General features: G+C 72.4%; 52 protein-coding genes and 1 riboswitch (1 of these 53 cut by a window edge). Of the genes, 45 read left to right on the forward strand and 7 right to left on the reverse strand.

Annotated features, from left to right (window positions below; translation table 11 throughout):
- The 8 genes from Psi01_RS36520 to Psi01_RS36555 form a co-directional block, all read left to right on the forward strand.
- Window positions 1-2,371 (forward strand): ATP-binding protein (locus tag Psi01_RS36520; RefSeq protein ID WP_204068739.1); only part of this gene is annotated, 2,371 nt, incomplete at its 5' end.
- A complete protein-coding gene (locus tag Psi01_RS36525; protein ID WP_204068793.1) occupies window positions 2,371-3,003 on the forward strand; it encodes a response regulator in 633 nt (210 codons plus the stop codon). The genes Psi01_RS36520 and Psi01_RS36525, both read left to right, overlap by 1 nt.
- A gap of 333 nt (window positions 3,004-3,336) precedes the next feature.
- Window positions 3,337-3,467: riboswitch (FMN riboswitch) on the forward strand.
- Between the two features lie 102 nt (window positions 3,468-3,569).
- Complete coding sequence (ribD, locus tag Psi01_RS36530; protein WP_239128294.1) at window positions 3,570-4,754, forward strand: bifunctional diaminohydroxyphosphoribosylaminopyrimidine deaminase/5-amino-6-(5-phosphoribosylamino)uracil reductase RibD; 1,185 nt, start codon at window positions 3,570-3,572, stop codon at window positions 4,752-4,754.
- Window positions 4,755-4,756: 2 nt separating this feature from the next.
- The gene (locus Psi01_RS36535) at window positions 4,757-5,365 is read left to right on the forward strand and encodes a riboflavin synthase (RefSeq protein WP_204068740.1); all 609 of its coding nucleotides are present in this window, start codon (window positions 4,757-4,759) and stop codon (window positions 5,363-5,365) included.
- Complete coding sequence (locus Psi01_RS36540) at window positions 5,362-6,024, forward strand: nicotinamide mononucleotide transporter family protein (protein ID WP_204068741.1); 663 nt, start codon at window positions 5,362-5,364, stop codon at window positions 6,022-6,024. The genes Psi01_RS36535 and Psi01_RS36540 overlap by 4 nt, the downstream gene beginning before the upstream one ends.
- 5 nt (window positions 6,025-6,029) lie before the next feature.
- Window positions 6,030-7,241 carry a bifunctional 3,4-dihydroxy-2-butanone-4-phosphate synthase/GTP cyclohydrolase II gene (locus Psi01_RS36545; protein ID WP_204068795.1) on the forward strand — a complete coding sequence of 404 codons (1,212 nt, stop codon included), beginning with the start codon at window positions 6,030-6,032 and terminating at the stop codon, window positions 7,239-7,241.
- Window positions 7,238-7,723 (forward strand): 6,7-dimethyl-8-ribityllumazine synthase, encoded by a 486-nt coding sequence (ribH, locus tag Psi01_RS36550; protein ID WP_204068742.1) that lies wholly within the window; start codon window positions 7,238-7,240, stop codon window positions 7,721-7,723. The genes Psi01_RS36545 and ribH overlap by 4 nt, the downstream gene beginning before the upstream one ends.
- Window positions 7,724-7,868: 145 nt before the next feature.
- A complete protein-coding gene (locus Psi01_RS36555; protein ID WP_204068743.1) occupies window positions 7,869-8,327 on the forward strand; it encodes a PH domain-containing protein in 459 nt (152 codons plus the stop codon).
- Window positions 8,328-8,459: 132 nt separating this feature from the next.
- On the opposite strand, the gene Psi01_RS36560 is transcribed toward Psi01_RS36555, so the two are convergent.
- Together Psi01_RS36560 and Psi01_RS36565 are read right to left on the reverse strand one after the other, a co-directional pair.
- Entirely contained in the window at window positions 8,460-9,128 is a 669-nt protein-coding gene (locus Psi01_RS36560) for a potassium channel family protein (protein WP_204068744.1), read from the reverse strand.
- Entirely contained in the window at window positions 9,121-10,461 is a 1,341-nt protein-coding gene (locus Psi01_RS36565; RefSeq protein WP_204068745.1) for a TrkH family potassium uptake protein, read from the reverse strand. The genes Psi01_RS36560 and Psi01_RS36565 overlap by 8 nt, the downstream gene beginning before the upstream one ends.
- 124 nt (window positions 10,462-10,585) lie before the next feature.
- Here Psi01_RS36565 and Psi01_RS36570 point away from each other — a divergent pair, with 124 nt between their 5' ends.
- The 3 genes from Psi01_RS36570 to Psi01_RS36580 all read left to right on the forward strand — a co-directional run bounded on the left by Psi01_RS36570 (window position 10,586) and on the right by Psi01_RS36580 (window position 13,240).
- Window positions 10,586-11,482: an AAA family ATPase gene (locus Psi01_RS36570; protein WP_239128295.1), complete on the forward strand. Its 897-nt coding sequence runs from the start codon at window positions 10,586-10,588 to the stop codon at window positions 11,480-11,482.
- A gap of 79 nt (window positions 11,483-11,561) precedes the next feature.
- Window positions 11,562-12,680 carry a vWA domain-containing protein gene (locus tag Psi01_RS36575; RefSeq protein WP_204068746.1) on the forward strand — a complete coding sequence of 373 codons (1,119 nt, stop codon included), beginning with the start codon at window positions 11,562-11,564 and terminating at the stop codon, window positions 12,678-12,680.
- A complete protein-coding gene (locus tag Psi01_RS36580; protein WP_204068747.1) occupies window positions 12,677-13,240 on the forward strand; it encodes a nucleotidyltransferase family protein in 564 nt (187 codons plus the stop codon). Before Psi01_RS36575 ends, Psi01_RS36580 begins: the two co-directional genes overlap by 4 nt.
- Window positions 13,241-13,288: 48 nt before the next feature.
- Here the strand turns inward: Psi01_RS36580 and Psi01_RS36585 are convergent, their stop codons facing one another.
- Window positions 13,289-14,158, reverse strand: coding sequence for an endonuclease/exonuclease/phosphatase family protein (locus Psi01_RS36585; protein WP_204068797.1), 870 nt, complete (start codon window positions 14,156-14,158; stop codon window positions 13,289-13,291).
- Window positions 14,159-14,416: 258 nt separating this feature from the next.
- Between Psi01_RS36585 and Psi01_RS36590 the strand changes: the two genes are divergently transcribed.
- The 4 genes from Psi01_RS36590 (at window position 14,417) to Psi01_RS36605 (ending at window position 18,436) form a co-directional block, all read left to right on the forward strand.
- Window positions 14,417-15,457 carry an LLM class F420-dependent oxidoreductase gene (locus Psi01_RS36590; RefSeq protein WP_204068748.1) on the forward strand — a complete coding sequence of 347 codons (1,041 nt, stop codon included), beginning with the start codon at window positions 14,417-14,419 and terminating at the stop codon, window positions 15,455-15,457.
- Window positions 15,458-15,642: 185 nt separating this feature from the next.
- A complete protein-coding gene (locus tag Psi01_RS36595) occupies window positions 15,643-15,783 on the forward strand; it encodes a hypothetical protein (RefSeq protein WP_204068749.1) in 141 nt (46 codons plus the stop codon).
- Window positions 15,784-16,348: 565 nt separating this feature from the next.
- Window positions 16,349-17,674: a dicarboxylate/amino acid:cation symporter gene (locus Psi01_RS36600; RefSeq protein ID WP_239128296.1), complete on the forward strand. Its 1,326-nt coding sequence runs from the start codon at window positions 16,349-16,351 to the stop codon at window positions 17,672-17,674.
- A 318-nt stretch (window positions 17,675-17,992) separates the two neighbouring features.
- Window positions 17,993-18,436: a hypothetical protein gene (locus Psi01_RS36605; RefSeq protein ID WP_204068751.1), complete on the forward strand. Its 444-nt coding sequence runs from the start codon at window positions 17,993-17,995 to the stop codon at window positions 18,434-18,436.
- 99 nt (window positions 18,437-18,535) lie between these two features.
- Here the strand turns inward: Psi01_RS36605 and Psi01_RS36610 are convergent, their stop codons facing one another.
- Window positions 18,536-19,114 (reverse strand): dihydrofolate reductase family protein, encoded by a 579-nt coding sequence (locus Psi01_RS36610; RefSeq protein WP_204068752.1) that lies wholly within the window; start codon window positions 19,112-19,114, stop codon window positions 18,536-18,538.
- A 55-nt stretch (window positions 19,115-19,169) separates the two neighbouring features.
- Between Psi01_RS36610 and Psi01_RS36615 the strand changes: the two genes are divergently transcribed.
- The 12 genes from Psi01_RS36615 to Psi01_RS36670 all read left to right on the forward strand — a co-directional run bounded on the left by Psi01_RS36615 (window position 19,170) and on the right by Psi01_RS36670 (window position 29,995).
- Window positions 19,170-19,781 (forward strand): winged helix-turn-helix transcriptional regulator, encoded by a 612-nt coding sequence (locus tag Psi01_RS36615; RefSeq protein WP_204068753.1) that lies wholly within the window; start codon window positions 19,170-19,172, stop codon window positions 19,779-19,781.
- Window positions 19,782-19,989: 208 nt separating this feature from the next.
- On the forward strand, window positions 19,990-20,409 hold the full coding sequence (locus tag Psi01_RS36620; RefSeq protein WP_204068754.1) for a phosphatase domain-containing protein: 420 nt from the start codon (window positions 19,990-19,992) through the stop codon (window positions 20,407-20,409).
- Between the two features lie 227 nt (window positions 20,410-20,636).
- Window positions 20,637-22,073 (forward strand): FG-GAP repeat domain-containing protein, encoded by a 1,437-nt coding sequence (locus Psi01_RS36625; protein ID WP_204068755.1) that lies wholly within the window; start codon window positions 20,637-20,639, stop codon window positions 22,071-22,073.
- A gap of 244 nt (window positions 22,074-22,317) precedes the next feature.
- Complete coding sequence (locus Psi01_RS36630; RefSeq protein WP_204068756.1) at window positions 22,318-22,677, forward strand: STAS domain-containing protein; 360 nt, start codon at window positions 22,318-22,320, stop codon at window positions 22,675-22,677.
- Window positions 22,678-22,859: 182 nt separating this feature from the next.
- On the forward strand, window positions 22,860-23,009 hold the full coding sequence (locus tag Psi01_RS36635) for a hypothetical protein (protein WP_204068757.1): 150 nt from the start codon (window positions 22,860-22,862) through the stop codon (window positions 23,007-23,009).
- A 101-nt stretch (window positions 23,010-23,110) separates the two neighbouring features.
- Window positions 23,111-25,138, forward strand: a complete 2,028-nt coding sequence (locus Psi01_RS36640) for a PP2C family protein-serine/threonine phosphatase (RefSeq protein ID WP_239128297.1) — start codon at window positions 23,111-23,113, stop codon at window positions 25,136-25,138.
- Window positions 25,135-26,202: a M24 family metallopeptidase gene (locus Psi01_RS36645; protein WP_204068758.1), complete on the forward strand. Its 1,068-nt coding sequence runs from the start codon at window positions 25,135-25,137 to the stop codon at window positions 26,200-26,202. The genes Psi01_RS36640 and Psi01_RS36645 overlap by 4 nt, the downstream gene beginning before the upstream one ends.
- Window positions 26,203-26,228: 26 nt before the next feature.
- Window positions 26,229-26,789, forward strand: coding sequence for an elongation factor P (gene efp / locus Psi01_RS36650; RefSeq protein WP_204068759.1), 561 nt, complete (start codon window positions 26,229-26,231; stop codon window positions 26,787-26,789).
- Window positions 26,789-27,199: a transcription antitermination factor NusB gene (gene nusB / locus Psi01_RS36655; protein ID WP_203876752.1), complete on the forward strand. Its 411-nt coding sequence runs from the start codon at window positions 26,789-26,791 to the stop codon at window positions 27,197-27,199. The genes efp and nusB overlap by 1 nt, the downstream gene beginning before the upstream one ends.
- Window positions 27,200-27,411: 212 nt before the next feature.
- Window positions 27,412-28,170 carry a class I SAM-dependent methyltransferase gene (locus Psi01_RS36660; protein ID WP_204068760.1) on the forward strand — a complete coding sequence of 253 codons (759 nt, stop codon included), beginning with the start codon at window positions 27,412-27,414 and terminating at the stop codon, window positions 28,168-28,170.
- A 37-nt stretch (window positions 28,171-28,207) separates the two neighbouring features.
- A complete protein-coding gene (dinB, locus tag Psi01_RS36665; RefSeq protein WP_204068761.1) occupies window positions 28,208-29,446 on the forward strand; it encodes a DNA polymerase IV in 1,239 nt (412 codons plus the stop codon).
- A 147-nt stretch (window positions 29,447-29,593) separates the two neighbouring features.
- Window positions 29,594-29,995, forward strand: a complete 402-nt coding sequence (locus Psi01_RS36670) for an SCO2097 family morphological protein (protein WP_203876755.1) — start codon at window positions 29,594-29,596, stop codon at window positions 29,993-29,995.
- Window positions 29,996-30,232: 237 nt separating this feature from the next.
- Here Psi01_RS36670 and Psi01_RS36675 read toward each other — a convergent pair whose 3' ends face one another.
- The 3 genes from Psi01_RS36675 to Psi01_RS36685 all read right to left on the reverse strand — a co-directional run bounded on the left by Psi01_RS36675 (window position 30,233) and on the right by Psi01_RS36685 (window position 34,960).
- Entirely contained in the window at window positions 30,233-32,671 is a 2,439-nt protein-coding gene (locus tag Psi01_RS36675) for a transglutaminase TgpA family protein (protein WP_204068762.1), read from the reverse strand.
- Window positions 32,668-33,921, reverse strand: coding sequence for a DUF58 domain-containing protein (locus Psi01_RS36680; protein ID WP_204068763.1), 1,254 nt, complete (start codon window positions 33,919-33,921; stop codon window positions 32,668-32,670). Before Psi01_RS36680 ends, Psi01_RS36675 begins: the two co-directional genes overlap by 4 nt.
- 61 nt (window positions 33,922-33,982) lie before the next feature.
- Complete coding sequence (locus Psi01_RS36685; protein ID WP_204068764.1) at window positions 33,983-34,960, reverse strand: AAA family ATPase; 978 nt, start codon at window positions 34,958-34,960, stop codon at window positions 33,983-33,985.
- Window positions 34,961-35,490: 530 nt separating this feature from the next.
- On the opposite strand from Psi01_RS36685, the gene mraZ reads away from it, so the two are divergent.
- The 18 genes from mraZ to Psi01_RS36775 all read left to right on the forward strand — a co-directional run.
- Window positions 35,491-35,922 carry a division/cell wall cluster transcriptional repressor MraZ gene (mraZ, locus tag Psi01_RS36690; RefSeq protein WP_203876759.1) on the forward strand — a complete coding sequence of 144 codons (432 nt, stop codon included), beginning with the start codon at window positions 35,491-35,493 and terminating at the stop codon, window positions 35,920-35,922.
- Between the two features lie 344 nt (window positions 35,923-36,266).
- Complete coding sequence (gene rsmH, locus Psi01_RS36695; protein ID WP_275424642.1) at window positions 36,267-37,325, forward strand: 16S rRNA (cytosine(1402)-N(4))-methyltransferase RsmH; 1,059 nt, start codon at window positions 36,267-36,269, stop codon at window positions 37,323-37,325.
- On the forward strand, window positions 37,303-37,842 hold the full coding sequence (locus Psi01_RS36700) for a hypothetical protein (protein ID WP_204068765.1): 540 nt from the start codon (window positions 37,303-37,305) through the stop codon (window positions 37,840-37,842). The genes rsmH and Psi01_RS36700 overlap by 23 nt, the downstream gene beginning before the upstream one ends.
- Window positions 37,843-38,948: 1,106 nt before the next feature.
- On the forward strand, window positions 38,949-40,625 hold the full coding sequence (locus Psi01_RS36705) for a peptidoglycan D,D-transpeptidase FtsI family protein (protein WP_239128298.1): 1,677 nt from the start codon (window positions 38,949-38,951) through the stop codon (window positions 40,623-40,625).
- 40 nt (window positions 40,626-40,665) lie between these two features.
- A complete protein-coding gene (locus Psi01_RS36710) occupies window positions 40,666-42,210 on the forward strand; it encodes a UDP-N-acetylmuramoyl-L-alanyl-D-glutamate--2,6-diaminopimelate ligase (protein ID WP_204068766.1) in 1,545 nt (514 codons plus the stop codon).
- A 12-nt stretch (window positions 42,211-42,222) separates the two neighbouring features.
- Window positions 42,223-43,626, forward strand: a complete 1,404-nt coding sequence (locus Psi01_RS36715; protein ID WP_204068767.1) for a UDP-N-acetylmuramoyl-tripeptide--D-alanyl-D-alanine ligase — start codon at window positions 42,223-42,225, stop codon at window positions 43,624-43,626.
- A complete protein-coding gene (gene mraY / locus Psi01_RS36720) occupies window positions 43,623-44,678 on the forward strand; it encodes a phospho-N-acetylmuramoyl-pentapeptide-transferase (RefSeq protein ID WP_204068768.1) in 1,056 nt (351 codons plus the stop codon). The genes Psi01_RS36715 and mraY overlap by 4 nt, the downstream gene beginning before the upstream one ends.
- Window positions 44,679-44,764: 86 nt before the next feature.
- Window positions 44,765-46,150 carry a UDP-N-acetylmuramoyl-L-alanine--D-glutamate ligase gene (gene murD, locus Psi01_RS36725; RefSeq protein ID WP_204068769.1) on the forward strand — a complete coding sequence of 462 codons (1,386 nt, stop codon included), beginning with the start codon at window positions 44,765-44,767 and terminating at the stop codon, window positions 46,148-46,150.
- Window positions 46,147-47,427 (forward strand): putative lipid II flippase FtsW, encoded by a 1,281-nt coding sequence (gene ftsW, locus Psi01_RS36730; RefSeq protein ID WP_204068770.1) that lies wholly within the window; start codon window positions 46,147-46,149, stop codon window positions 47,425-47,427. The genes murD and ftsW overlap by 4 nt, the downstream gene beginning before the upstream one ends.
- Window positions 47,428-47,458: 31 nt before the next feature.
- The gene (gene murG / locus Psi01_RS36735) at window positions 47,459-48,547 is read left to right on the forward strand and encodes an undecaprenyldiphospho-muramoylpentapeptide beta-N-acetylglucosaminyltransferase (protein WP_204068771.1); all 1,089 of its coding nucleotides are present in this window, start codon (window positions 47,459-47,461) and stop codon (window positions 48,545-48,547) included.
- A gap of 34 nt (window positions 48,548-48,581) precedes the next feature.
- On the forward strand, window positions 48,582-49,988 hold the full coding sequence (gene murC, locus Psi01_RS36740; protein WP_204068772.1) for a UDP-N-acetylmuramate--L-alanine ligase: 1,407 nt from the start codon (window positions 48,582-48,584) through the stop codon (window positions 49,986-49,988).
- A 31-nt stretch (window positions 49,989-50,019) separates the two neighbouring features.
- Window positions 50,020-51,009 (forward strand): cell division protein FtsQ/DivIB, encoded by a 990-nt coding sequence (locus Psi01_RS36745; protein ID WP_204068773.1) that lies wholly within the window; start codon window positions 50,020-50,022, stop codon window positions 51,007-51,009.
- Window positions 51,010-51,255: 246 nt separating this feature from the next.
- A complete protein-coding gene (gene ftsZ / locus Psi01_RS36750; RefSeq protein ID WP_204068774.1) occupies window positions 51,256-52,668 on the forward strand; it encodes a cell division protein FtsZ in 1,413 nt (470 codons plus the stop codon).
- A 90-nt stretch (window positions 52,669-52,758) separates the two neighbouring features.
- Window positions 52,759-53,463: a YggS family pyridoxal phosphate-dependent enzyme gene (locus tag Psi01_RS36755; RefSeq protein ID WP_204068775.1), complete on the forward strand. Its 705-nt coding sequence runs from the start codon at window positions 52,759-52,761 to the stop codon at window positions 53,461-53,463.
- A 121-nt stretch (window positions 53,464-53,584) separates the two neighbouring features.
- Complete coding sequence (locus Psi01_RS36760; RefSeq protein WP_204068776.1) at window positions 53,585-54,088, forward strand: cell division protein SepF; 504 nt, start codon at window positions 53,585-53,587, stop codon at window positions 54,086-54,088.
- Between the two features lie 79 nt (window positions 54,089-54,167).
- A complete protein-coding gene (locus Psi01_RS36765) occupies window positions 54,168-54,461 on the forward strand; it encodes a YggT family protein (protein ID WP_203876773.1) in 294 nt (97 codons plus the stop codon).
- A gap of 49 nt (window positions 54,462-54,510) precedes the next feature.
- A complete protein-coding gene (locus tag Psi01_RS36770; RefSeq protein ID WP_203876774.1) occupies window positions 54,511-55,380 on the forward strand; it encodes a DivIVA domain-containing protein in 870 nt (289 codons plus the stop codon).
- A gap of 43 nt (window positions 55,381-55,423) precedes the next feature.
- Window positions 55,424-57,220: the 5' portion of a hypothetical protein gene (locus tag Psi01_RS36775; RefSeq protein ID WP_204068777.1), read on the forward strand. Its footprint extends 192 nt past the window's final position; 1,797 of the gene's 1,989 nt are visible here — the first part of the coding sequence; it begins with the start codon at window positions 55,424-55,426; its stop codon lies off the right edge, out of view.

The raw sequence follows: 57,220 nt of genomic DNA on the forward strand, positions 1-57,220 counted from the left end.
CGCCACCGCGGTGGCCAACGGCGACCTGAGCAAGAAGATCGACGTCGACGCCCGCGGCGAGATCCTGGAGCTGAAGACCACGATCAACACCATGGTCGACACGCTCTCGTCCTTCTCCTCGGAGGTGACCCGCGTGGCCCGCGAGGTCGGCAGCGAGGGCAGGCTGGGCGGTCAGGCCGAGGTCGAGGGCGTGTACGGCACGTGGGAGCGCCTGACCAAGAACGTCAACGAGCTGGCGGGCAACCTGACCACCCAGGTCCGCGCGATCGCCGAGGTGGCCAGCGCGGTGGCCCAGGGCGACATGAGCCGGTCGATCTCGCTGGAGGCGAAGGGGGAGGTCGCCGAGCTCAAGAACAACGTCAACCTGATGGTGGCCAACCTGCGCGAGACCACCCGGGCCAAGGACTGGCTGGAGAGCAACCTCGCCCGCATCGCGGGCCTCATGCAGGGGCACCGCGACCTGATGGAGGTCGCCGACCTGCTGCTCAACGAGATCACCCCGCTGGTGTCGGCGCAGTACGGCACCTTCTTCCTGGCCGAGCAGGGGGGCCGGGGCGAGGCGGTGCTCCGTATGATCGCCGGGTACGGCTCCGCCCAGGCGGCGATGGTGACCGAGCCGATGGTCTTCGGCGACGGGCTCGTCGGCCAGGCCGCGGTGGAGAAGAAGCGCATCCTGATCAACGAGGTCCCGCCCGACTACATCAAGATCGCCTCCGGGCTCGGCGAGGCCAGCCCGGCCAGCGTGGTGATCCTGCCGATCCTGTTCGAGGACCAGGTCCTCGGGGTCATCGAGCTGGCCTCCTTCAACCGGTTCAGCGACGTCCACCTGGCCTTCTTCGACCAGTTCGTGGTCACCATCGGGGTGGCGATCAACACGATCATCGCCAACTCCCGCACCGAGGCCCTGCTGTCGGAGTCGCAGCGGCTGACCCAGCAGCTCCAGGAACGCTCCAACGAGCTGCAGCGCCAGCAGGCGGAGCTGCGGCGCTCCAACGCCTCCCTGGAGGAGAAGGCGCACCTGCTGGCCACCTCCTCGCGCTACAAGTCCGAGTTCCTGGCCAACATGTCCCACGAGCTGCGGACCCCCCTCAACAGCCTGCTCATCCTGGCGCGGCTGCTGGCCGACAACCCCGAGGGCAGGCTCGGGTCGCAGGAGGTCGAGTTCGCCACGACCATCTACCAGTCCGGCAGCGACCTGCTCCAGCTGATCAACGACATCCTCGACCTGTCCAAGATCGAGGCGGGCCGGATGGACGTGCGCCCGCAGACGCTGCCGCTGACCAAGCTGCTGGAGTACGTCGAGGCGACGTTCCGGCCGCTGACGGTCGACCGGGGACTGGTCTTCCAGGTCCACGTGGGCCCGGGCGTCCCCAGGACCCTGTACGCCGACGAGCGCAGGATCCAGCAGATCCTGCGCAACCTGCTGTCCAACGCGGTCAAGTTCACCTCGGCCGGCGAGGTACGGCTCTGCGTCGAGCGCGCCGAGGGCGTGGAGTTCGAGGAGGAGTCGCTGCGGGGGTCCGACGACGTGATCGCCTTCTCGGTGAGCGACACCGGCATCGGGATCGCGGCGGACAAGCTCCCACTGATCTTCGGCGCCTTCCAGCAGGCCGACGGGACCACCAGCCGCAAGTACGGCGGGACCGGCCTGGGCCTGTCGATCAGCAGGGAGATCGCCCGGATCCTCGGCGGGGAGATCCGCGCGCAGAGCAGGCTCGGCGTCGGCAGCACGTTCACGTTCTACGTGGCCCCCCGATACGCCGGTCCGCTCTCCGGCGGCGACGAGCAGGAGCAGGCAGCCGGCGGGCCGGAGGGTCTCCCGGCCAAGAACGGCGAGCAGCCCCAGGGGTCGGCGGCGCGTCTCGGCCCGGCCGAGACCGAGGCCGCCTGGACGACGGGGCACGTCGAGAACGGCGACGATCCGTGGCGCTCGCTGACCCGGCTGAGCGACCTGCAGCGGGGGAGCGCGGGCACGGTCCTCAAGGGCAGGCGGGTGCTCATCGTCGACGACGACGTGCGCAACGTCTACGCCCTCGCCCACATGCTCGGGCGGCTCGGCATGGATGTGATCTACGCCGAGAACGGCCGGGAGGGCATCGACAGGCTGGAGAGTGAGGGGGAGGTCGATCTGGTGCTCATGGACGTGATGATGCCGGAGATGGACGGTTACGAGACGATCGAGGCGATCCGTGCGATGCCCCGCTTCGACCGGTTGCCCATCGTCGCCCTGACCGCCAAGGCGATGCCCGGCGACCGGGAGAAGACCATCGCCTGCGGGGCCTCGGCCTACGTGCCCAAACCCGTCGACGTGGACCACCTTCTCGACGTGATGTGCGAGTGCCTGGACGGGGCGTCCGAGGGGGTCCGGTGATGATGGGCAGGGAGCGGATCCTCCTGGTCGACGACCACGAGGCCAACCTGGTCGCCCTGGAGGCGATCCTGAACCCGCTGCGCAAGACGCTCGTGCGCGCCCGGTCCGGCGCGGAGGCGATGAAGGCCCTGCTGCGCGACGACTTCGCGCTGGTGCTGCTCGACGTGGTGATGCCGGGCATGGACGGCTTCGAGACGGCCTCCCACATCAAGCGCCTCGACCAGACCAAGGATGTGGCCATCATCTTCCTGACGGGGGCCGACGGCGACCCCAGCCACACCTTCCGCGGATACGTCGCCGGGGCGGTCGACTTCCTCACCAAACCGTTCGACCCGTGGGTGCTGCGCGCCAAGGTCCAGGTGTTCCTCGACCTCCACCGCAAGAACCGGCAGCTGAGGGAGCAGGCGAACCTGCTGCAGCGCATGGCGGGGCGGAGTGAGGACGACGTCAGGGGGGCGGAGCTGGCCGCCGATCTGGCGCAGCGGCTCGTGGTGATGGAGGAGCACCTGTGCGCGCCGGAGCCGGGGGAGGGCGGCCTGGGCGTCGAGGCGGTCAAGGAACTGTCGGGCCAGGTGGCGACGGCACGCCAGACCTGCGACAGGCTCGTCGAGCACTTCAGGATCGCGGAGTGAGGCGCGCCCGCCTCCGCTTCCCGCACGGCGATGACGACGGGGCGGGAATGAGACGCGGTCGTCCGGTGCTGGAATGAGGCGCGACCGTCCGGCGCGGGGGCAGGGTGCCTGCGTCCGGTGCGGGAGCGAGGTCCGTCCGGCATGTTCGCATTCTGGAAGTAACGGCCGCCCACCCGGTGTGTTCGCATTCTGGGAGTGGCGGTTACCCGCCCGAAGCGTTGACCAAGCGCTCGCTTGGTCCATATGCTAAGACCTGTTCCGTCCGGTTTGCCGGGCGTGGCACACTGATAAACGGGAGCGAGCCCTGTGCGGCGCGCGACCAACGAAACAGAGCTGCGTGCTCCGGGGTCGGTGAAATTCCGAACCGGCGGTTAAAGTCCGCGACCCGGTCGAAGCCATCGACCGGTTGACCCGGTGAAATTCCGGGACCGACGGTTAAAGTCCGGATGGGAGGAAGCGCGCGAGCGGAGAGTGCCGTCCAGGCACCCTCCGCTGACGGGATCTGTGCACCCGTCGTCCCCGGGGCCCGCCGTGGCAGAAAGCTACTGGCGAGTAGGAGACCCGGGTTGAGTCAGCCGATCCCCCGCGACGAGCCGCCGCCCGCCGGGCGCGCGGCCGACCTGGCCCACATGCGCAGGGCCGTCGAGCTGGCCGCGCGCGGACACGGCACCACCAGCCCGAACCCCGTCGTCGGCTGCGTCGTCCTGGACGCCTCCGGACGCGTCGCCGGAGAGGGGTTCCACGCCTACGCCGGAGGGCCGCACGCCGAGGTGGTCGCGCTGCGCGCCGCCGGAGAGCGGGCCCGCGGCGGCACCGCCTACGTCACCCTCGAACCGTGCGACCACACCGGCCGGACCGGGCCCTGCTCGGCCGCCCTGCTGGAGGCGGGCGTCGCCCGCGTCGTCGTGGCGGTCGGCGACCCCAACCCGGTGGCCGCCGGCGGGGCCGGCCGGCTGCGCGCGCACGGCGTCGTCGTCGAGTCCGGCGTGCTCGCCGAGGAGGCCGAACGGGGCAACGCCGAGTGGCTGACCTCGGTGCGGCTGGGCCGCCCCCACCTCACCTGGAAGTACGCCGCCACGCTGGACGGCCGCTCCGCCGCCGCCGACGGCACCAGCCAGTGGATCACCTCGCCCGAGTCCCGCGCCGACGTGCACCGTCTCCGGGCCGGAGCGGACGCGATCATCGCGGGCGTGGGCACCGTCCTGGCCGACGACCCCCGGCTCACCGCCCGCCCGTCCGGCGACGCCCCCGATCCCGGCGCGGGGCGGCGCCTGCTGCGCGTGATCGTCGACAGCGACGGCCGGACCCCGGTCTCGGCCCGGGTCTTGGACGGCGGCGCCCCCACGCTGGTGGCGGTCGCCCACGACGCCCGCGCGACGGAGCTGGAGGCCAGGGCCAAGGAACTGGGCCGGCTCGGAGCCGACGGGGCGGCCGAGGTGGTACGGCTGCCGCGGCGGGAGCCGTACGGGATCGACCTGCACGCGCTCCTGGCCGAGCTGCACCGCCGCCAGGTCGTCAGCGCGCTGCTGGAGGGCGGGCCCACCCTGGCGGGCTCCTTCGTGCGGGAGGGCCTGCTCGACCGGGTCGTCGGCTATCTCGCCCCGGCGCTCCTGGGCGAGGGCGCCGCCGCGCTCGGCCCGGCGGGCGTCACGACGATCGCCGGGATCCACCGCCTGGAGCTTGAGGATGTCACCCCCATCGGGCCGGACCTGCGTCTGACCGCCCGGCCGGCACCACTGAAGGAGAAGTGATCATGTTCACCGGAATCATCGAAGAGCTGGGGGAGATATCCTCCGTCGAGCCGTTGCGGGACGCCGCCAGGCTGGCCGTGCGCGGCAAGGTGGTCACCGCCGACGCCGGGCACGGCGACTCGATCGCCGTCAACGGCGTCTGCCTGACCGTGGTGGACGTCGACGGCGAGGTGTTCACCGCCGACGTGATGAAGGAGACCCTGGACCGCAGCAGCCTGGGGGCGCTGCGACCCGGCTCGCGGGTCAACCTCGAGCGCGCCGTCCGCGCCGACCAGCGCCTCGGCGGGCACATCGTGCAGGGCCACGTGGACGGCACCGGTGAGCTGCTGTCGCGGGAGCCGGCCGAGCACTGGGAGGTCGTGCGGATCTCGCTGCCGGCCGGGCTGAACCGCTACGTGGTCGAGAAGGGCTCCATCGCGGTGGACGGCGTCAGCCTCACCGTGGCCGGGGTGGACGACGAGTCGTTCTCGGTCAGCCTGATCCCGACCACCCTGGAGCTGACCACCCTGGGCGCCAAGCAGCCCGGCGACCCGGTCAACCTCGAGGTCGACGTGATCGCCAAGCACGTGGAGAAGCTCGTCGGCGCCTACGTCCCGGGAGGCCGGGCATGAACTGGGCCGAAGCGGGATTCGAGTTGTTCGGGGTCCACGTCCTGTGGACCGACCTGGTCGGCAACATCGCCGCGCTGGCCACCGTGCTGCTGGCCATCCGCAAGTCGATCTGGACCTGGCCGGTGCAGCTGACCGGCTCGGTGCTGCTGCTGATCGCCTCGATCAGCGCGCACATCACCGGCAACGCGCTCAAGCAGGTGATGTTCGGCGTGCTGGCCGTCTACGGCTGGTGGAAGTGGGCGCGCGGCACCCAGGGCGGCCAGGAGCTGGCCGTACGGCCCGCGACCGGGCGTGAACGCCTCGGGCTGGTCGCGGCCATGATCGCCGGCACCGCCGTGGTGGGCGTGCTGTTCTACCTCTTCAAGCTGTCGTGGGCCGCGAACACGCCGGGGATCGAGGGGTACGCCCTCGTCGCCGCCGACGCCTACATCTTCGTGGGCAGCGCCGTGGCCACCTGGGCGCAGGGCCGGGCCCTGGTCGACTTCTGGATCATCTGGGTCGCGGTCGACCTGGTCGGCGTGCCGCTGGCGTTCAGCTCCGGGCTGGTGGTCTCCGGAGCCGTCTACGGCATCTTCTTCGTGCTCGTTCTCATCGGATTCGCCAACTGGCTCAAGGAGTACCGCTCCCGGGCCCTGCTCGTCCCCAAGGAGGCAGTGTGACGACCATGCTGGACCCGATCGAGCGGGCGATCGCCGACATCCGCGACGGCAGGCCCGTCGTGGTCGTCGACGACGAGAACCGCGAGAACGAGGGCGACATCATCTTCGCCGCGGCCAAGGCCACGCCCGAGCTGCTGGCCTTCACCATCCGGCACACCAGCGGCGTCATCTGCGTCTCGATGCCCGGGGAGAGCCTGGACCGGCTCGGCCTGCCGCTGATGGTGCACGACAACCGCGAGCGCATGCGCACCGCCTACACCATCAGCGTGGACGCCCGCGACGGCGTGACCACCGGCATCTCGGCCTCCGACCGGGCCAGGACCATCCGCACCCTGTGCGACTCGGCGACCGAGCCCTACGAGCTGGTCCGGCCCGGCCACGTCTTCCCGCTGCGCTACCGCGAGGGCGGCGTGCTGGCCCGGCGCGGGCACACCGAGGCGGCCGTGGACCTGGCCCGGCTGGCCGGGCTGAGCCCGGCGGGCGCGCTGGCCGAGGTCGTCAACGACGACGGCACCATGAAGCGCCTGCCGGAGCTGCGCGTGTTCTGCGACGAGCACGACCTGGCGCTGGTCTCCATCGAGCAGCTGGTGGAGTTCCGGCGCAGGACCGAGCGGATGGTGACCCGGGTCGCCGAGACGCTGATCCCCAACCGCTACGGGATGTGGCGCGCGTACGGCTACTCCAGCGCCCTGGACGGCGGCGAGCACGTGGCCCTGGTCTACGGTGAGCTCGGCGACGGGGAGGACATCCTGGTCCGGGCCCACTCCGAGTGCCTGACCGGGGACGTGCTCGGCTCGCTGCGGTGCGACTGCGGGGTGCAGCTGGACCACGCGATGGCGCGGATCTCCGAGGAGGGCCGCGGGGTGGTGGTCTATCTGCGTGGGCACGAGGGGCGCGGGATCGGGCTGCTGGCCAAGCTGCGGGCCTACGGCCTGCAGGACGGCGGCAGCGACACCGTCGACGCGAACCTGGAGCTGGGCCTGCCGGTGGACGCCCGCGAGTTCTCCAACGCCGGGCAGATGCTCGCCGACCTGGGCGTGAAGTCGGTCCGGCTGCTGACCAACAACCCGGCCAAGACGCGCGGCATGGACGGCTACGGCGTCAAGGTGCTGGGCCGCGAGCCGATGCCGGTGGCGATGAACCCGTACAACGAGAAGTACCTGCTGGCCAAGCGCGACCGCCTCGGCCACGACATCAACGAGAGGGCAGGGGCATGAGCGGGCAGGGACGTCCGGGGGCGGAGGCCGTCGAGGCCGGGGGACTGACGGTCGGGATCGTCGCCGCCCGCTGGCACGAGAAGATCACCGACCAGCTCGTGGCGCGCGCCGTACAGGCCAGCCAGGACAGCGGCGCGAGCGCGACCGTGATCCGGGTGGCCGGATCGCTGGAGATCCCGGTCGTGGCCCAGGCCCTGGCCCGCCGGTGCGACGCGGTGGTGGCCCTGGGGGCCGTGATCCGCGGGGAGACCGCCCACTTCGACTACGTCTGCGACTCGGTGACCTCGGGGCTGACCCGCATCGCCCTGGACGAGGAGACCCCGGTCGGCAACGGCGTGCTCACCTGCGAGACGGTGGACCAGGCCCTCGACCGGTCCGGCCTGCCCGGCAGCCACGAGGACAAGGGGTACGAGGCCACCGTCGCCGCGCTGGAGACGGCCCTGCTCCTGCGCGACCTGCGCCAGGGCCTCGCTCCCGCGTGATCCGGACCGGGCGCCCGGTTCCCGTGTGACCTGCGGAGCCGGGCGTCGCGCGGGGAACGGTGGCGGCGCGGAGGGCGGCCGGGGGGTGCGGTAGGTTTTTCGTCCGGTGGCCGACCGGCCGCAGTCCCGGAGGAAAGTGATCACCGTGAGTTCCGACAGGGTCCCCGCGCCAGCCCTGCCCGTCGTGTGGCGGCCGAAGGTGGGCCCGATCGTGGCGTACGGCCTGGCCGTGCTGCTCATGCTGGGGGCCGTGGCGATGGCGGTCTTCCTGCCGCCGCCGTTCACGATCGTCGACAAGATCGCGGTGGTGGCGCTGGCCGGGCTGATCTCCTGGGTGCTGCACCTGCTGGGCCGCTGCCGTGTGGAGGCCGACGAGCGCGGCATCACCCTGTTCAACGTCCTGAAGGTGCACCGCTACGAGTGGCCCGAGGTGATCGCGGTCACCCTGACCGAGAGCGAGCCCTGGGCGAAGATCGACTTCTCCGACGGGATGACCATCGGGGCCATGGGCCTGCAGGGCTCGGAGAAGGAGCGGACCGTGCACCAGGTCCGGGAGCTGGCCGCGCTCATCCGCGAGCGCGGCGAGGCCGGCGACTCCCGCTGACCCCCGCTCCCCGACCCCGCCACCCTGACCCCGTCGCGGCCGGTGGCGGCGTGACCGCGTGCCGGTGCGGCGGGCCGGGTCCCCGGGGCTTTGCGGTCCTGCCCGCGGCTCTCCGGTCTGTGACCTCCCGGCTCAGGTCTCCTCGGAGAAGCGCTCGGTCTTCTCGGTGTCGCCCGCGACGAGCAGGGTGTCGCCGTGCTGGACGAGGGTGTCCGAGGTGGCGTAGGTGAACCCGGAGCCGGACTTCTTGATCCCGACGATGGTCACGCCGTACGTCGAGCGGATGCCCAGCTCGCCGAGCGTCTTGCCGTCGGCCCAGGTCGGAGCCTTGGTCTTGACCAGGGCGTAGTCCTCGTCGATCTCGACGAAGTCGAGCATCCGGCCGGTGACCAGGTGGGCGACCCGCTCGCCCATGTCCGCCTCTGGCTGCACCACGTGGTGGGCGCCGACCCGCCGCAGGATCCGGCCGTGCTGGTGGCTGATCGCCTTGGCCCAGATGTCGGCCACGCCGAGATCGACCAGGATCGAGGTGGTCAGGACGCTGGACTCGATGTTGGTGCCGATGCCGACCACGGCCCGGCCGAACTCGGCGATGCCCAGCTGCTCCATCGCGTCGGGGTCGGTGGAGTCGGCCTGGACGACGTGGGTGAGCTGCCCGGAGAACTCCTGCACGTTCCGGGAGTCGCTGTCCACGCCGAGCACCTCGATGTCCCGCGCGGCCAGCTCGGCGGCCAGCGCCCCGCCGAACCGTCCCAGACCGATGACCACCACCGCATCGCCGCGGTTGTTCTTGTCAGCCAACGAGGGGTCGCTCCTCCGGATAGCGGAACCTGCGGGTCTGGACGTGCAGCGCGAGCGCGGCACCGAGGGTCACCGGGCCCAGGCGCCCGACGAACATCAGGGCGGTCAGGACGAGGTGCCCGGCGGGGCCGACCTGGGCGGTGATCCCCGTGGACAGGCCCACCGTGCCGAACGCCGAGACCACCTCGAACAGTACGCGGTCGAGGGTGAAGGGTGTGAGCATCATCATGACCAACGTGCCCGAGACCACGGCGGCCACACTCGCCAGGGCGATCGTCAGCGCCTGCCGCTGCAACTGCTCGGAGATGCGCCGCCGGCCCGCCGTGACGTCGGGCTCGCCGCGCAGCTCGGCCAGGATGACGTAGCCCAGCAGCGCGAACGTGGTCACCTTGATGCCGCCGCCGGTGCTGGCGCTGCCCGCGCCGATGAACATCAGCACGTCGCTGACCAGCCAGGTGTTCTCGTGCATCTGGGAGGTGTCGACGGAGTTCAGGCCGCCGCTGCGGGTCATCGCGCTGTGGAAGAACCCGGCCAGGATGCGCAGGCCCGGGGTGAGCGGGCCGAACGTCTTGGGGTTGTTCCACTCCAGGATCGTGACGACCAGGGCGCCGCCGAACAGCAGGATCGCCGTCATCCCCAGCGTGATCTTGGCGTGCAGCGACCACCGGGAGGGCCGCCGCCAGTTCTTGCGCAGCACCGCGTAGACGGGGAAGCCGAGGCCCCCGGCGACCACGGCCAGCGCCAGCGGCAGGCAGATCCACACATCCTCGACGAAACGCATGATGCTGTCGGGCCACAGGGCGAACCCGGCGTTGGTGAACGCCGAGACCGCGTGGAAGACGCCCAGGTACAGGGCCCTGCCGAACGGCTCGCCGTATCCGATCACGAAGCGGGCGGTGAGGACCGCGGCCGTCAGAGCCTCCACCACCAGGGTCACCTTGGCGACGCCCGCGATCACCTGGCGGACGTCGCCCGGACCCAGCGTCTTGGTCTCGGCCTGGGTGTTGAGCCGCGCGCGCAGCCCCAGCTTCCCCGAGACGATCAGCGCCAGGATCGAGGCGAGCGACATGATGCCGAAACCGCCGATCTGGATCAGCACCAGGATCACGACCTCGCCGAAGGTCGACCAGTGCCCGGCGGTGTCGAGCACGGCTAGGCCGGTGACGCAGACCGCGGAGGCCGCGGTGAACAGGGCGGAGGTCCACGAGGTCCGCTCGCCGCCCTCCACTGCGACGGGCAGCGAGAGCAGCGCCGTACCCAGGAGGATCACCGCGCTGAACGCGAAGACGACGACCCTCGACGGGGTGTTGATCTGTAGTGACCGGTACCTCACCGGGAGAGGATACGCCCTGCTCTGACCCGATCTCGATCATTCCGCGATGACCACGCCGACCGTTGGCCGCATCCAGGCGGGCGTGCCCTGGCTCTGCGGGATCGCCGGGACGTAGCCTGAGGTCGTGCTGAGGCGGACAATCACGGCATCGGATCTCGAGTCGCCCGGACAGCTCGCGGAGCTGCTCGACCGGGAGGCCTACCTGGCCGGTGAGGGGCTCGCCACGGCGGCCTTCCTCGCCCTGCGGATGGGCAGGCCCCTGTTCCTGGAGGGGGAGGCGGGGGTCGGCAAGACCGAGCTGGCCCGCACGCTGGCCGCCGTGCTGGACGCGCCGCTGATCCGGCTGCAGTGCTACGAGGGGCTCGACGGCCCGCAGGTCCTCTACGACTGGGACTTCGCCCGCCAGCTCCTGCATCTCAAGGCCGCCGAGGCCGGCGGCGTCACCGACGCCGCCCGGCTGGAGGGCGAGGTCTACGACCGGCGCTTCCTGATCGCCCGGCCCCTGCTGAGGGCGCTGGAGACCCGGCCCTGCGTGCTGCTGATCGATGAGATCGACCGGGCCGACGTGGAGTTCGAGGCGATCCTGCTGGAGGTCCTGTCCGACTTCGCGATCTCCATCCCCGAGCTCGGCACGATCCGCGCGCAGGAGCCGCCGGTGGTCGTGCTGACCTCCAACCGCACCCGCGAGGTCCACGACGCGCTCAAGCGGCGCTGCCTCTACCACTGGCTGGAGCACCCGTCCTTCGAGCAGGAGGTGGCGATCCTGCTCAGAAGGCTCCCCGGGTGCTCGGAGACCCTGGCCGAGCAGGTCGCCAAGGCGGCCGGACGGCTCCGCGAGGCGGGCCTGGTCAAGCCGCCCGGGATCGCCGAGAGCCTCGACTGGACCGAGGCCCTGCTGACGCTCGGCGCGCGGGAGCTGGACCCCGGCCTGGCCGCCGCCACGCTGGGCGCGCTGCTCAAGCACCGAGAGGACCACGAGACCGTGCTGGCGAACGGGTTCTTCGGTGAGCCGCGCGGCTGAAGGCCGGGACGGCGGTCCCGCGGAGGCCGGCCGGGAGGCCGGTCCTGTGCAGGGTGGCCGGGGCGCAGGTTCCGCGGGGATGACGGCCGGGGAGCTGGTCACGGTCATGACGGGCTTCGCCAGGACGCTCCGGGCCGCGGGGGTGCCCGCCGACCACGAGCGCACCCAGAACATGATGCGCGCGCTGTCGCACCTGGACGCCGCCCGGCCCGGCGACGTCTACTGGGCCGGGCGGCTCACCCTGTGCGCCTCGGCCGACGACCTGCCCCGCTACGACCGGGTCTTCCACGCCTACTTCGGCGGCCTGCGGGCCGGGCGGGCCCGGCCGGCCGCGGTGGTCGTCACCCGGCACACCGCCCTGCTCTCGCGCGAGACCGGGGCGGTGGAGGAGGAGCGGCCCGCACTGAGCGCCGGGGCGAGCGCCACGGAGGTGCTGCGCCACCGCGACGTGGCCCGGATGAGCGCGGCGGAGCTGGCCGAGGCACACCGGCTGCTGGCCCTGCTGCGCGCCCCGCGGGAGCGGCGCGAGTCACGCCTGTTCAGGCCCTCGCGCCGGGGGCGCCTCGACGCCCGCCGGACGATCCGCGAGGCCCTGCGGCGCGGCGGGGAGACCGCCAGGCTCCGCTACCGCGCGCACCGCACCCGGCCGCGCCGCGTCGTGCTGCTGGTGGACGTGAGCGGGTCCATGACGCCCTACGCCGACACCCTGCTGCGCCTGGCCCACGCGCTGGTCAGGTCCGAGCCCCGGGCCACCGAGGCGTTCAGCGCGGGCACCCGCCTGACCCGCCTGACCGCCGAGCTGCGCCACCGCGACCCGGGCACGGCGATGGACGCCGTCTCGCGCGCCGTACCGGACTGGAGCGGCGGGACCAGGCTGGGCGAGGAACTGCGCAGGCTCCTGACCCTGGGCGACGCCCGGGGCGCGACGGTGGTGATCGCCTCCGACGGCTGGGAACGCGGTGACGTCTCGCTGCTCGCGGCGGAGATGGCCCGGCTGTCCCGTACGGCGCACAGGGTGATCTGGGTCAACCCGCACAAGGGGCAGCCCGGCTACCAGCCGCTCACCGCGGGCATGCGCGCCGCGCTGCCGTACGTCGACGACTTCGTGGCCGGGCACAGCCTGGCCGCCTTCGAGGAGCTGGCCGGGCTGCTGGCGGGGCCGTACGCCCGGCGGCCACGGGAGGGGAGGCCCGGATGAGACCGGGGATCGCGGGACTGCTGCTGGCGGCCGGGTCGGGGTCGCGGCTCGGCACCCCCAAGGCGCTGGTGGAGTTCCGGGGGGAGAGGCTGGTGGACCGGGGGGTCCGGCTGCTGCACGACGGCGGCTGCCACCCGGTGGTGGTGGTGCTCGGCGCCGCGACCGTGCAGGTGCGCGGGGCGGTGGTCGTGCGCAACCCCGGCTGGGAGTCCGGGATGGGCTCCTCGCTGAGGGTCGGGCTGGCCGCGCTGCCGCCGGACGCCGGACACGTGGTGATCGCGCTGGTGGACCAGCCGCTCATCGGGGTGCCGGTGGTCGAACGGCTCGTGCGGGCGGCGCGGGAGGGCGCCGAGGTCGCCGTCGCCACGTACGGCGGGGCGCCGCGCAACCCCGTGCTGATCGCCCGGGATCGTTTCGCGGAGGTGGCCGAGCTGGCCGTGGGCGACGTCGGGGCCCGGCCGTTCCTGCGCGCCCACCCCGAGCTGGTGGTCAAGGTGCCCTGCGACGACGTCGGCGACCCCGCCGACATCGACACCCCCGCGGACCTGGCGGGCCTGTGACGGACCCTGCGGCAGGTCCTGCGACGTCGGGGGTCTCGGGCGGGGCCGTCACAGGCGCAGCGAGGCCACCGCGGCGCGGTGGTCGCTGCCGACGGCGGGCTCGACGCCCGCGCTGGTCGCCGTCAGCCCGCGGTAGAGGATGTGGTCCGGCCGGGTGACCGGGAAGGAGGCCGGCCAGGTGAAGCCGAAACCGGATCCGGCCTCCTGGTGGGCGTCGGCGAGCGGCGGCACCAGCCTGGAGCGTTCGCGGTCGGTGGTGGCGGTGTTCAGGTCGCCCAGGAGCAACAGGTTCTCGCTGTCGTCCTTCTCGATGAGCTGCCGGGCGCGGGCCAGGGTCATGTCCCGCTGGGCCGTCATGCCGGGGCGCGCCGAGGCGAGGTGCATGACGTAGACGGTCATCTTCCCCTTGGGCGTCCTGACGACGGCGCGCAGCGCCCGGGTCCAGTCCAGGCCGACGTCGACGGCGCGGTGGTCGAGGATGGGGAAGCGGCTCCACAGCCCGATCGTGCTGATCTGCACCTTGTGCGGGAAGTGGCGGTCGAGCTCCTCGGCGGCCGGGCCGCCGGGGGTCAGCTCCTGGGCGGCGAACAGGTCCCGTCCCTGCGCCACGGCCCGTACGGCATGGCCGGAGTCGCCGTTGGTCACGCCCACGTTGAGCGTGGCGACCGACACGTCGCTCGGCCCGCCGGGCGCCGTGCGCAGTACGGCGGGGCCGAACATGACGCCCCACACCGCCGCCGGGACCAGCGTCGCGGCGACGGTCTTCCACGACCTGGTGAACAGCGCGCCGATCAGCAGCAGGGGTACGGCGGCGCCCAGCCAGGGCAGCAGACTCTCTAATACCGGGGTGAATCCCCCCAGTTCGGGCAGGAGGCGGTGCCCACCGAGAATCAGGGCCAGCGCTCCCGCCACCACCATGATCACCGGTTTCAGGGGTGCCTCCTTCTCGCCTTTCGTCCAGGGGTCGGGGATATATCCCCTTCCCCGAAATTCGTAGGCTATCGGCCCCCGGCACGCCCTGCGGGCACGGTGACGAACATGAGGGGGAGATCCGGGGTGGGAGCGTGACGGGAGGAGCCGGGCTTGGTGCTCGGCCGCCGACTCGATAGCCTCTCTGTTGCGGAGACAACGGAACATCATTCGGTTTTGTGGGCGCGAGCGGAAGGACGAACCACGATGCGCATCGGCATGGCACTGAACTACTCGGGGGGCTTCAAGGAGACGGTGGCCGAACTGGCCGACTACGAGAGGGCCGGCCTTGACATCGTCTTCGTCGCCGAGGCCTACAGCTTCGACGCCGTCAGCCAGATGGGTTACATCGCGGCCAAGACCGAGCGGCTGCAGATCGCCTCGGGCATCCTGCCGGTCTACTCCCGCACCCCGACGCTGCTGGCCATGACCGCCGCGGGCATGGACTACGTCTCCGACGGCCGCTTCACCCTGGGCCTGGGCGCCTCCGGCCCGCAGGTCATCGAGGGCTTCCACGGCGTGCCGTACACCGCGCCGCTGGGCCGTACCCGCGAGGTCATCGAGATCTGCCGCCAGGTCTGGAAGCGCGAGCGCGTCACCTACGAGGGCAAGCACTACACGATCCCGCTCCCCGCCGACCAGGGCACCGGCCTGGGCAAGCCCCTCAAGCTCATCAACCACCCGGTCCGCGACCGCATCCCCGTCGTGATCGCCGCCATCGGCCCCAAGAACGTCGAGCTCGCCGCCGAGATCGCCGAGGGCTGGGAGCCGATCTTCTACATGCCGGAGAAGGCCGCCGACGTCTGGGGCCCCTCGATCGCCGCCGGCAAGGCCAGGCGCGACCCCTCCCTCGGCGAGCTGGACGTCATCGCCCAGGCGAGCCTGGCCATCGGCGACGACGTCTCCGGCTGGCTGGAGCTGGGCCGCCCGATGGCCGCCCTCTACATCGGCGGCATGGGCGCCAAGGGCAAGAACTTCTACAACGACCTGGCCCGGCGCTACGGCTACGACAAGGAGGCCGAGCAGATCCAGGAGCTGTACCTGTCCGGCAAGAAGGACGAGGCCGCCGCGCTCGTCCCGCAGGAGCTGCTGGAGTCGATGTCCCTGATCGGCTCGGAGGGCTTCGTCCGCGACCGCATCCAGGCGATGCGGGAGTCGGGCGTGACGACCGTCAACGTCACCCCGCTGGCCCGCACGCACGAGGAGCGCATCCGGCTCATCGAGAAGATCAAGGAGATCGCCTCCTGATCTCCCGCGGGTCCTGAGGGGCCCGGCGGGCAGACCTCCGCGAAGCGGGGTCCCGGCCACCCGGCCGGGACCCCGCTTCCGTCATTCTCCGTGCACGGAGATCGCTCGGTGCCACCGTCTCCTCGGACCTGCTAACCAGTTCAAATGTCGTGGCGGCCCTGACGAGAACGGAGGAAGGGCGGAGGATGCTGGAGACCTCGATCTCCGAGGCGTTCGCCTGGGCGAGAGTGATGCCCGACGACGCGGTGGCGGCGTTCGGCAAGGAGTTCGTGGAGATGATCCACGGCTGCGCCGAGCTCGGCCGGTTCGCCCCCCGGGTGCCCTGATCGCGGGCTGGAAGGCCACCGCGGAGGTCTACGCCGACTCCGAGGCGTACGCGGTCCTCGGCCGTCCCCACCCCGAGGGCTTCCCGGAGGACGCCGCCGAGGTCCTCCCCCGGAGGCTCCGTGAGCCCGAAGCGAAGAGTGTCCCGGGCGGCGAGGCCTTGAGTGGCAGGCCAACCGGTTGGTGAGTGAACCGCGCGCCTCTCGCGTGGTGACGGTCTGCCGGGCGCGCAGGCCGTCCCGGGGCTGGGAAGCTCCTGCGCGTCTCATCTCGAGACGTCTCATATCAAGGTCTTCCACGCTGAGACCTTTCGTGCCGAGGGCTCTCACACCGCGGCGGAAACGAGTGTGACCAGGGCCATAGGGCCGATGTGGAATCGCGTGCCCAGGTGGGGTGTTCCAACTCTCCGTGAGGTTCTCCCCGGTGCTCGTGCGGCTGGTCGGGCGACTGCATGTCGACCTGTGCCGGCTCAACGGCGATCTCTGTCGCTGACCGCGCTTTCGACCTCCCTTTCTCATCCGCATGGCCGTGTGCGATCCGGCATGCCCTTTTTCGAAAGTCACGCTCGTGAAGAGATTCTCCTTTTCCCTGCAGTTGCTGCTGGGTCTCGTCGTCGGCGCCGCGCTCGGGTTCGTCGCCCGTGCCGGTGAGGTCGTCTGGCTCGCCGACACGCTGACCGAGGTCGGCAAGATCTTCGTCCAGCTCCTCAAGCTCGCCGTCCCGCCGCTGGTCTTCACCGCCGTCGTGGTGAGCGTGGCCAACCTGCGCAACGTCAGCGGGGCCGCCAGGCTCGCCGGCAAGACGCTGATGTGGTTCATGATCACGTCGCTGGCCTCGGTGGCCGCGGCCATCGGCCTGGGCCTGCTGATCAACCCGGGCCGGGGCGTCACGATCTCCACCGAGGGCGCCAAGGCCGTGGACCTGGAGGGCGCCGGGACCTGGGTCGACTTCCTGACCGGCATCGTCCCGATCAACATCGTCACCGCCTTCACCGAGCTCAACGTCCTCCAGATCGTCTTCCTGGGAGTCGTCCTCGGTGCCGCCGCGATGGCGGTCGGGGAGAAGGCCGAGCCGTTCCTCAACCTGAGCCGCTCGGTCCTGGAGCTGGTCCAGAAGGCCCTGTGGTGGGTCATCCGCCTGGCCCCGATCGGCACCGCGGGCCTGATCGGCAAGTCCGTGGCCACCTACGGCTGGGACCTGCTTGCCCCGCTGGCCAAGCTCAGCGCCGGGGTCTACATCGGCTGCGCCGTCGTGCTGCTGGTGATCTACCCGGTGGCGCTGTCCCTGGTGGGCAGGGTCAGCCCGCTCACCTTCTACCGCAACGCCTGGCCCGCCATCGAGCTGGCCTTCGTCTCGCGCTCCTCGGTCGGCACCATGCCGCTGACCCAGCGGGTCACCACCGAGCGCCTCGGCGTCGACCGCGACTACGCCTCCTTCGCGGTGCCGTTCGGCGCGACCACCAAGATGGACGGCTGCGCCGCGGTCTACCCGGCACTGGCCGCGATCTTCGTGGCCCAGGTGTTCGACCTGCCGCTCGACCTCGGCCACTACCTGCTGATCGCGTTCGTCTCCGTGGTCGGCTCCGCCGCCACCGCGGGCCTGACCGGCGCGATCGTGATGCTGACCCTGACCCTCAGCACGCTCGGCCTGCCGCTTGAGGGCGTCGGCCTGCTGCTGGCCATCGACCCGATCCTCGACATGATCCGCACCGCCACCAACGTCACGGGCCAGATGGTGGTCCCGGTCCTGGTCGGCCGTTCGGAGGGCCGCCTGGACGAGGCGGTCTTCAACGCCCCGCCGCAGCCCCTCGACGAGACCACCGCGGAGCGCGCGGAGGCCGGCGCCGGCGAGACGGGCGGGACCGGCAGGGAGCGCGAGCTCGTCTCCGCCTGAGCCGCCTGAGCCGCGTCCCCGAAACGAGCGGGCGGGAGCCTTTCCGGCTCCCGCCCGCTCGTCGTCATTCGGCGTCCCGTTTATGGCCGGTGCCGATCGGAGAATACGTGCCGATGCCCGTGCGGGGAATTCCGAGGCGAAGCCGATGATTCATTTCCACTGATGACGGTGTGGGTGACCGTTTTCCGGGGGCTCTCGTAAGGGAAACGGGCCGCTGGTAAGTTTACGTGGTTGCATCGATTGCGGCTGGGGCGCTCAAGAAAGCTCGCGATCTCGGACATGCCACGCGACGGAGCATGGGTCATGGAAGGAGCGGCGATGCCGGACGTCACGAAGACGATCGAGCGCTGGGAGGCGATCCTCGCCAAGGGGCTGGGGCTCAACGCGCTGAACATCGGCAAGCCCGTGGCCAACTACGGGAAGGGCGAGGGCACCTGGCTCTATCTCGAGGGCTTCACCCTCAAGGAGGGCCGCGAGGAATACGACGCCCACATCACCATCACGAAGAGCCCGCTGAAAAAACCGGACAGCCTGGAATGGACCTATTGTCATTTCACGGTCAACAGGGCGAAGCGGGGGCACGTTTTCTACGAGGTCGCCGACGACGGCAGCTACAAGACCACGACGACGTTGCTGAACATCGAGGGCAAGGTCAGCAACGGCAAGACCCACTACAAGGACGACCAGATCAACGACGCGGCCCTGCAAGAGGCCGTCGACCACGACATACGGCTGATCTTCCGGTATCTCGCCCGAGGCTGACGGTCTCGCCTGAGACTGACGGGCAACCGGTTCACGGGCGGGAGCCCTCTGAGGCTCCCGCCCGTTCGCCGTCCCTCCGGAATGCGGGCTGGCGACCGGTCACTGCACGGTGTAGTTCACGATCAGTACGCCGGTGTCGGTCGTCGTCACGTCCTGGAACCGCAGGGGGATCGGCTTGTCGAGCGTGTGGAAGAGCCGCTCGCCGCTGCCGAGGAGCAGCGGGTGGACGAAGAGCGTGTAGGCGTCGACCAGCCCTTCGGCGACCAGCTGCCGGGTCAGCGCGCCGCTGCCGAGCACCGCGACGGTGCCCTCGCCTGACTCCTTCAGCGCCCGTACGGCGGGCGCCAGCTCACCCTCGAGACGGGAGGAGTTCGGCCACTCGAACGAGGTGAGCGTGCGGGTGGCGACGTACTTGGGGGTGTCGTTGAGGTGGGCCGCCATGGCGTTCTCCCGGGGCTGGTGGGGCCAGAAGGCGGCCAGCAGCTGGTAGGTCTTCCTGCCGAACAGGTAGGCCGTGGTGGTGTTCTGGCTCTCGATCCCGCTCTGCTGGGCGACCGGGTCGGCGTACGGCAGACCCCATCCGCCGTGCCGGAAGCCCGGGTCGTCCTGGTCGGGCCCGGAGAAGCCCTGCATGACCCCGTCCAGTGTCACGAATTCTACGATCATCAGTGTTCGCATGGCCTGGACACTACACTCCTATTTTAGGAGTAACAACTACTGAAAGAGGAGTCCCGTGGGAACGTACGACGACCCCTGCGGCATCGCGCGAGCCCTCGACGTGCTCGGTCAGCGCTGGGCGCTGCTGGTCGTCCGCGAGCTGCTGCTGGGCCCCAAACGCTTCCGGGACCTGGTGCGAGGACTGCACGGCGTGAGCCAGAACGTGCTGTCCCAGCGGCTCAGGGAACTCGAACAGGCGGGCATCGTCCGGCACGCCACGGCGGGACCGCCGATAAGCGGCCCGGTCTACGAGCTCACCGAGGACGGCGCCGCCCTCGAACCGGTCCTCGTCGCGCTCGGCCGGTGGGGCCGTCGCCGACCGCGGACCGCCGCAGGCCCGATGAGCCCCGACGCCCTGCTGATGGCGCTGCGCACGACCTTCGACCCGCAGGCGGCGGGGGACCTGGCGATCGAGGTCGAACTGCGCGTCGGCGACGACCGCGCGACCCTGACCGTCGAAGCCGGGCGGCTGGCGATGCGGCGCGGTCCGGCGCCGTACCCGGATGCGATCATCACCGGCGACGTCGCCGGCATCCGCACCCTGGTGTACCGCGGAACCGAGACGACCGGCGTCACCGTAGACGGCGACCGGGAGGCCGTACAGCGCCTGATCGCCGCCCTGCGCTGAGAACCCGGCCCGTGGGTACCCCGCGCCGGGCGTCCGGCCCGTGACAAGCCCGGCCCGTCGTCCGTTCCGGGGGAGGGCGCGGCCCGCTGGCGGTCCGGCCGCCCCGCGGCCATGATGAGGCCCGCGGGCCTCGCCGAGGCCGCCGGCCGGGAGGGCGCCGCGCATCCCCCCGCGCATCCCTCCGGGACCGTGCGCACAGGGGGTGACCATGAGCGACGCCGTGTGGATCGTGGACATCGACGGCACGCTCGCCCTGCGCGGGAACCGCGGCCCCTACGACTGGGACCGGGTGGGGGAGGACCTGCCGAACCCTCCCGTTGTCGCGATCGTCCGGGCGCTCATCCTCGCCGGTCACCCGATCGCGTACGTGTCGGGGCGTCCGGAGAGGACCCGCCGGGCCACCGAGCGCTGGCTGTGGGCCAACGTCGGGCACCTCGACGCCGCCGAGGGGCTGTGGCTGCGGCCCAACGGCGACCGCCGGCCCGACACGGTCTGGAAGGCCGAGGTCTATCGGGAGCACTTCGCCCTCCGCGAGGTCGCCGCGGTCATCGAGGACCGGTCGCGGGTCGTGGCGATGTGGCGCTCCCTGGGGCTCACCGTGGTCCAGGTCGCGGAGGGGAACTACTGATCCCTCCGCCGGGACCGGGAGCCGTCGTGCGGGAACCGGTGGGACGTGAGGGAGACATCGGGACGTGAGAGAGACGGCGGGGCGTGAGTGGAGCCGGGAAACGGCTGTGAGGAAAGCCTCAGATCGTCCTTTGCCCGCCGATGAAGGGGGTTACCGCCGCTTGACGCGTACGTCGCGCCCAGGAAGGGCTGCGCGCCGAGCATCCAACGGCTCACGGAGGAGCTCCCTTGAACGCCACACCCCAGTCCTCGCCGTCCGGCGTGCCCGGCCGCCGTACCGCCCCGCGGAGCGGCCGCCGCCGTGCCGCCTCGCTGCTCACGGCGGTCGCCCTGACCTCCGGCGCGCTGGCGGTCGCCGCCGCCCCCGCCCAGGCCGTCGTTCCCGTCACCTGCGTGACGCCCGGCTTCGCCACCGCGGTCGCCCACCCGGTCGGCGCCGGCCCGCGGGCCCTGGTCACGGCCGACCTCAACGGCGACGGCGAAGGCGACCTGGTCACGGCCGACTCGGGCGCCGGCGCCCTGTCGGTGCTGCTCGGCACCGGGACCGGCTCCTTCCAGCCGGCCACGCCCGTCCCCACCGGAGTGCGGCCGGTCCAGATCGCCGCGGGCGACTTCAACGGGGACGGCGACGCCGACCTGGCGGTGGCCCACGACTCCGCCGCCGACGTCTCGGTGCTGCTCGGCGACGGCGACGGCACCTTCCAGCCGGCCGTCACCTACGCCGTGACGGGCACCGCCTCCGGTGTCGTGGCGAGCGACTTCGACCAGGACGGCGACGCCGACCTGGCGGTCACCGGCAGCGAGACCACCGTCTCCGTGTTCACCACCACGAACGCGTACATCACGGTGCTGGAGGGAGCCGGTGACGGCACCTTCGCCCAGAACCCCTTCCTCTCCCTGGGATCGGGAACGATCTCCTCTCCCGCGCTGGGCGACTTCGACGGCGACGGCCACGCCGACCTGGCGGCCGTCCGCGGCGGTTCCATGATGGGCATGCCGTCGGGGTCCGCCGTCATCCTGCCGGGGGCCGGGGGCGGCGCCTTCCAGGCACCGGTCCCCGTCCCCTCCGCGCCGGGCGTCGTGAAGGTCGCCGTGGGCGACCTCGACAGGGACGGCCACGACGACCTGGTCGCGACGGAGTTCATGGGCACCGGCCTGTCCGTGCTGCCAGGCAACGGCGACGGCACGTTCGACACGCCCACGCTCTACTCCGCGGGCACGCCGCGCAGCGACGTCGCCCTGGGGGACGTCACCGCCGACGGCAGGACCGACGTGGTGGTGGCGACCGGGAACACCCCGGGCACGCTGTCGGTGTTCGCGGGCGCCGGTGACGGCACGCTGCGGCCGTCCGTCGGCTACGGCACCGGCAACGCCCCCACGCAGCCCGTGCTGAGCGACTTCAACGGCGACGGCAAGGCCGACATGGCGACGGCGGACTACGTCTCCAACACCGTCTCGGTGCTGCTGAACACCTGCGCGGGCCCCGCTGTCACGCCGGTGAACCCTCCCGCCACCCCCGCCCCGAAGCCGGTCCCCGCGGCCAAGCCGAAGCCGGTTCCCGCGGCCAAGCCGAAGCCCGCTCCCAAGGTCAAGCTCAAGCCGGATGCCAAGGCGAAGACCAAGGTCAAGAAGCTGAAGAAGGTGCGGGGCGGCGGAACCGCGTGATCGTCCGGCCGGGGACACGCGTGAAATCCGCTCGGGTTTGGCCGGGCGGCCACTCCGTGTCACAGTGAACGGGCGGGGCCTCTGCGGCTCCGCCCGTTCACTGTCTTCCCGGGGTGCCCGCCGGGTCGCACCGGTTCCGGCGGACGTGTTTCCCGACTCGCCCGTCCCGCCGGGCGCGGAGTGGATACCTTGATCGAGGTACGGTGCCGGCCCCGTGGCGTGCCACCCGGGCGAGGAGGAGTCCGTGAACAGAGAGCTGTCGGTTCACGTCACCCGCTACGCCGGGCCCCGGTGCGCCGTGGTCACCGTCAGCGGTGACCTGGACAAGATGTCCGTCCCGCTGCTGAAGAACGCCGTCAACGAACTCGTCGTCAAGGGCAACCCGCGCATCGTCCTGGACGTGGAGGGGCTGACCTTCTGCGACTCGACCGGCCTGGGGGCGTTCGTCGCCGCGATGCGCGCCACCTCGCAGGCCAGCGGGTGGCTGCGCCTGGCCGGCGTTCCGGGCCACCTGGAGAACATCCTGTGCGTGACGGACCTCTACCGGCGCTTCCTCATCGATCCGGACGTGATCCGATCCCTGGAGCACGCCTTCGAGGAGTAGGCCGGCGCGGCCGGAGCCGCCGCAAGGGCTGATCGCCCTGACAGGGGCCACCCGGTGCAGGACAATGGCCACAAGGCCCGGACCGGGCCGGTGGCGGCCGTGGTCCCGGGCCGGGCCGCGGTGCGCACACATCCCCTGCGCGCGTGCTGCCGGGCCTGTCAGGGCCGGAGGGAGGAGCGTGCATGGACGCGGTCTTGATCGGTACGGCCGCGCAGGACACGCTGGACGCGGTGCCGCGCGGGGAGATCGGCTTCACCGGCGCGGCCCGGATCGGGCAGACCGTCCGCACCGCCGTGGCCGGGCGGCGGCCGGCGGCGTTCAAGCTCGCCTGAGCCTGAGCTGAAGCCGGAGTCACCCGGTCCCGGCCCGGGTGACGGGTCATGGGCATCGGCGGAGATCGCCGGAGAGGTCACGGAGAGGTCTGGGCCGGTTGATGGAGTCGAGACAGGATTACCTGAACCGCCTGGCCGACATCGACGCCAGGGTCGAGCAGGCACGGGTCGGTCCCGACGTCGTGCTCGCCAGGGCGGCCGGGTTGCTCGCCGGGCGGGCCGGATGCCGGGTGGACGAGGCGCACGCCCACCTGCTGGAGATGGCGGCCGAGCAGGGGCGCGCCGCGCAGGAGGTGGCCGCGGAGCTCCTGGCGGCGGCCGAGAGCCGCATGCGGGCGGGCCCCGACCGGCTCCGCGCCGTGGTCGACGGGACCTTCGGGGCGCCGCCCCGTGCCGATCACGACCCCGGCCGGCCGGTGTCCGGCCCGCGGCCCGCTCCGGCCGACTGGGCGCTCCTCGTGCAGCAGGTCCTCGACGTGACGCCGGGAAGGCACGTCTTGCTGGTGCCGGTGCGCGGCGGGACCGGCGGCCCGGCGGGCGCCGGCGCCGGGGACCGGGGCATCGCGGACCAGGGCGCCGAAAGCGCGGACACCGGCGGCGCGGGCATCGGGGAGGCCGGGGACACGCAGGACGCAGGGGGCGCCGGGGACATCGAGGACTACGTGTTCGTGGCGGTGAGCCCGTCGGTGGTGGACATGTCCGGGCGGCGGGGCGCCCAGATCGTGGGCCGCCGGGTGAGCGAGATCTACCCCACCATCGTGGGCGGGGCCGTATGGGAGGCGTGGTGTGACGCGATCGCCGACGGCACGCCCCGGGAGGTCGGCCCCATCTCCTACGTCAGCCCGGCCGACCAGGCTCCGGCGGATGTGAGCCTCACCGTCCGGGTGCATCCGATCGGTGACGGGCTGCTCAACAGCTGGGTGCGCCACGACGAGGAGATGCGCCTGTCCGAGCGCATAGCCCACACCGAACGCCTGGGCAACCTCGGCTGGGGTGAGTGGGACCTGGTCACCGGGAAGGTCACCTGGTCGGAGGGGCTGTACCGCATCTACGAGCGCGACCCCGCCGACGGCCCTATGCCCAGCGAGGAGAGCGAGGCCCTCACCCTGCCCGAGGACATCCCGTTGCGGCAGCAGGCCGTCGAGCGGTTCGGGCGCGGGGAAGCGGTCGACATGGTCTACCGGATCCGGATCGGCGACCGGGTCAAGCACGTCCGCACCGTCGCCGACGCCGACCGTGACTCCGGCGGGCGGCCGGTCAAGGTCTACGGCATCATCCAGGACGTCACCGCCCGCGAGACCAGCCGCGCCCGGCTCACCGAGATCGAGCGGCAACTGCGCGAGCAACGGCGGAGCCTGGCGGCCGAGCACCGGCTCACCGTACAGCTGCAGCAGATCGTGCTGCCCGTCCCCGACGCCCCAGTCGACCTGCCCGGCCTGCGGTTCGCCGTACGCTACCTGCCCGCGGAGCAGGCCAGCCGGGTCGGAGGCGACTGGTACCACGCCGCGGTCGCCGGTGACGGCAGCGTGATCCTCGCCGTCGGCGACGTCGCCGGGCACGGCCTGCACGCCGCCGCCTCCATGGCCCGGCTGCGCCACGCCCTGGACGCCCTGACCGTCACCACCACCAGCCGGCCCGCCGAGCTGCTCTCCTTCCTCAACCGGCTGCTGTACTCCGGCAGCCCCGCGGCCGACGGCATGCCGGTCACCGCGACCGCCGCGGTGGCCCGCTACGACCCGTCCACCGGGGAGCTGGTGTGGGCGCAGGCCGGCCATCCGACGCCGCTGCGCACCCGGGGCGGCGTCACCGCCGAGCTGGACCGGCCGCCGGGTCCCCTGCTGGGCGCTTTCCCCGACGCGCGGTACGCCACCGCCACCACCGCTCTCGGGCCCGGCGATCTGCTGCTGTTCTACACCGACGGGCTCATCGAGCAGCGCGACCGCTCCATGGAGGAGGGACTGGCCCCGGTCGTGGCCACCCTCGACCGCATCTCGGCGGAAGGCGGGGAGCACCCCCTGGCGGACCTGCTCGCGCAGCTCCACCACGCCAATCCCGACGACGACGCCTGCGTCCTCGCCGCCCGCCCGCTGGCCGCACCCGGCGGCGCGCTCAATAGCATGCGGGCATGACCGCCATCCACGCCCGGCGCCGCGAGGGCGTCGCCGCGCTGCTCTCCGCCCGCGAGGCCGACGCGATCCTGGTCTCCCGCGCCGTCAACGTGCGCTATCTGACCGGCCTGGTCAGCTCCAACGCGGCCGTGCTCGTCCGGGCGGACGCCACGGCCGTGCTGGCCACCGACTCGCGTTACGCCGAGACCGCGCGGGCGGTCTGCGAAGGCGTCGAGGTGGTCGAGGAGCGCGACGTCGCCGCGGCGCTGGTCTCCCGCGCCTCCCGGGTCGCGGTCGAGGCCCACCACATGCCCGTCGCCGACTACTTCCGGCTCGGGGAGGGACTGCTGCGGACCACCGGGCTGGTGGAGTCGGTGCGCACGGTCAAGGACGAGACCGAGATAGACCTGCTGCGCACCGCGTGCGCCATCACCGACCAGGCCTTCGCCGACGTGCTGCCCATGCTGCGCCCCGGCCTGACCGAGCGGGAGATCGCCAGGGTGCTGGAGGCGCGGATGGCGGAGCTGGGCGCCGACAAGCCCGCCTTCGACACGATCGTGGCCGGCGGGCCCAACGGCTCCGTGCCGCACCACTCGCCCGCCGACCGGCCGCTGGAGCGCGGGGATCTGGTCACGATGGACTTCGGCGCCATGTACGCGGGCTACCACGCCGACATGACGCGGACCGTGGCGATCGGCGAGCCCGCCTCCTGGCAGCGCGAGCTGTACGACCTGGTCCGCGCCGCCCAGCGGGCCGGTCGCCACGCCGTACGGCCCGGCGCCGCCACGCACGAGGTGGACGCGGCGGCCCGCGACGTGATCACCGAGGCGGGGTACGGCGGGCACTTCGGCCACGGCCTCGGCCACGGCGTCGGCCTGGAGATCCACGAGGAGCCGTTCCTGTTCCCGGTGACGCCGGAGCCCCGGCGCGAGCACGGTAGACTAGACGATCGAGTTCCGGTCACCGTTGAGCCTGGGGTTTACCTGCAGGGCAGGGGCGGCGTCCGCATCGAGGACACGCTCGTGACGCGTGAGGACGGACCGGAGCTTCTCACACGGACGACCAAAGAGCTGCTTGTCCTTTAAAGAGCGGCCGTACGCAGGAGAAACCAGTGGCGACGACGAACGACCTCAAAAACGGCCTCGTGCTCAAGCTCGAGGGCGGTGAGCTCTGGACGGTGGTGGAGTTCCAGCACGTCAAGCCCGGCAAGGGCGGCGCGTTCGTGCGCACCAAGCTGAAGAACGTGCTGTCGGGCAAGGTCGTCGACAAGACCTTCAACGCCGGCGTCAAGGTCGAGGTGGCCAACGTCGACAAGCGCGAGATGCAGTTCTCCTACATGGACGGCGACGAGTTCGTCTTCATGGACACCGAGACCTACGACATGCTCCACGTCTCCCGGGCCGCGGTCGGCGACGCCGCCAACTACCTCCTGGAGAACATGCTCGCCACCGTGGCGATCAACGAGGGCAACGTGCTCTACGTCGACCTGCCCGCGGCCGTCGAGCTGACCATCGCCGAGACCGAGCCCGGCCTGCAGGGCGACCGCTCCACCGGCGGCACCAAGCCGGCCAAGCTGGAGACCGGCGCGGAGATCAAGGTCCCGCTGTTCATCACGACCGGCGAGAAGGTCAAGGTCGACACCCGCACCGGCGATTACCTCGGCCGCGCCTGATGTCGGCACGGGGTAAGGCGCGCAGGCGCGCGCTGGACATCCTGTTCGAGGCAGAGGCCCGCGGCGAGGACCCCCTCAAGGTCCTCGCCGAGCGCCTGGAGCGGAAAGAACCGCCCGTCAACGAGTACACCGCCGCCCTCGTCGAGGGAGTGTGCCGGCACCGCGCGCGCATCGACGAGCTGATCACCACCTACGCCGAGGGCTGGACGCTCGACCGCATGCCCGCGGTCGACCGCAACCTGCTGCGGGGCGGCACCTACGAGCTGCTGTGGATGCCGGACGTCCCCGAGGGCGTCGTCATCAGCGAGTGGGTCGGCCTGGCCGCCGAGCTGTCGACGGACGAGTCGCCGCAGTTCGTCAACGGCCTGATGGCCCGCTTCAAGCAGCTCAAGCCCTCTCTGGCGCTGTAGGCCCGCGGGGGGTGCGGGCCCCCTGCGGCGCTCCCTCTGCGGCCCACTGCGGCCCACTGCGACCCTCTGCGGCGCTCTCACTGCGCCTCCTCCCAAGTGAGGATCGCCCGGCGGGAAAGACTCGCCCAACGGCGAGTACGGATCGTCTGGACGGTTCGCACGGCGGCGCGGCGTAAGCTGGGCTGGTCACCTAAAGAGGAGGCGAACCGAAGTTGCACGCCGTAGGCCTCTCGCGGCACTCGGGCACCCCGGCCGTCCGCACCGCCGTCGTCTGGGACGTCCTGAGGGAGACGCTGGCCGCCCGGGTGGCCGCCACCGGCCGTGACCGGCTTGACATCGTCGATGCGGGGGGCGGCACCGGAGGGTTCGCCGTGCCCCTGGCCGAGCTCGGGCACGCCGTCACCGTCGTCGACCCCAGCCCCGACTCGCTGGCCGCGCTGGAACGCCGCGCGGCCGAGGCGGGGGTGGGCGTGCGGGCGCTGCAGGGTGACGCCGCGGACCTGGGCGAGCTCCTGCCGCCCGACACCGCCGACCTGGTCCTGTGCCACAGCGTGCTGGAGTACGTCGAGGACCCCGCCAGCGCCCTGGCCGCCATGGCGGGCCTGGTGCGCGAGGGCGGCGTGGTCAGCGTGCTGGCCGCCAACCCCCTTGCCGCCGCGCTGCACCGCTCGGTCTCCGGGCGTTTCGAGGAGGCTCTCCGGGTCCTGGACGACCCCGAGGGCCGCTGGGGCGACCGCGACCCCACGCCTCGGCGCTTCACGCGCGAGTCGCTGCTCGCGCTCCTCTCCGGGGCCGGGTTCCGTCCGGGAGAGGTGCACGGCGTGCGGATCTTCGCCGACCTGGTGCCGAGCAGGCTGCTGGACGGCGAGCCCGGCGCCGCGGCCGCGCTGGTCGCCCTGGAGCAGGCGGCGGCCGCCCATCCGGTCCTGCGGGACATCGCCACCCAGCTGCACGTCCTCGGCCACCGGTGAGGCTTGGATCGAACAGGCGTTCACATAGGATGACGTCGTGTCGAGCAAACAGCAGGTGCCGCGTCCGGACGCCCGCCTGGGCGACGATGACACCGGTTGCCCGATCCTCCATGTCGACATGGACGCCTTCTTCGCCAGCGTCGAACTGCGCGAGCGCCCCGACCTGCGGGGCCTGCCGGTCATCGTCGGCTGGCCGGGCGGACGGGGCGTGGTCCTCAGCGCCACCTACGAGGCCAGGAGGTTCGGGGTGCACTCGGCGATGCCCATGACCCGCGCCCGACGCCTCTGCCCGCGGGCGGTGATCATCCCGCCCAGCCACGGGAAGTACTCCCGGGTCTCCCGGAGCGTCATGGAGATCTTCCGGAGCATCACCCCCGAGGTGGAGCCGATCGCCTCCGACGAGGCGTTCCTCGACGTCTCCGGGGCCCGCAGGAGGCTCGGCCCCCCGGCCGCGATCGCCGCCATGATCCGCGAGCGCGTCGTCGCCGAGCACGGGATCACCTGCTCGGTCGGGGTGGCGAGCACCAAGTTCGTGGCCAAGCTGGCCTCGCGGCACTGCAAGCCCGACGGCCTGTTCGTCGTCCCGGCCGACCAGGTGGTCGACTTCCTCCACCCGCTGCCCGTGGCGGCCCTGTGGGGCGTCGGGGAGCGCACGGAGCAGACTCTGGTGCGCCTGGGCATCAAGACGGTCGGCGACCTCGCCAGGACCCCCGTGGAGACCCTCTCGGCGGCGCTCGGCCGCGCGGCCGGCACCCACCTGGCGGCGCTCGCCTGGGGCCGCGACGAACGTCCCGTCACCCCGCACACGCCCGACAAGAGCATCGGCGCCGAGGAGACATTCGCCACAGATATCGGCGACCCGGTGGAGATCCGCAGGGAGCTGCTGAGGCTGTCCGAGCGCGTCGCGGCCCGGCTGAGGGAGGGCGGTCACGTCGGCCGCACGGTCAGCGTCAAGCTCCGCCGGGCCGACTTCACGACCCTGTCACGGTCCCGGACCCTGCGGGAATCGACCGACGTCGCCCAGGAGATCTACGCGACCGCCTGCGACCTGTACACCGCCTCAGGCCTGGAGAACACGCCTCTCCGGCTGGTCGGCGTGCGGGTGGAGAACCTGCTCGCCGCCGACGGGGCGGCCCGGCAGCTCAGCCTCGGAGAGCCCGAGAAGGGCTGGCGGGAGGCCGAAAGGGCGATGGACAGAGCGGCCCGCAGATTCGGTCGTGACGCGGTACTTCCGGCCTCCCTCGTCCGCCCTCCGTTTGATGGAATGGATCTATGACGTCACCTCCGGTTTGGACTACGTTGGACGTTTTCTTTCGTCTACGTCTACAGCCTCGTATTCTGGGGATAACCGACCGCGAGGTTCGGACACCCCGTGTCGTCCGTCACCGTCTTCCCCGTCCTGGGGCCGTCCTTGGGAGGCGCCGTGCCGCTCTCTGAGCACGAGCAGCGCCTGCTCGACCAGATCGAGCAGGCCCTCTACGCCGAGGACCCGAAGTGGGCCAATACCGTAAGGATCAGTGATCCGCGCAGCCACTACAAGCGCCGCCTGGTGAAGGCCTCCCTCGGCTTCATCCTTGGCGTCGTCCTGTTGATGGTCGGCGTCGTGATTCAACTCATCCCGCTCGGCGTCGGCGGTTTCGTGGTCATGCTCGCCGCGTGTCTGTGGGGTCTGTCCAGCTGGAAGCGGATGAACGGTTTCGGTGAGAACACCGCGACCGCATCCCCCGGCCAGCCGGAAGGAAGGATGAAGCGCCGCGGCGGTCCCCGCCAGGGCTTCATGGAGCGGATGGAAGAGCGCTGGCGCCGTCGTCACGACGAGCGCTGACCTCTCCGGCATCCGCGACCGCGTGTGAGCCGCCCCCCGTCAGGGGGACGGCTCACATGATGAGCCAGGCGTTCACTTCGCCGACTTCCCAGGTCCTCACCCGCCCGGCAGCCGCGCGCGCCCCGGCACCCCGCGGACCGGGCGGGTCCCTGCGAGGGGGATGACGCGCCAGGGCCCGCCGTGCCGGTGACGGCACGGCGGGCCCTGACCTGTCAGCCTTTCCCGCGGGTCCCGCCGTCAGGCGCTCCTGCGTGCCGCGCGGCCCAGCCGGATGTTCTCCAGGCGGTCGAAGCCGTCCAGCACCCGGCCGCCCATCGCCCGCATCCGCAGCAGCGTGGACGGCGGCAGCAGCACCGCCCGGATCCTCCTGCCCCGGGACACGGTGGCCGCCAGCGCCCGCCGTACCCGCCGGACGTCCTCGCGGAACGATCCCGTCGGGGCCGGGGTCCTGGCGAAGAGCATCCGCTCCACCGCCTCGGCGATCTTCGCCATGGAGGCGGCGGCCTCGGAGTCGAACTCGTACTGCTCGCTCAGCCGCCGGGCCAGCGCCCGCGGGCTCTCACTGGGCCGGCGCGTCATGCCGTAGTCGCACAGGGCGTCGTCGAGCTCCGCCCAGGCCGCCGTCACCGTGGCCTGCCCGAGGTTGCTCCTGACCGCGACGATGGGAGCCGACCCCGGGGCCGCCTCCGCCTGCGCCGTCTCCACCTGCACCGCGTCCCTGGAGTAGGCCCGGCGGCGGCGCAGCCGCAGCTGCCAGCGGATCATCCCGGGGATGAGGGCGATCAGCAGCAGGACCACGACCCCGATGCCGATCTTCACGGCCAGCGGCATCTCCTCCTCGACCGGGAGGACCGCGCCGCCGAGCTCGCGGTCGAGCATCGGGTTGCGCGGGGTGTCCGCCGACTGGCCGGGGGTGTCGGAGCCGGTCGGCGCCGAGCTGGGGCTCGCCGTCGGCTCGTCGTCCCCGCCGGTGGTGACCTCCGGCTGGCTGTAGAGCGGGCGCGTCGCGCTGCCCTGCCCGGTGGGACCGTTCGGGGTGGGCTCGAATCGCAGCCAGCCCGCGCCCTCGAAGTACAGCTCCGGCCAGGCGTGGGAGTCGCGGGTGCCCACGTTCCACTGCCCGGCGTAGTTGACGCCGCCGGTGTAGCCGACGGCGACCCGCGAGGGGATGCCCAGGACCCGGGCCAGCACCGCCATCGAGGCGGCGAACTGCTCGCAGTACCCGGCCCGGCTGCGGATCAGGAAGTCCGTCAGCGCGGGGCCGCCGTGGCCCTGCGTGGCCAGGTTGTAGGTGAACCCGCCCGTGGTGGTGAAGAACTCCTGGAGCTGGATCGCCTTCTCGTAGGGGGTGGCGTTCGCGTCGGTCTGGTCCTCGGCCAGCTGCCGGATCTCCGGCGGCAGGTCCTCGGGCAGCCGCAGGTACCGCTCGCCGATCGGCTGCGGGGCGTTCCCGACGGTCTTGAGCAGGTCCGCGGTGGGCTTGGGCTCGGTGCTGACGACCCGGTAGGTCAGCCCGCGGGCGTCGTCCCGGGTGGAGAACACCATGAGCGTGTCCCGGTCGGGCCGCCAGTCGCCCTCGATCTGGACCTGGCTGGCCGGGTACGGCAGAGGCAAGAACTTCATGTTCTCCACCTCGTCGCTGACCGAGACGTTGGTGGTCACCGAGGCCGCGGGCATGGACGGGCTCTGACCGGGCGCCGGGGGCATCGGGCCCTCGAAGGTCCGGTCCTCCGGACGGCCCTGGGTGGGCGACATCGTCCACTGCTCGCCGTCGAAGATGTCCAGCGAGTACAGCCGCAGGTAGCGGGGCGCCCCGTCACTGGTGTCGTAGGTCAGGACGGTGGAGTTGGCCGGCAGCGAGAGCTCTCCCCGCAGGTTGACCATGGGGTTGGGGATGCTGATCGAGTTGCCGCCGCCCCTGCCGTTGCCGCTGCCCACGCCGAACCCGAACAGCGGGTCGGGCTCCAGGGTGGGCACCAGCGAGGGCAGCAGGATCGCCAGGATGATCGCGGTGAAACCGACCCGCTTGCCCGACAGGCGCAGGTTCGTGCTCTCCGCGGCCGGGCGGGGGGCGACGAAGGACGGGGCCCGGCGCACCAGCACGGCCCGGCCCCAGTGCGTGATCCGCTCCTGGCCGTCGGCGGCCAGCAGGCCCAGGAAGCCCAGGGCGGCCACGACGACCGTCGGCCAGCTCAGCGGGTCGTCCATGAACGACGCGGGCACCACGAACAGCGACAGCAGCGGCAGCCCGGCCAGCGCGCTGCGCCGCAGCCGGACCGCGAACAGATCGACCAGTATGGCGATCAGGCCGACGCCGGCGCAGGTCAGCAGGACGATCCCGGCGTTGCCGGGGACCGGGACGGCGAAGCGCTGGATGTCGGCGAACCCGGTGACCGCCAGCCCGGCCAGCTCGATGAGCGACTCCTTGGTCGGCACCACCCTGGCCCACGCGGCGTCACCGGCGAACACCGCGGTCAGATAGATCCAGACCGCCACCAGCTGGGCCGCCGGGACCAGCCCGTTCGGCACCGTGTAGCGGCTGGCCAGCATGCCGACCCCGGTGACCACGAGGATGATCCCGAGGCTCGCCCAGAACCAGGTGCCTTCCTGGAACAGGGGATAGAGCGAGAGCGCGACCGCTCCGGTGGCCGCGCCCGCCGCGATGGGAAGTCTCATGAGCCGCCCCCGCTGAGTGCGAATCGTCCTCGCTGTGCGGCGTCCGGCCACGTGTCGGCGATCGAGGCGCCCGCGGGCAGCCGTACGATCCGCCAGCCCGCGCCGGCGAGCACCGCCTGCGCCGCCCGGTACTCCTGGTTGTCGGCGAGGTCGGGCCGCTCCCAGCCCGCCACGTCCAGCATGACGGCCACGCCGGTCACGTTGCCGTGCCTGAGCCTGGCCAGGGCCTGCGCCTCCTCGACGGTCACGCCGCCGAGCACGGCCACGATCAGGCCGTCGCCGCCGCCCTGCCGCAGCGCGCTGATGCCGTACTCCAGCGAGCGCGACGAACTGGTCCGCACCACCGCGAGGGTGTCCAGCAGCGACCAGCTCAGCCCGCTGTCGGTCAGGTGCTCGGCGCCCTGGTCGGTGACCAGCCGCAGCCCGAGACCCTCGTGGGCCAGGTGCACCCCGATGGAGGCCGCGGCCGAGACCGCCACCTCGAATGAGGAGCGCGGTCCCTCGCCCCGGTGCGCGTACCTGCGCGTGTCCAGCAGCAGAGCGCCCCGGCTCTGCCACTGCTGCTCCTCGCGCCGGACCATCAGCTCGCCGTACCTGGCGGTCGAGCGCCAGTGCACCCGCCGCAGGTCGTCGCCCTGGCGGTACTCGCGCGGCGCGACGTCGTCGTCGCCCGCGGCCGCCACGCTCCTGGTACGGCTGTCGCCCCCGCCCGTCCACTCGCCCGACAGGCGCACGTGGGGCAGCGCCACCACCTGGGGCGTCACCACTAGGGTGTCGCTGACGGTGAACGACCGGGTCAGCTCGACCAGGCCGAAGGGGTCGCTGATCCGGATCGACAGGGGGCCGATGGTGAAGCGGCCCCGCAGGTCGGAGCGGACCCGGTAGTCGATCTCCCGCACGCCCCGCGGCTCCACCCGGTCCAGGACGAACCTGGGACGGGCGCCGAGCGCGTACGGGACGGTGTCCTCGATCATGAGCAGGCCGGTCGGGAGACGGGTGACGTTCTCCAGGCGCAGGGTCACGGTGGCCTCGTTGCCCACCTCGGCCCGGGGCGGGTCCAGCCGCCGCGCGCAGCTGAGCCGGTAGCGGGTGCGGGCCACCACCATGGCGGCCAGCAGCGGCAGGGAGACGATCAGCACGCCGACCCTGAGCAGGTCGTGCTCGCCCAGGAAGAAGGCGCACAGCAGCGCCGCGGTGCCCGAGGCGAGGAAGGACCTGCCGCGGGCGGTGAGCGCCTTCAGCCCCGTCATCGCCGCACCGCCCCGTCCGGCGTGGTGCGGACCCGTGCCCGCGGAGCGCCGGATCGGCCGCTCATCTGGCCTGCGCCTCGGGGACGGGCACCCGGCGGACCAGGTCGGCGATCACCTGCTCCGGCAGGCGGCGCTGGCCCTGCGCCTCGACGCTGGGCAGCAGGCGGTGGGCGAGGACCGGCACGCACAGGGCCTGCAGGTCGTCGGGGATGACGTAGTCGCGCCCGGCGAGCGCGGCGTTGGCCCGGGCGGCGCGGACGAGCTGCAGGGTCGAGCGGGGCGAGGCGCCCAGGCGCAGGTCCGGGGAGTGCCGGGTGGCCGTCACCAGGTCGATCGCGTACTTCTTGATCGGCTGGGAGACGTAGACCGCGCGCACCGCCTCGATCAGCGCCTTGACCTCGGTGGTCGTGGCGACCGGCTCCAGCTTGTCGATCGGGGAGGTGGCGCCGTGCACGTCGAGCATCTCCAGCTCGGCGGCGGGCTCGGGGTACCCCATCGCGATCCGCGCGGTGAAGCGGTCGCGCTGCGCCTCGGGCAGGGGATAGGTGCCCTCCATCTCGATCGGGTTCTGGGTGGCGATCACCATGAACGGCGAGTCGAGCCGGTAGGTCGTGCCGTCGACGGTGACCTGGTGCTCCTCCATGCACTCCAGCAGGGCCGACTGCGTCTTGGGCGAGGCGCGGTTGATCTCGTCGCCGACCACGATGTTGGCGAACACCGGGCCCGGCTTGAACTCGAACTCCCGGGTCTGCTGGTTGTAGGCGCTCACGCCGGTGATGTCGCTCGGCAGCAGGTCGGGGGTGAACTGCACGCGGCGCACCGGACAGTCGATGGATCGTGCCAGCGCCTTGGCGAGCATGGTCTTGCCCACGCCGGGCACATCCTCGATGAGCAGGTGACCCTCCGCGAGCAGAACGGTCAGGGTCAGGCGCACGACGTCGCTCTTGCCCTCGATGACCGACTCGATCGCCTCGCGTATCCGGTGCGCGGTGGCGACCAGATCGTCGAGGTGAGGTGGGACGTCATGGGTTACTGCCACCAGGCCTCCATGAGGGTGCGGCGGTTTCGCGCCGGGGGTACGTAGTACAACGGGGCCTTTGGGGCCCTTTTTCTATTGTGAGTACCGACACTACGACTCTGCAGGTTCCAGAGCGACTTTATGCGGTCATCGGATCCGTTTTCGGGTGAACGCCCGACGGCCGGTCGGACACCCCTAATGGGCCTGTCGGGAGGCGTACGGCCCCGCAGTGCGGGCCGGTCTCCGGTCCCCTCCGCCACTGTCCGCCCCACCTCCCTCCACCACTGTCCACCACCGTCCCGGCGGGCGTGCGATCGTCCGGCTTTCCCGGCCGTCCCGACACGCCCGTCGCAGGTGGGGGGTCCCTATACCCACCCCACTCAGCTCCACCCCTCCTGACCTGGGGGAATATCGGCCAATTCGGGCGCGGACACGGGTGGAATCAGTTGACGGTGGAGAGAAGTGGAGTATGGTGGTGCGCAGTGGAGGGCAGGGGCTGTGGAGGAGCAGTGCGGCACTGAGCACTCCGCTAGGCACGGGAGGTGGGTCCGGTGTTCCTCGGCACCCATCATCCGCGCCTCGACGACAAGGGACGGCTGTTCCTGCCGGCGAAGTACCGTGAGGAGCTGGCGGAGGGTCTGGTGATCACCAAAGGCCAGGAGCGCTGCCTCTACGTCTTTCCCGTAGAGGAGTTCAGGCGCATCACCGAGGCTCTGCGCACCGCGCCGGTGACCGCCAAGGCGGTCCGGGACTACAGCCGTGTCTTCTTCGCCAGCGCGTCTGACGAGGTCGCCGACAAGCAAGGACGTATCACCATCCCGCAGGCACTGCGCGAATACGCCAGCCTGCGACGTGACTGCGTGGTCATCGGAGCCAACACCCGGTTGGAGATCTGGGACGCGCAGGCCTGGGACACCTATCTGGCCGACCAGGAGCAGGCTTTCTCCGATCTTTCGGAGGAGGTGCTGCCAGGGATTCTGTGATTTCACGGCCGACTTATCGGTGAACGTCGTTCGGCGAGGTCTCCACCCGCAACCAGTCGCATGCCAGCTGATGCACCTTCCCCGGTGTCAGGTGGCGAGCGGATACGCGGGTGCGGATGGGGACCTGGCCGGGCGGCCCGGAGTGGGGGCCGGTAAGAGCCTTTTCCGACAGCCCCCGTGCACTGCCGCGCGGCGCCTTGACGGCGCCGCGTCGCTTTGTCACCCGTGATGTCGCTCCGTCACCCGCGATCGGGGTCACCCGTGATCAGGAAAAGGCTGCACCGCACCGATGAGGATCCGCCGCATATTCGCGAGTGAGGCGGTGGAAGAGGGGGTAGCGCTTCATGCGCGCCGAGAACGACAGGTCCGTCCAGGCTCCGGGCGCGGGGGACGGGCCCGGCGGGGTTCCCGCCGGCGGGGCCTCCGCTGACGGGACCGACCGGTCCGCGGGCGGGCACGTGCCCGTGATGCTGGAGCGGGTCCTGGAACTGCTGGCTCCCGCGCTGGACCGGCCCGAGCCCGTCGTCGTCGACGCCAACCTCGGTCTCGGCGGGCACGCCGAGGCGCTGCTGGCCGCGCACCCCTCGCTGCGTCTCATCGGGATCGACCGCGACCCGACCGCGATCGAGCGCTCCACGGCCCGGCTGGCGCCGTACGCCGACCGGACCACGCTGGTGCGCGCCGTCTCGGACGAACTCCGCGAGGTCCTGGCCCGGCTGGGCCGTCCCCGCATCGACGGAGCCCTGTTCGACCTGGGCGTCTCCTCGCCCCAGCTCGACGAGGCCGAGCGCGGCTTCGCCTACTCCTACGACGCCCCACTGGACATGCGGATGGACCGGGACCAGGAGCTGACGGCCGAGACGGTCGTCAACACCTATCCGGTCCCCGAGCTGATCCGGATCCTGCGCGACTACGGCGAGGAAAGATTCGCCCCGCGTGTCGCGAACCTAATCGCAAAGGAAAGGGGCAGGGAAGCCATAACGTCGACCAAGCGGCTTGCGGAAATCGTCCGTACGGCGATCCCTGCCGCTACCCGACGGACCGGGGGAAACCCCGCGAAGAGAACTTTTCAGGCGTTGAGGATCGAGGTGAACGCGGAGTTGACGGCCCTGGAGCGCGCGCTGCCCGCGGCACTCGACGCCCTGACGCTCGGCGGGCGCGTCGTCGTGCTCGCCTACCACTCCCTGGAGGACCGGCTCACCAAGCAGGTCCTCACCGCGCGGACCAGGGACACCGGCCCGGTGGGCCTGCCCGTCCCGCTGCCGGAGCACCAGCCGCGGTTCGCGCTCTTGACGAGGGGAGCCGAGCTCCCGAGCGAAGAGGAGGTGGCCCGCAACCCGCGGGCGGCCTCCGCCCGATGCAGGGCGGCAGAAAGGATCCGTGAGGCAGTTGACGAGGAGTGAGCCAGACGTCCGCCGCGCCGCGCCCGGCCGTGGCGGGAGACCCGTTCGCGTTCCCCGCGCGAATCCGCGGAGCCGCAGGCCCGGGCCGGTCCAGACCGCGCCCGCGACCCGGCCCGCGTCCCAGGGTCCCGTCGAGGCTCAGGTCCCGGTCGCGGCCCCGGCTCCGGTCGGGAGCGGCGCGCCCCGGCGCGCACGCGCGCCGCGGGCTCCCTTCATCCTGCTCCTGGTCGGCCTGCTGTGCGGCGGGCTGGTCACGCTGCTGCTGCTGAACACGGTCCTGGCCCAGGGCTCCTTCCAGGAGAGCCAGCTGCGCGCCGAGATCAAGAAGCACAGCCTGAACCTGGAGGTGCTGAAGAACGGCAACCTCCAGCTGGAGATGCCCGGCCCGCTCTCCGAGAAGGCCGCGGGCCAGGGGCAGCGGCCCGACTGGGAGAGCGCTGAAGTGATCACCCCCGACGACTCCACCGGCACCGGCCGGACGCCCGCGGGGCAGGAGCCGGTGGGCACGGGCCGATGAAGGACAGCGGCGGCCGCGGCCCGGGTCCGGGCCGCGGAGGATCCGGCCGCCGCGGCCCCGGCCGTCCCGAAGGTCAGGGCCGGCCCGGCGGCGAGGGGCAGGGGCGGCCCGAGGGTCCCCCCGGCAGGCCCGCCAGACCCGCCTCCTCCGGCTCCGGCGGCCAGGGCGGCTCCGCCCGGCCGAAGCGCCCCGGTCCCGCCGACGGCAGGGGCACCCCGGGCAGGCCGGGACGTTCCGACTCGTCCGGCAGGCCCGGACGTTCCGAGGGCCCGGGAGGGTCGTCACGCTCCGACGGCCCCGGCCGTCCGTCGCGCTCCGAGCCGTCCGGCAGGCCGGGGCGCCCCGACGGTTCCGGCAGGTCGCGTTCCGACGGCCCGGGCGGGCCGTCACGTCCGGAGCCGTCCGGAAGACCGTCGCGTCCGGACGGCTCCGGCCGTCCGTCGCGCTCCGAGCCGTCCGGCAGGGCGGGGCGTTCCGATGGTTCCGGCAGGTCGCGTTCCGACGGCTCGGGAGGATCGGGGCGTCCTGAGGGCCCCGGCAGGTCACGTCCGGACGGTTCCGGCAGGCCGGGGCGTCCCGATGGTTCCGGCAGGTCGCGTTCCGACGGCCCGGGCGGGCCGTCGCGTCCGGAGGCGTCCGGAAGACCGTCGCGTCCGGACGGCTCCGGCCGTCCGTCGCGCTCCGAGCCGTCCGGGAGGTCCCCGCGTCCGGAGGCCTCCGGTCGGCCGTCGCGTCCCGAACCGTCCGGCAAGTCCGGGCGCCCTGAGGGTCCGGGCGGGGCGGCGCGTTCCGACGCCGCCGGCAGGTCATCGCGCTCCGAGGCGCCGGGCAGGGCCGGACGGCCGGGCAGGCCGTCGCGTCCGGAGCCGTCCGGCAGGCCGCGTTCTGACGGGCCCGAGGCCCGGTCCGGGCGCGTCTCGCGGCCCCAGCGGCCGGGCGCCGGCGAGCACACCGATCCCGGACGCCCGGAGGGGCTGCGGATCGGGGCGCCGCGCGTTCCCGGGCGCCGCCCGCCGGGGGGCAGGCCGCCGCGGCCGCCGGCGCGTCCGCCGGCCGTACTGCGCCTGGGCAACCCGAACAGGCGGATCAACATCGGCCTGATCGTCATGACCTTCGTGCTGTCGATCTTCGCCGGGCGCCTGGTGCAGCTCCAGGGCCTCGACTCCAAGGTGTACGCCGCGGAGGCGGCCGAGCAGCGCATCCGGGGCGAGAAGATCACCGCCAGGCGCGGCTCGATCACCGACGTCAACGGCCACGAGCTCGCGCTGACGGTCGAGGCGCGCGAGCTGTTCGTCGACCCCTCGGTCATCCCGGCCGCGCAGCGGGACCGGGTGGCGACGGCGCTGGCCGCCGACCTGGGCCGGCCGAAGGAGGAGATCGCGGCCAAGCTCGCCGACCCGAAGAAGCGCTACGTGCCCGTGGCGAGCGTCACCCCGGCCGTGGCCGAGAAGGTGCTGGGCCACGAGTTCAAGGGCGTCGGCAGCAAGCATGAGTACCGCAGGGACTACCCCGGCGGCGACCTCGCCGGCACCCTGCTCGGCTTCGTCGGTGACGACGGCGACGGGCTGACCGGCCTGGAGCTCGTGCACGACAAGCTCCTGGCCGGGCAGGACGGCGAGCAGGTCATCGAGACCGGGGCCAAGGGCCAGCGGATCCCCATGACCCACACCACCATCCGGACCCCGGTGGAGGGCCGCGACGTGCGGCTCACCATCGACCGGGACATCCAGTGGGCCGCGCAGAAGGCGATCTCCGAGCAGGTCGCCGCCACCGGCGCCCGCACCGGCAGCGCCATCGTGATGGACGTGCAGACCGGCCAGGTGCTGGCCGTGGCCAACGCCCCCGAGCTGGACCTGAAGAACTGGGAGAAGACCTCCTCCGCCGACTGGGTCAACCGGGCGGTGTCCGACGTCTTCGAGCCCGGCAGCACCAACAAGGTGATCACCGCCGCCGCCGCGCTGGAGTCGGGAGCCGTCCGCCCCGACACCGTGTTCACGGTGGACGACGAGATCAGGTGCGCCGACCGGACGCTGCGTGACTCCCACCCGCACCCCGTCGAGCGGCTGACCTTCTCCGGCGTGGTCGCCACCTCCAGCAACGTGGGCACGATCCTGGCCGCGCAGAAGGTGGGCGACCAGAAGCTCCACGAGATGATGCAGCGCTTCGGGTTCGGCGCCAGGCCCGGCGCCGGGTTCTACGGCGAGGAGGCCGGGCTGCTGCCGTCGTGGGAGAAGTGGTCGGGCAGCCAGCGCTGCACGGTCGCCTACGGCCAGGGCGTCTCGGTCACCGCGCTCCAGACGGCCAGCGTCTACCAGACCATCGCCAACGGCGGGGTGCGGGTGACGCCCTCGATCGTGGCCGGCACCACCGACGAGAACGACGCGCTCGTGCCGGCGGCGCCGGGCAAGCGGACCCGGGTGGTCAGCGAGCGCACGGCCAGGCAGGTCACCGGGATGCTGGAGGCCGCCGTCGGCGTCGACGGCACCGGTACGATGGCCGCGATCGACGGCTACCGGGTGGCCGGCAAGACCGGCACCGCGATGCGTTACGACGCCGCCTGCCAGGGCTACTGCGGCTACACCGCCACCTTCGTCGGCTTCGCCCCGGCGGACAAGCCCCGCCTGGTGGTCCTGGCGGTGATCCAGGACCCCCACAAGGGCTACTACGGTGGGGAGATCGCCGCCCCCGTGTTCAAGAAAGTGATGACGTTCGCGTTGAAGAGCAAGAAGATCCCGCCGACCGGAACCACCCCGCCGACGGTGCGGATACGCGCCGGGGAGTGAGCGGGAACGATACGCTCTCGCCGTGCGTCCCCCGTCGTCCATGCGACCCTCAACCAGCCCGCCCCGGCCGCTGTCCGGGCTAGCGAGCCTGCTCGGCGCGCCCTCCGGCACGTCCCGGGCGCCGCTGGCCGCGGTCTCCGGAGTCACCATCGACTCGCGCCAGGTGCGGCGCGGCGATCTCTACGTGGCCCTGCCCGGCGCCACGGCCCACGGCGCCGACTTCGCCGCCCAGGCCCTGGCCGCCGGCGCCGCGGCGATCCTGACCGACCCGGCGGGCCGCGAGGCCGCGGTCGCGACCGGGCTGCCCGTGCTCGTCGTGGAGGACCCGCGGGCCCTGCTCGGCCAGGTCTCCGCCTGGGTGTACGGCGAGCCCGTCAAGGACGTGATGGTGATCGGGGTGACCGGCACCAGCGGCAAGTCCACCACGACCTTCCTGCTGGAGGCCGGGCTGCGGGCCGCGGGGCACCGGGCCGGGCTGATCGGCGGGGTGGAGATCCACGCCGGGGAGCTGCGCTTCGCGCCCAAGCTGACCACGCCCGAGGCCAGCGACCTGCAGGGCCTGTTCGCCCTGATGCGCGAGCAGGGCGTCACCGCCGCCGCCATGGAGGTCTCCAGCCACGCCCTGGCCCTGGGCCGGGTCGACTCGGTCTTCTACGACGTGGCGCTGTTCACCAACCTCTCCCAGGACCACCTGGACTTCCACAAGGACCTCGACGACTACTTCGCCACCAAGGCCCGGCTGTTCACCCCCGAGATGAGCAGGGTCGGCGTCGTCAACGTCGACGACGCCCACGGGCGGGAGCTCCTCGGCCTGGCCAAGATCCCGATGACCTCCTTCTCCGCCCAGGGCGCCCCCGAGGCCGACTGGCGGGCCGTGGACGTGCGCCTGGGCAGCGACGGCAGCGCCTTCCGGGTGGCCGGCCCCGGAGGCGTCCAGGAGGACGCCTCGGTCGCCCTGCCCGGCCCGTTCAACGTGGCCAACGCGATGGGCGCGATCGTCTCCCTGGTCGAGGCCGGGGTGCCGCTGCACACCGCGGTGGCCGGGGTGGGCACCCTGAGCGGGGTGCCCGGCCGGATGGAGCGCGTCCCGGGCGGCGAGGACTTCCAGGTCATCGTCGACTACTCCCACAAACCGGGGGCGGTGGAGTCGGTGCTGCGCTCGCTGCGCCAGGTCACCGCGGGCCGGTTGACCGTGGTGCTGGGCTGCGGCGGCGACCGCGACAGGGGAAAGCGCCCGATGATGGGGGAGGCCGCCGCGCGCCTGGCGGATGTGGCTATCCTCACCAGCGACAACCCCCGCTCCGAGGACCCGCTGCGGATTCTGGCCGAGATGATGGACGGAGTCCTCGGCGTGCCCGAGGAGGAGCGCGCACATGTGATCATTGAGCCGGACCGGGCCGCGGCCATCGATCTGGCCGTCGGCCGGGCGGGTTTCGGCGACGTCGTCGTCGTGGCGGGCAAGGGCCACGAGCAGGGTCAGTACGTCGCCGGCGAGGTTCTCCCGTTCGACGACCGGCAGGTGGTGGCCGACGCGATCGTCAGACGGCGCAGCCGGACCGGGCGCCGAAGCACATATGGAGAGTAGGGAAGCCGCATCATGATCCCGTTGCCACTGGCCAGGATCGCCGAGATAACCTCCGGCGCCCTGACGGGCATGGCCGACCCCCGCGCGGTGGTGAGAGGCCCGGTCGTCATCGACTCCCGGGCCGTCGTACCGGGGTCGCTGTTCGTCGCGTTCAAGGGCGAGCGGGCCGACGGGCACGACTTCGCCGCCCAGGCGGTGGAGGCCGGGGCCGTGGCCGTACTGGCCGAGAAGCCGGTGGAGGCCCCCGCGGTGATCGTCGGTGACACGCAGGCCGCGCTGGCGGCCCTGGCGACGGCCGTCTGCGCCGAGCTGCCGCAGTCCACGGTCATCGGCGTCACCGGTTCGGCCGGCAAGACCAGCACCAAGGACCTGCTGGCCCGGCTCACCGCCAGGATCGGCCCGACGATCGCCCCGGTCGGCTCGTTCAACAACGAGATCGGCCACCCGCTCACGGTGCTGAAGGCCGATGAGACCACCCGCTACCAGGTGCTGGAGCTCAGCGCCAGGAACATCGGGCACATCGCCGAGCTGGCCCGCATCGCCCCGCCGAAGATCGGCGTGGTCCTCAACGTCGGAACCGCCCACCTGGGGGTCTTCGGCGGCAAGGAGGCGATCGCCAAGGCCAAGGGAGAGCTGGTCGAGGCGCTGCCGGCCGACGGCGTGGCCGTGCTGAACGCCGACGACCCGCTGGTGGCCGCGATGGCCGAGCGCACCGCCGCCCGGGTCACCTGGTACGGCCGGGCCGAGTCCGCCGCCGTGCGGGCCGAGAACGTGACCCTCGACGAGCGGGGCCGCGCCTCCTTCACGCTGCGGACCCCCTCCGGGGCGGCCCCCGTCACGCTGCGCCTGTACGGCGGGCACGCCGTCGAGAACGCCCTGGCCGCCGCGGCCGCCGCCTACGAGCTGGGCCTGCCGGTGGCCACCATCGCCGAGGAACTGTCGCAGGCCGAGCCCCGCAGCCGCTGGCGCATGGAGGTCACTGACCGCGCCGACGGCGTCACCGTGATCAACGACGCCTACAACGCCAACCCCGACTCCATGCGCGCCGCCTTCGGCGCCCTGGACGCCCTGGCGGGCTCCCGCCGCCGCTTCGCCGTCGTCGCCTCCCTGCGCGAGCTGGGCGAGGAGAGCGACACCCTGAACGAGGGGGTGGGCCGGCTGGCCGGCGAGGCGGGCCTGACGGGCCTGATCGTCGTCGGCGGGAACGCCGGGCCGATCCTGACCGGCGCCCGCGCCGCCGCGGCCCGGCTGCCGGAGGAGGAACGGCCCGTGGTGACCCACGTCCCCGACGTGGCGGCGGCCGCCGCCGAGCTGCACAAGGCGCTCGCCTCCGGCGACGCGGTCCTGATCAAGGGACCCCGCGCCGCGGGGCTGGAACGCGTGGCCGAGGCGCTGCTCGGAGGTGACGGCCGGTGAGGGACATCCTCATCGCCTCGGCGGTCGCCCTGCTGCTGTCCATCTTCGGCACGCCGCTGGCGATCCGCCTGTTCTCCCGGCGCGGCTACGGCCAGAGCATCCGGGAGGAGGGCCCCTCCGGCCACCACGACAAGCGGGGCACGCCGACCATGGGCGGCACGGTGATCGTGATCGCCGCGCTGATCGGGTTCGCGTGCGCGCACCTGATGTCCTGGACCCCGCCCACGATCTCCGCGGTGCTGGTGCTGTTCCTGATGACGGGCCTGGGCGCGGTCGGCTTCCTCGACGACTTCATCAAGATCTACAAGCAGCGCAGCCTCGGCCTGCGCAGCGGCGCCAAGGCCCTGGGCCAGCTCGTCGTGGGCGCGGTCTTCGCGTTCCTGGTGACCGAGTTCCCCGACGCCTACGACATTACCCCGGCCGAGACCCGGCTGTCGTTCCTGCGGGACTTCGGGCCCTCGATCGGCATCGTCGGGTTCACGATCTGGGTGCTCATCATGATCGTGGGCTTCTCCAACGCGGTGAACCTCACCGACGGCCTCGACGGCCTGGCCAGCGGCGCCACCGGCGCCGTGCTGGCCTCCTACATCCTGATCGGCAACTGGCAGCTCCGTAACAGCTGCACCGCCCAGCTCGGGCCGAACTGCTACTGGGTGCGCGACCCGCTGGACCTGGCGGTGGTCGCCGCGGCCGTGCTCGGCGCGCTCATCGGCTTCCTGTGGTGGAACGCCCCGCCCGCCAAGATCTTCATGGGCGACACCGGCTCGCTGGCCCTGGGCGGCGTCATCGCCGGTCTGGCCATCACCACCCGCACCCAGCTGCTGCTGATCATCCTGGCCGGCATGTGCGTGGTCATCACCACCTCGGTGATCATCCAGGTCGGTTTCTTCAAGATGACCGGCAAACGGGTGTTCCGCATGGCCCCGCTCCAGCACCACTTCGAGCTGGCGGGCTGGGCGGAGACGACCATCGTGGTCCGGTTCTGGATCATCGCCGGTCTCTGCGCCGCCGCCGGGCTCGGCCTGTTCTACGTGGAGTGGGTGCCCAAGTAGCCCACAGCGGCCCACAGCGGCCCACAGCGGCCCACAGCGACCTGCGCCCGCCGGAACGCTCCTCCCAGTAAGGACCTGTCGTTCGAATGATCTGTGTTTTGGGTGCCGGGGTCTCCGGCGCCGCCGCCGCCCGCCTGCTGGCCCGGCGCGGCGAGCGGGTGGTCGTCCTGGAGGGACGGGACGGGCCGCGCCAGCGCGCCGCCGCCGCGGAACTGGCCGCGGCCGGGGCCGAGGTGCGCTTCGGCGAGCCCGCGGAGGTCCCCGAGGGCACGTCCCTGATCGTCGCCACCGGCTGGCCGCCCCACCACCCGCTGCTGGTCCGCGCGGCCGAGGCCGGGGTCGAGGTGATCGGCGAGGTCGAGCTGGCCTGGCGCCTGCGCCCCGCCGGCGCGGCGCCGTGGCTGGCGCTGACCGGCACCAACGGCAAGACCACCGCGGTGCGGATGCTCACCTCGATGCTGACCGCGGCCGGCCACAAGGCGCTGGCGGTCGGCAACGTGGGCGTCCCGGTGGTGGAGGCCGTGGCCGAGCCGTACGACGTGCTGGCGGTGGAGCTGTCCAGCTTCCAGCTGCACCGCTCGCCCGGGGTGGCGCCGCTGGCCGCCGCGGTGCTCAACGTCGCCCCCGACCACCTCGACTGGCACGGCTCCATGGAGGAGTACGCCAGGGCCAAGGGCGAGATCTTCGCCAGAGCCGGGACGGTCGTCTACAACGCCGACGACGAGTGGTCGGCCCGGCTGGCCGAGCCGTACCCCGGCGCGGTCGGCTTCACGCTGACCACGCCCAGGGCCGGGCAGATCGGCGTGGTCGAGGACCTGCTGGTGGACCGGGCGTTCGTGGACGACCCCGTGCACGCCGCCGAGGAGCTGGCGACGCTGGCGGACGTGCGGCCCTTCGCGCCGCACAACGTCTCCAACGCGCTGGCCGCCGCCGTCCTGGCCAGGGCCTACGGGGTGCCCGCGGCGGCCGTGCGGCAGGGGCTGACCGACTTCGTCCCCGACCCGCACCGGATCGCGCACGTCGCCCAGGTGGACGGGGTCGACTACGTCGACGACTCCAAGGCCACCAACCCGCACGCCGCCGCCGCGTCGCTGGCCGCCTACCCCTCGATCGTCTGGGTGGCCGGCGGGCAGCTCAAGGGCGCCGACGTCGAGGACCTGGTACGGCGGGCCGCCCCCCGGCTGCGCGGCGCGGTGCTCCTGGGCGCCGACCGCGAGCGGATCCGGCAGGCTCTGGCGCGACACGCCGAGAACGTCCCCGTGGTCGAGGTGGGCGGGCAAGACACTGGGGTCATGGACCGTGTCGTCGTCGAAGCCGCCAGGCTCGCCACCCCCGGAGACACCGTGCTGCTGGCCCCGGCCGGCGCCTCCCTGGACATGTTCACCGGATACCCGGCCCGCGGGGAGGCGTTCGCGCGGGCCGTGCACCGTCTCGCGGACCCGGAGGCGGGCGGCGGACGGGGCGGAGAGTGACCGCCGGAGCCGAACAGGCGCAGGCGGCTCCCGCGGCGGAGCTCAGGAGCGGCCTGACCCGCCTGCGCGAGCTGCTCGCGCGCCCGCTGCTCTCCTACCACCTGCTGCTGGGCGTCAGCGCGCTGCTGATGGCGCTGGGGCTGATGATGGTGCTGTCGGCCTCCAGCGTCGAGGCGCTGCAGGAGGTCGGGGACCCGTTCTACTGGTTCTTCAAGCAGTCGATCTCGGCCTCGCTGGGGATCCCCATCATGTGGATCTGCTCGCGGCTGCCGGTGCGCTTCTTCCGGCTGGCGGGCTATCCGCTGATGGCGCTGTCCATCATCGGCCTGACGATCGTGCTGTTCGTGGGCACCTCCCAGCTCGGCGCCCAGCGCTGGATCGACCTCGGGCCGTTCTACCTGCAGCCGTCCGAGCCGGCCAAGCTGGGCCTGCTGCTGTGGGGCGCCGACCTGCTGGCGCGCAAGGCGCGCAACGGCAGGATCGAATGGCGTCACCTGTTCATCCCGCTGATGCCGGGCACCGCGCTCATGGCCCTGCTGGTCATGCTGGGAAGCGACCTCGGCACCACGATCATCCTGATGGCGATCTTCCTGGCGCTGCTGTGGGTGGTCGGGGCGCCGCTGAAGCTGTTCGGCGGGATCCTCGGGGTGGCGACGCTCGCCACCATCGTGATGATCAGCACCGAGGGCTACCGCTCCGACCGGATCGAGGGCTGGCTCCGGCCGTGGGCCAACGCCCAGGGCACGGGCTACCAGGCGGTGCAGGGGCAGATCGCGATGGGCAGCGGCGGCTGGTTCGGTCTCGGCCTGGGCTCCAGCCGGGCCAAGTGGAGCTGGATCCCGCACGCCGAGAGCGACTTCATCTTCGCCATCCTCGGCGAGGAGCTGGGCCTGATGGGCACGCTCGTGGTGGTCACGCTGTTCGGCCTGATCGGCTACGCCGGCCTCCGGGTCGCCACCCGGGTCAAGGACCCCTTCGTCCGGCTCGCCTCGGCCGCCGCTGTGGCCTGGATCACCGGCCAGGCCATCGTCAACATCGGCGCCGTCATCGGCGTGCTGCCCATCACCGGCATCCCGCTGCCGCTGGTCTCCTACGGCGGATCGTCGCTGCTGCCGACCCTGGCCGCGCTCGGAATGCTGCTGTCGTTCGCCAAGCACGAACCCGGGGCACGGGAGGCTCTCGCCGCCCGTGGCCCCGGACCGGCGGCTCGGGCTCTAAGCTGGCTTGGCCTGGGCGCCCGGGGATCGACGCGGCGGCCGGGTCCCCCAAGACGATGAGTTCGACGACATAAGCGAAAGGACCGACCTGATGAGAGTGGTCCTCGCCGGCGGCGGTACGGCCGGTCACATCGAACCGGCCCTGGCCCTGGCCGACGCGCTGCGGCACCTGGATCCGAACATCGGGATCACCTGTCTCGGCACCGAGCGGGGCCTGGAGACGCGGCTGGTCCCCGCGCGCGGATACGAGCTGCAGCTCGTGCCCGCCGTACCCCTGCCCCGCTCCATCACCCCCCAGCTGCTGACCGTGCCGGGGCGCCTGGCGGGCGCCATCAACACGGCCGCGCAGATCATGGACCGGGTGCGGGCCGACGTCCTGGTCGGCTTCGGAGGCTACGTGGCGACCCCCGCCTACCTGGCCGCCCGGCGGCGCGGCGTGCCGATCGTGGTGCACGAGGCCAACCCCCGGCCCGGCCTGGCCAACCGCCTCGGCGCCCGGCTGACCGACCACGTGTTCACCGGTCACCTGGAGACGCCCCTGCCCAAGGCGGAGCACATCGGGATCCCGCTGCGGCGCGAGATCGTCGGGCTGGACCGGCTGTCCATGGGCGACAAGGCCCGCTCCTGGTTCGGCCTGGAGGCCGACCTGCCCACGCTGCTGGTCACCGGCGGCTCCCAGGGCGCGCGCTCGCTCAACCAGGCGGCGCTGGCCGCGGCCCCGGCGCTGCGCCAGGCCGGCATCCAGGTGCTGCACGTCATCGGGCCGAAGAACACCCTGGAGCAGGAGCCCCCGCCCGGCGACCCGCAGTACGTCGTGCTGCAGTACGTCGACCGGATGGACCTGGCCTACGCCGCCGCCGACTTCGCGCTGTGCCGCAGCGGCGCCATGACGTGCGCCGAGCTGACGGCGGTGGGCCTGCCGGCGGCCTACGTCCCCCTGCCGCACGGCAACGGCGAGCAGCGGCTCAACGCCGCGCCGATCGTGCAGGCGGGCGGCGGGATCATGGTCGACGACGCCGACCTGAGCCCCGACTGGATCATCCGGAACGTCCTGCCGGTCCTGTCCGACCCCGAGCGCGTGGTCGCCATGTCGGAGGCCGCCGCCCGGATGGGACGCAAGGACGCCGACACGGCGCTCGCCAGGCGGGTGCTCCAGATCGCGGCGCAGGGGAGAGGCTGAGGATGGGCGCAGGACGAGGAGCGGTGAGCGGTCGATGAGTCTGGTCAAGCTGGTGGATCCGGTCGCGGCCGAGGAGCTCGGGCGGGTCCACTTCATCGGGATCGGCGGGGCCGGGATGTCCGGCATCGCCCGCATCCTGCTCAAGCGGGGGGTCCAGGTCTCGGGCAGCGACGCGCGCGGCTCCGACATGGTGATGGCCCTGCGCGAGCTGGGCGGCGTCGTCCACGTCGGCCACGCGGCCTCGAACATCAAGAACGTGGACACCGTCGTGGTCTCGACCGCGATCCGCGACTCCAACCCCGAGCTGGGCGAGGCGCTGAGGCAGGGCCTGCGGGTGATCCCGCGGGCCGCCGCGCTGGCCTCGGTCATGGCCGGCCGGGTCGCGGTCGCGGTGGCGGGCACGCACGGCAAGACCACCACCACCTCGATGCTCACGGTGGCGCTGCAGAGCTGCGGCGCCGACCCGTCCTACTGCGTGGGCGGCCAGCTGGTCACCACCGGCCTGGGCGCCGACGAGGGCACGGGCGAGGTGTTCGTCGCCGAGGCCGACGAGAGCGACGGCTCCTTCCTCATGCTCGCCCCCGACATCGCGGTGGTGACCAACGTCGAGCCCGACCACCTCGACAACTACGGCGACCCGCGCGCGGTCCACGACAGCTTCGCCCGGTTCGTCGAGCGGATCGGCACGACGATGGTGGTCTGCCTCGACGACCCCGGATCGGCCGAGCTCGTCTCGCCGGCCCGGGCGCGCGGCCTGAAGGTGATCACCTACGGCGAGAGCGAGGAGGCCGACCTCCAGGTGACCGGCATCACCCCCGACGGGATGGGGATCTCCTTCGAGATCCGCGGCCAGGGGCGGGTCCGGCTGGCGGTCCCGGGCCGTCACAACGCCCTCAACGCCGCCGCGGTCATCGCCGTGGCCGCGGAGCTGGGGGTGTCCTTCGAGGCGATCCGCGAGGGCCTGGCCGCCTTCACCGGGGCCAAGCGGCGTTTCGAGGCCAAGGGCGAGGCGGGGGGAGTGGCGGTCTTCGACAGCTACGCCCACCACCCCACCGAGCTGGCCGCCGACCTGCGCGCCGCGCGGGACGTGGTGGCCTCCTTCTCCGGTTCGGGCCGGGTCATCGCCGTCTTCCAGCCGCACCTGTACTCCCGCACCCGGTTCTTCGCCGAGGAGTTCGGCACGGCCCTGGGGCTGGCGGACGAGGCGATCGTGCTGGACGTCTACGGCGCCCGGGAGGATCCCGAGCCCGGGGTCTCCGGAGCCCTGGTGGCGGGCAAGGTGCCGCTCCCGGCCGAGCAGGTCGCCTACGCCCCGCTGCGCGAGGAGGTGCCGGCCCTGGTGGCCGGCCGGGCGCGGCCCGGCGACATCGTCCTGACCATGGGCGCCGGCGACGTGACCGAGCTGGGGCCCCGGATCGTCGCGGAGCTGTCCGCCCGGTGACCGTGAGGGCCGGGCGCGTGAGGGGGATGCGATGACCTGGACCGAGGAGGACCCGGAGGCGGGGGAGGTACGGCGGGGCGCGGCGACGCGGGACCGCGGTCCCCGGGCCGCCGGAAGGGGGAAGGACGGCCCACGGCTCCCGGACCCGGAGGAGGACGACTCCGGGCCCGGAGGGCGTGACGCCGCCGGAAGCGTGGGGCGTGACTCTTCCGGGCCTGCGGGACGCGACGCTTCCGAGGCCGGGGGACGCGATGCCGCCGGATCCGCGGGGCGCGACGCCGCCGGATCCGCGGGGCGTGACGCCTCCGGGGCCGGACGGCGCGGCGCCGGGCGGCGGCCCGCCGGGCGGGCCGCGGGCCGCGGCGGGGTGTGGCGCACGGCCTTCCTGGCGCTGCTGACCGTGGGGGTCGTGGGCACCGCCGCCTGGCTGGTCTTCGTCTCCCCGGTGCTCGGCGTGCGGGAGGTCCGGGTGGTGGGCAACGTGGACGTCCCCGTCCCGCAGATCCGGCAGGCGGCCGGTGTCGCCGACGGCACGCCCCTGGCCACCGTGGACGTCGCCGAGGTACGCAACCGGATAGCCGCGATCCGGCAGATCGAGTCGGTACGGGTCAGCCGCGGCTGGCCCGGCACGCTGGAGATCGAGGTCGTCGAGCGGGAGCCGATAGCGGTGATGCCGGTGGGCGGCAAGGTCGCGCTGGTCGACCGGTACGGCGTGGTGACCGAGATCAGGGCGGTCGCGCCACCGGCCCTGCCGGTGCTGCGCCTGAGCCGGCCGGGCGATCCCGCGTCGACGGCGGCGCTGGCCGTGGTCGACGCGCTGCCGCCGGAACTGGCCACGCGGGTCGCGGAGGTGATCGCGCCGACCGCCGAGACGGTCTCGTTGCGCCTGCGCGACGGCCGCTCGGTGCTGTGGGGCGGGAGCGACCGCCCCGCCGACAAGGCGAGAATCCTCACTACGCTGCTGAAACGCCCCGCGGACACCTATGATGTGAGCTCGCCGGATGTCGTGACGGTGAGGTGACCGCGGCTTCTGCGGCGCCCCGCGGGCGCCCGCGCGGGACCTCTGGCGAAAAGGACAGGCTGCGACACGCCGGGCGCACTTGCGGCGCGGTTAGTTGACCCGCCCGGAGCGTAGCTCCTACTGTCCGTATCAATCCTCAGGTTGACATAAATCTAAATCTCAACTTGAGGTTGAGGGTTGAGAAAACGACGGCACGGCCCCGTGCCGCATGAAATTGCAAGTCAACGAGCGGAAAGGCCCCTCGTCGTGGCAGCACCGCAGAACTACCTCGCGGTCATCAAGGTTGTAGGAATCGGCGGAGGCGGAGTCAACGCCGTCAACCGGATGATCGAGGAGGGACTCAAGGGCGTCGAGTTCATCGCCATCAACACCGACGCCCAGGCGCTGCTCATGAGTGACGCCGACGTCAAGCTGGACGTCGGGCGTGAGCTCACGCGCGGCCTTGGCGCGGGGGCGAACCCCGAGGTCGGCCGGAAGGCGGCGGAGGACCACCGCGAGGAGATCGAAGAGGTCATCAAGGGCGCCGACATGGTGTTCGTGACGGCGGGAGAGGGCGGTGGCACGGGCACCGGCGGCGCTCCGGTCGTGGCGAACATCGCGCGGTCCCTGGGAGCCCTGACCATCGGCGTGGTGACCCGGCCCTTCAGCTTCGAGGGCCGCCGCAGGGCGATGCAGGCCGAGGCCGGCATCGAGACGCTGCGCGCGGAGGTCGACACCCTCATCGTGATCCCGAACGACCGGCTGCTGTCGATCTCGGACCGCCAGGTGAGCGTGCTGGACGCGTTCAAGGCCGCCGACCAGGTGCTGCTCTCCGGTGTCCAGGGCATCACGGACCTCATCACCACCCCGGGTCTGATCAACCTCGACTTCGCCGACGTGAAGTCGGTCATGTCCGACGCGGGCTCGGCGCTGATGGGCATCGGGCACGCCCGCGGTGACGACCGGTCGGTCGCGGCGGCGGAGATGGCCGTCTCCAGCCCGCTGCTGGAGGCCAGCATCGACGGCGCGCACGGCGTGCTGCTGTCGATCGCGGGCGGTTCCGACCTCGGCCTGTTCGAGATCAACGAGGCGGCCCAGCTCGTCTCCAACGCGGCGGCCCCGGACGCCAACATCATCTTCGGCACGGTCATCGACGACGCGCTCGGCGACGAGGTCCGGGTCACGGTGATCGCGGCCGGGTTCGACGACCCGCCTCCGGGCAGCAAGGCCACCGCGCCCCAGGGGGCCGCGCGCCCGCAGACCGCCCGCCCGGCGACGCCGCCCCCGGTGGCGGCCCGCCCGTCGACCCCGACGGTGAAGAGCGAGGTGCGGCCCGAGCCGAGGACCGCGCAGGCCGCCGCGCCCCCGCCGGTGCGCACGGTCACGCCGCCGGTCACCCCGCCGCCGCCTCCTCCGGTCGCGCCGGTGACGCCCGCGCCCGCTCCGCAGGCCGAGGCCCAGCCCGTCCCGCAGCCGCAGCCGGCCCCGCCGGTGGAGCAGCAGCCCGAGCCGCAGCGCACCGAGGAGCCCGCGGCCCCGCAGGTGTCGATTCCGCGGCCCACGCCCGAGCCGCCGCAGCCGACCCCGATCCCCGCACGGCTCCCCGACCCCGGCCGCAGGACCCGGGTGATCTTCGAGGAGCAGGAGGAAGAGCTGGACGTCCCGGACTTCCTGAAGTGATATTGCTCACGGCAGGGCGGGTGTCAGCCGGGTCTGTCGTGGGCGTCACAATGGTTTCCGCCTGTTTGTCTGCATTCGAGCGGCGGAGACGTGACGGAAGAGAAGCGACGGGACCAGATCGCGGCCGCTCTGGCCGAAGTCGAGGCGAGCATCGCCGAGGCGTGCCGGGCGGCCGGTCGCGCCCGCGAGGAGGTGACCCTCGTCGCGGTGACCAAGACCTATCCGGCCTCGGACGTGCGGATCCTGGCCGATCTCGGGATCCGGCACGTGGGCGAGAACCGCGACCAGGAGGCCGCGGTCAAGGCGCACGAATGCGCGAATCTCGGTCTCACCTGGCACTTCGTCGGCCAGTTGCAGACCAACAAGGCCCGTTCCGTGGTCGGCTATGCCGATGTCGTGCACTCGGTGGACCGCCCGCGCCTGGTCGAGGCGCTCAGCCGGGAGGCGGTCAGGGCGGGACGCGAGGTCACCTGCCTGGTGCAGGTCGCGCTGGACGACGACCCCGGGCGCGGTGGTGCCCAGCGGGCGGATGTGATGCCCGTCGCCGACGCCGTGGCCGGTGCCCCCGGCCTCCGGCTGGGAGGGGTGATGGCCGTGGCGCCGCTGGAGGAGGATCCGGCCCGGGCGTTCGCGCGGCTGCGGGACATCGCCGAGTCGGTGCGGGCCGGCCACCCCGGCGCCAGGATCATCTCGGCGGGGATGAGCGGCGACATGGCCGAGGCGGTGGCCAACGGCGCGACACACCTGCGCGTCGGTACGGCGTTGCTCGGTCGCCGCAAGCCCTTAGTCAGGTAATGTCCCTTCAAGTGGGCCTTGGCGTTCACACGTCCCGGACAGTGGTCGATCGGCGGTGGGCTGCAAGGGGGGAAGGCTGCCACCCCGAGCCAATCGGAGTAAGGCGGAGGAAGAAGTAGCGATGGCCGGCGCGATGCGCAAGATGGCGGTCTACCTCGGTCTTGTCGAGGACGACCGCTACGAGAGATACGACGCCTACTCCGACGACGAGTACGACGAGTTCGACGACTCGCGGCGTGGGACCGACGAGCGGCCTGGCACGGTCCACGACCGCGAGGAGGACACCGACGCCGGGGTCCCGGCGCCCAGGCCCGCGACGGCCGTCCTGGAGCGCCGTACGACCGATCTGGCGCGCATCACGACGCTCCACCCGCGCACCTACAACGAGGCGCGGACGATCGGCGAGCACTTCCGGGACGGCACTCCGGTCATCATGAACCTGACGGAGATGGTTGACAGCGACGCCAAGAGACTTGTCGATTTCGCGGCAGGTCTGGTCTTTGGCCTACACGGGAGCATCGAACGTGTTACCAACAAGGTGTTCCTGTTGTCCCCTGCCAATGTCGAGGTGACCGCCGAGGACAAGGCCAGAATCGCGGAACGCGGGTTCTTCAACCAGAGTTAGAGTGCCACTATGCACATCGAGTCGAAGCTCACCCCGTCCTTCCGGGGAAGGCGGACCGGGACGGAGGCAGGTCGACAGCGTGGAGATCGTTAGCGGGATCCTGGTCTTTGTCCTGTCCCTGTACCTGGTTCTGCTGATCGGCAGAATGATCTTTGAGACGGTGCAGGCGTTCGCACGCCAGTGGCGCCCCACGGGGGTCGTCCTGGTCCTGGCGGAGGCCATATACACGGTCACCGACCCACCTCTCAAGTTCCTCCGCCGTTTCATTCCGCCACTCCGGTTGGGTACGGTTGCCTTTGACCTAAGCTTCACAGTGCTCTTCATTGTGGTCTTGGTCTTGATCCAACTCGTGTCCGCGCTTCAACCTAGTTGATCGGGTACCGTCCCTCCGGACAGACTCCAAGCGCGCCAAGGAGACCGAAATGCCGCTGACACCCGCTGATGTGCGGAACAAGCAGTTCAGTACGACCAGGCTCAGGCCGGGCTACGACGAAGAGGAGGTCGACGCCTTCCTCGACGAGGTCGAGTCCGAGCTGGACCGCCTCATTCAGGAGAATGAGGAGCTCCGCGCCAAACTGGCGGAGTGCATGCGGGGCAAGGTGCCCGGCGGGATGGGCATGGCCATGGCGCCGGCGCCCGTCACCGAGCCCAAGCCCGAGATGATGATGCCCCCGCAGCCGGAGCCGATGCGGGCTCCGGAACCGGTGCAGCAGCAGCCCGTCCCGGTCGGCATGGGCATGCCCCCGGCCGAGGACAACATGGACACCGCGGCCCGCGTGCTCGCCCTGGCCCAGCAGACGGCCGACCAGGCGATCGCCGACGCCCGCCGGGAGGCGGACGAGACGGTGACCCGGGCCCGCCGCGAGGCCGACGACATCCTCGGCAAGGCCCGCCGCCAGGCCGAGCAGGTCATCGGCGACGCCCGCGCCCGCGCCGAGACGCTGGAGCGCGACGCGCAGGAGCGTCACCGCCAGGCCATGGGCTCGCTGGTGCAGAACCGCGACGAGCTCGAGCGCAAGGTCGAGGAGCTGCGCTCCTTCGAGCGGGAGTACCGCAGCCGCCTCAAGCTCTACCTGGAGAACCAGCTGGCCGAGCTCAACGTGGCCGCTGAGGGCAGCGGAGGCTTCCCGATCGTGGGCGGCCCGGTGGGCGGGCCTCCGGCCATGTCCCACGCCGCCGCGCCCGGAGCGCAGCAGCCCCTGCAGGGCGGTCCCGCCAACCCGTTCGGCGGAGAGCCGCAGCACCCCGGAGCCTTCCAGGGTGCCGACGGTCCGCACAACGACCGCCGCTAAGGTCCGGGTCATTCCTGTCTGACCCGTACCCAGGAGTTCCTCTGTGATCCTCATCAGCGCTGGTTTGGTCCTGACGGCCGTCGTCCTGCTCATCGCGGGGGTCGTGCTGGCCAAGCCCTTTCTGGTCATGTGGTCGATCGCGGTCAGTGTCCTGTCCGCGGTCTTCCTGGTGATCGGGGCGTTGTTGCGACGCCATGAGCTGTTTCCCGGCAAAAGCAGCGCCGGGACGGCTCCGCCGCTCCCCTACGGGGGACCGGCGACGGCCGGGCCGATGCCCGCGCCGCACATGGCGACCTCCCACCAGCACCGCGCACCGGTGGGTCCGCCCGTGTCGGCTCCGCCCGGCATGGGGCAGGCGGTCCCCGGCGTGGGACGCACGCCGTCCGCGGCGACCGGAGCCCGTCCCGTCCCGGCGGCCGGATCGGCCTCCGCGACGCGGCAGGGCGTCCTGGACGCCGACGCGATCGTGCTGGTGATCCCCGGTCGCAGGCGTTACCACGTCGCCGGGTGCCGCCAGCTGGCCGGCAGGGAGCACGAGGAGCTCACCCACGAGGAGGCGCGTGAGGAGGGCTTCACGCCCTGCACCACCTGCCTGCCCGAGTTCACCGCCGCGGCCCAGGACGCCCCCGTCCGCGCCCAGGAGCCCACCCGGCCCCAGGCCGTCCGGGAGCCCGGTCCCGCCGAGTCCCGGCCCCAGACCTTCGGGGAGTCCGGCCCCACCACAGCCGAACCCCGGCAGGTCTCCGGGGAGTCCGGCTCCACCGCCGCCGCGCTCCGGCAGGTCCCCGGGGAATCCGGTCCCGCCGAGTCCCGGCCCCAGACCTTCGGGGAGCCCGGCTCCACCGCCGCCGAACCGGCCGCCCACGAGGCCACGGCCCGGTTCAGCCCCCCGTACGGGCCGGTCACCCCAGCCGCCCGGCGCCCCGGCGCCCAGACCCCCGCGCCGTCCGAGGCGGCCACCTCCTCCCAGCAGGCCGGTGCCTCCTCCGCTCAGCCGTCCGGGACCTCCGAGACCGGGACCTCCGAGACCGGGACCTCCGAGACCGGAGCCTCCGAGCAGCCGCAGCCCGCTTCCTGGGCGTTCACGCCCGCCACGCAGGACTCCGCGTCGCCCGGCACCCGGCCGGACGCTCCGGAGTCCGAGGGACCGGTCGCCCGGCCGTACGTCCACGGACCCGAATCGGCGGACGAGACCACGAAGGTGCCGCCGCGCTCCCAGGAGCCGGTGAGCCCCTTCGCCTCCCCGTCGTTCCCGATCCAGACGCCCGCGCCGTCACCCGCACCGGCCACGGAGGACTCCGGGGCCACCAGCTGGTTCAGCCGGGACGTCGTCCCGCCCCCGGCGTCCGCACCGCAGCCGCCGGCGGCATCGGAACCTCCGGTCGCACCGGAGCCGGAGGCCACGTCTCCGGCGCTGCCCCGGCCCTCCGCGCCGGAGGACCCCGCGGACTCCGCCGAGCCGGCGGCCGTGGGACCGGAGAGCCCCGCCGCGCGGGAACGCACGGCGGCGGAACCCACCTCAGAAGATCAGCAAGACCCCACCGAGCTGGTGGGGCCGACCGGGACCGTGCCCGGGCGCGCCGGGCAGCCGGTGCCGGTCGGCTCCACCTCTGAGACTTCGGACGCCTCGGCCTCCGCCGGGGCGTCCCCCGCCGAGGAGGAGGCTCCCCGGCAGAGCCCCGCCTCCTCGCCGGGGGCTCCCGCGCAGGCTTCTCCCGCGCGGGAGGAGACGCTCGCCGAGACCCTGGCCGAGGACGACACGGACACCCCGCCCGAGGGCATCCCCGTCGTCAGGCCCGCCGAGCCGCCGCAGGACGAGGCGCACGCCTCCCCCGAGGGG

The sequence above is a fragment of the Paraplanobispora siamensis genome, from assembly GCF_016863175.1.
Classification (GTDB): Bacteria; Actinomycetota; Actinomycetes; order Streptosporangiales; family Streptosporangiaceae; genus Planobispora; species Planobispora siamensis.

What these genes read in the sequence shown, in the direction of transcription:
- Psi01_RS36745 (WP_204068773.1), top strand. Translation starts at nt 50,020, where the DNA reads ATGACCTGGACCGAGGAGGACCCGGAGGCGGGGGAGGTACGGCGGGGC.
- rsmH (WP_275424642.1), top strand. Translation starts at nt 36,267, where the DNA reads ATGCGCGCCGAGAACGACAGGTCCGTCCAGGCTCCGGGCGCGGGGGAC.
- nusB (WP_203876752.1), top strand. Translation starts at nt 26,789, where the DNA reads ATGTCGGCACGGGGTAAGGCGCGCAGGCGCGCGCTGGACATCCTGTTC.
- Psi01_RS36760 (WP_204068776.1), top strand. Translation starts at nt 53,585, where the DNA reads ATGGCCGGCGCGATGCGCAAGATGGCGGTCTACCTCGGTCTTGTCGAG.
- murC (WP_204068772.1), top strand. Translation starts at nt 48,582, where the DNA reads ATGAGTCTGGTCAAGCTGGTGGATCCGGTCGCGGCCGAGGAGCTCGGG.
- Psi01_RS36620 (WP_204068754.1), top strand. Translation starts at nt 19,990, where the DNA reads ATGAGCGACGCCGTGTGGATCGTGGACATCGACGGCACGCTCGCCCTG.
- Psi01_RS36595 (WP_204068749.1), top strand. Translation starts at nt 15,643, where the DNA reads ATGCTGGAGACCTCGATCTCCGAGGCGTTCGCCTGGGCGAGAGTGATG.
- Psi01_RS36675 (WP_204068762.1), bottom strand. Translation starts at nt 32,671, where the DNA reads ATGAGACTTCCCATCGCGGCGGGCGCGGCCACCGGAGCGGTCGCGCTC.
- Psi01_RS36635 (WP_204068757.1), top strand. Translation starts at nt 22,860, where the DNA reads ATGGACGCGGTCTTGATCGGTACGGCCGCGCAGGACACGCTGGACGCG.
- Psi01_RS36580 (WP_204068747.1), top strand. Translation starts at nt 12,677, where the DNA reads ATGAGACCGGGGATCGCGGGACTGCTGCTGGCGGCCGGGTCGGGGTCG.
- Psi01_RS36705 (WP_239128298.1), top strand. Translation starts at nt 38,949, where the DNA reads ATGACCTTCGTGCTGTCGATCTTCGCCGGGCGCCTGGTGCAGCTCCAG.
- murG (WP_204068771.1), top strand. Translation starts at nt 47,459, where the DNA reads ATGAGAGTGGTCCTCGCCGGCGGCGGTACGGCCGGTCACATCGAACCG.
- Psi01_RS36590 (WP_204068748.1), top strand. Translation starts at nt 14,417, where the DNA reads ATGCGCATCGGCATGGCACTGAACTACTCGGGGGGCTTCAAGGAGACG.
- Psi01_RS36710 (WP_204068766.1), top strand. Translation starts at nt 40,666, where the DNA reads ATGCGACCCTCAACCAGCCCGCCCCGGCCGCTGTCCGGGCTAGCGAGC.
- Psi01_RS36680 (WP_204068763.1), bottom strand. Translation starts at nt 33,921, where the DNA reads ATGACGGGGCTGAAGGCGCTCACCGCCCGCGGCAGGTCCTTCCTCGCC.
- Psi01_RS36610 (WP_204068752.1), bottom strand. Translation starts at nt 19,114, where the DNA reads ATGCGAACACTGATGATCGTAGAATTCGTGACACTGGACGGGGTCATG.
- Psi01_RS36540 (WP_204068741.1), top strand. Translation starts at nt 5,362, where the DNA reads ATGAACTGGGCCGAAGCGGGATTCGAGTTGTTCGGGGTCCACGTCCTG.
- Psi01_RS36585 (WP_204068797.1), bottom strand. Translation starts at nt 14,158, where the DNA reads ATGGTGGTGGCGGGAGCGCTGGCCCTGATTCTCGGTGGGCACCGCCTC.
- murD (WP_204068769.1), top strand. Translation starts at nt 44,765, where the DNA reads ATGATCTGTGTTTTGGGTGCCGGGGTCTCCGGCGCCGCCGCCGCCCGC.
- Psi01_RS36545 (WP_204068795.1), top strand. Translation starts at nt 6,030, where the DNA reads ATGCTGGACCCGATCGAGCGGGCGATCGCCGACATCCGCGACGGCAGG.
- Psi01_RS36645 (WP_204068758.1), top strand. Translation starts at nt 25,135, where the DNA reads ATGACCGCCATCCACGCCCGGCGCCGCGAGGGCGTCGCCGCGCTGCTC.
- Psi01_RS36605 (WP_204068751.1), top strand. Translation starts at nt 17,993, where the DNA reads ATGCCGGACGTCACGAAGACGATCGAGCGCTGGGAGGCGATCCTCGCC.
- Psi01_RS36770 (WP_203876774.1), top strand. Translation starts at nt 54,511, where the DNA reads ATGCCGCTGACACCCGCTGATGTGCGGAACAAGCAGTTCAGTACGACC.
- Psi01_RS36535 (WP_204068740.1), top strand. Translation starts at nt 4,757, where the DNA reads ATGTTCACCGGAATCATCGAAGAGCTGGGGGAGATATCCTCCGTCGAG.
- Psi01_RS36525 (WP_204068793.1), top strand. Translation starts at nt 2,371, where the DNA reads ATGATGGGCAGGGAGCGGATCCTCCTGGTCGACGACCACGAGGCCAAC.
- Psi01_RS36575 (WP_204068746.1), top strand. Translation starts at nt 11,562, where the DNA reads ATGACGGCCGGGGAGCTGGTCACGGTCATGACGGGCTTCGCCAGGACG.
- Psi01_RS36640 (WP_239128297.1), top strand. Translation starts at nt 23,111, where the DNA reads ATGGAGTCGAGACAGGATTACCTGAACCGCCTGGCCGACATCGACGCC.
- ribH (WP_204068742.1), top strand. Translation starts at nt 7,238, where the DNA reads ATGAGCGGGCAGGGACGTCCGGGGGCGGAGGCCGTCGAGGCCGGGGGA.
- Psi01_RS36715 (WP_204068767.1), top strand. Translation starts at nt 42,223, where the DNA reads ATGATCCCGTTGCCACTGGCCAGGATCGCCGAGATAACCTCCGGCGCC.